The 53058-nt window shown below is 64.1% G+C and carries 63 protein-coding genes and 1 riboswitch (1 of these 64 only partly in view); of the genes, 39 read left to right on the top strand and 24 right to left on the bottom strand.

The genetic code is table 11. The annotated features are described in order from the left end of the window. The coding region (locus tag Q0L57_RS00220; RefSeq protein ID WP_296736130.1) for a GNAT family N-acetyltransferase at positions 1–917 on the top strand (917 nt) is incomplete at its 5' end. Beyond that, positions 914–1900 (top strand): Rieske 2Fe-2S domain-containing protein, encoded by a 987-nt coding sequence (locus tag Q0L57_RS00225; protein ID WP_296736133.1) that lies wholly within the window; start codon positions 914–916, stop codon positions 1898–1900. The genes Q0L57_RS00220 and Q0L57_RS00225, both read left to right, overlap by 4 nt. A gap of 206 nt (positions 1901–2106) precedes the next feature. On the opposite strand, the gene Q0L57_RS00230 is transcribed toward Q0L57_RS00225, so the two are convergent. After that, entirely contained in the window at positions 2107–3273 is a 1167-nt protein-coding gene (locus tag Q0L57_RS00230; protein WP_296736135.1) for an ATP-grasp domain-containing protein, read from the bottom strand. 66 nt (positions 3274–3339) lie between these two features. Further along, positions 3340–4518, bottom strand: coding sequence for an amidohydrolase (locus Q0L57_RS00235; protein ID WP_296736137.1), 1179 nt, complete (start codon positions 4516–4518; stop codon positions 3340–3342). A 99-nt stretch (positions 4519–4617) separates the two neighbouring features. Here Q0L57_RS00235 and Q0L57_RS00240 point away from each other — a divergent pair, with 99 nt between their 5' ends. After that, the gene (locus tag Q0L57_RS00240; RefSeq protein WP_296736142.1) at positions 4618–5448 is read left to right on the top strand and encodes an AraC family transcriptional regulator; all 831 of its coding nucleotides are present in this window, start codon (positions 4618–4620) and stop codon (positions 5446–5448) included. Between the two features lie 90 nt (positions 5449–5538). Here the strand turns inward: Q0L57_RS00240 and Q0L57_RS00245 are convergent, their stop codons facing one another. After that, positions 5539–6057, bottom strand: coding sequence for a DUF995 domain-containing protein (locus tag Q0L57_RS00245; RefSeq protein WP_366940843.1), 519 nt, complete (start codon positions 6055–6057; stop codon positions 5539–5541). 116 nt (positions 6058–6173) lie between these two features. Continuing rightward, a complete protein-coding gene (locus Q0L57_RS00250) occupies positions 6174–7088 on the bottom strand; it encodes a glycoside hydrolase family 26 protein (protein WP_296736148.1) in 915 nt (304 codons plus the stop codon). Between the two features lie 594 nt (positions 7089–7682). On the opposite strand from Q0L57_RS00250, the gene Q0L57_RS00255 reads away from it, so the two are divergent. Further along, on the top strand, positions 7683–9569 hold the full coding sequence (locus tag Q0L57_RS00255) for a cellulose synthase catalytic subunit (protein WP_296736151.1): 1887 nt from the start codon (positions 7683–7685) through the stop codon (positions 9567–9569). A 451-nt stretch (positions 9570–10020) separates the two neighbouring features. Then, positions 10021–10425 carry a hypothetical protein gene (locus Q0L57_RS00260; RefSeq protein ID WP_296736153.1) on the top strand — a complete coding sequence of 135 codons (405 nt, stop codon included), beginning with the start codon at positions 10021–10023 and terminating at the stop codon, positions 10423–10425. A 131-nt stretch (positions 10426–10556) separates the two neighbouring features. On the opposite strand, the gene Q0L57_RS00265 is transcribed toward Q0L57_RS00260, so the two are convergent. Together Q0L57_RS00265 and Q0L57_RS00270 are read right to left on the bottom strand one after the other, a co-directional pair. Next, positions 10557–11669, bottom strand: a complete 1113-nt coding sequence (locus Q0L57_RS00265) for a glycosyltransferase family 2 protein (protein WP_296736155.1) — start codon at positions 11667–11669, stop codon at positions 10557–10559. Between the two features lie 5 nt (positions 11670–11674). Beyond that, positions 11675–12592 (bottom strand): lysylphosphatidylglycerol synthase domain-containing protein, encoded by a 918-nt coding sequence (locus Q0L57_RS00270; protein WP_296736157.1) that lies wholly within the window; start codon positions 12590–12592, stop codon positions 11675–11677. 461 nt (positions 12593–13053) lie between these two features. Between Q0L57_RS00270 and Q0L57_RS00275 the strand changes: the two genes are divergently transcribed. Next, the gene (locus tag Q0L57_RS00275) at positions 13054–13650 is read left to right on the top strand and encodes a DUF995 domain-containing protein (RefSeq protein ID WP_296736158.1); all 597 of its coding nucleotides are present in this window, start codon (positions 13054–13056) and stop codon (positions 13648–13650) included. A 35-nt stretch (positions 13651–13685) separates the two neighbouring features. Here Q0L57_RS00275 and galE read toward each other — a convergent pair whose 3' ends face one another. Together galE and Q0L57_RS00285 are read right to left on the bottom strand one after the other, a co-directional pair. Further along, the gene (gene galE, locus Q0L57_RS00280; protein ID WP_296736160.1) at positions 13686–14717 is read right to left on the bottom strand and encodes a UDP-glucose 4-epimerase GalE; all 1032 of its coding nucleotides are present in this window, start codon (positions 14715–14717) and stop codon (positions 13686–13688) included. Next, a complete protein-coding gene (locus Q0L57_RS00285; RefSeq protein WP_296736162.1) occupies positions 14714–15778 on the bottom strand; it encodes a UDP-glucuronic acid decarboxylase family protein in 1065 nt (354 codons plus the stop codon). The genes galE and Q0L57_RS00285 overlap by 4 nt, the downstream gene beginning before the upstream one ends. Positions 15779–16495: 717 nt before the next feature. Between Q0L57_RS00285 and Q0L57_RS00290 the strand changes: the two genes are divergently transcribed. The 3 genes from Q0L57_RS00290 to Q0L57_RS00300 all read left to right on the top strand — a co-directional run bounded on the left by Q0L57_RS00290 (position 16496) and on the right by Q0L57_RS00300 (position 18506). After that, positions 16496–16774 carry a hypothetical protein gene (locus Q0L57_RS00290; RefSeq protein ID WP_296736165.1) on the top strand — a complete coding sequence of 93 codons (279 nt, stop codon included), beginning with the start codon at positions 16496–16498 and terminating at the stop codon, positions 16772–16774. A gap of 253 nt (positions 16775–17027) precedes the next feature. Then, complete coding sequence (locus Q0L57_RS00295; protein ID WP_296736166.1) at positions 17028–17651, top strand: hypothetical protein; 624 nt, start codon at positions 17028–17030, stop codon at positions 17649–17651. 6 nt (positions 17652–17657) lie between these two features. Then, the gene (locus tag Q0L57_RS00300) at positions 17658–18506 is read left to right on the top strand and encodes a 23S rRNA (adenine(2030)-N(6))-methyltransferase RlmJ (RefSeq protein ID WP_296736168.1); all 849 of its coding nucleotides are present in this window, start codon (positions 17658–17660) and stop codon (positions 18504–18506) included. A gap of 15 nt (positions 18507–18521) precedes the next feature. Here the strand turns inward: Q0L57_RS00300 and Q0L57_RS00305 are convergent, their stop codons facing one another. After that, positions 18522–19280 (bottom strand): helix-turn-helix domain-containing protein, encoded by a 759-nt coding sequence (locus Q0L57_RS00305; RefSeq protein ID WP_296736171.1) that lies wholly within the window; start codon positions 19278–19280, stop codon positions 18522–18524. Positions 19281–19425: 145 nt separating this feature from the next. On the opposite strand from Q0L57_RS00305, the gene Q0L57_RS00310 reads away from it, so the two are divergent. From Q0L57_RS00310 to Q0L57_RS00320, 3 genes are all read left to right on the top strand, one after another. Continuing rightward, positions 19426–19848 carry a VOC family protein gene (locus Q0L57_RS00310; protein WP_296736174.1) on the top strand — a complete coding sequence of 141 codons (423 nt, stop codon included), beginning with the start codon at positions 19426–19428 and terminating at the stop codon, positions 19846–19848. Positions 19849–19867: 19 nt separating this feature from the next. Beyond that, entirely contained in the window at positions 19868–20230 is a 363-nt protein-coding gene (locus Q0L57_RS00315) for a DoxX family protein (RefSeq protein ID WP_296736175.1), read from the top strand. Between the two features lie 110 nt (positions 20231–20340). Beyond that, positions 20341–20793, top strand: coding sequence for a hypothetical protein (locus Q0L57_RS00320; RefSeq protein ID WP_296736178.1), 453 nt, complete (start codon positions 20341–20343; stop codon positions 20791–20793). Positions 20794–20867: 74 nt separating this feature from the next. Here the strand turns inward: Q0L57_RS00320 and Q0L57_RS00325 are convergent, their stop codons facing one another. The 3 genes from Q0L57_RS00325 to Q0L57_RS00335 all read right to left on the bottom strand — a co-directional run bounded on the left by Q0L57_RS00325 (position 20868) and on the right by Q0L57_RS00335 (position 23226). Then, positions 20868–22136: an RNA polymerase sigma factor gene (locus tag Q0L57_RS00325; RefSeq protein ID WP_296736181.1), complete on the bottom strand. Its 1269-nt coding sequence runs from the start codon at positions 22134–22136 to the stop codon at positions 20868–20870. Beyond that, entirely contained in the window at positions 22133–22537 is a 405-nt protein-coding gene (locus tag Q0L57_RS00330; RefSeq protein WP_296736184.1) for a YciI family protein, read from the bottom strand. The genes Q0L57_RS00325 and Q0L57_RS00330 overlap by 4 nt, the downstream gene beginning before the upstream one ends. Positions 22538–22635: 98 nt before the next feature. Beyond that, entirely contained in the window at positions 22636–23226 is a 591-nt protein-coding gene (locus Q0L57_RS00335; protein ID WP_296736348.1) for a TetR/AcrR family transcriptional regulator, read from the bottom strand. A gap of 100 nt (positions 23227–23326) precedes the next feature. Here Q0L57_RS00335 and Q0L57_RS00340 point away from each other — a divergent pair, with 100 nt between their 5' ends. The 4 genes from Q0L57_RS00340 to Q0L57_RS00355 all read left to right on the top strand — a co-directional run bounded on the left by Q0L57_RS00340 (position 23327) and on the right by Q0L57_RS00355 (position 26165). Continuing rightward, on the top strand, positions 23327–23857 hold the full coding sequence (locus Q0L57_RS00340) for a DinB family protein (protein WP_296736187.1): 531 nt from the start codon (positions 23327–23329) through the stop codon (positions 23855–23857). A gap of 423 nt (positions 23858–24280) precedes the next feature. Continuing rightward, positions 24281–24697, top strand: coding sequence for a hypothetical protein (locus Q0L57_RS00345; RefSeq protein WP_296736189.1), 417 nt, complete (start codon positions 24281–24283; stop codon positions 24695–24697). A gap of 269 nt (positions 24698–24966) precedes the next feature. After that, positions 24967–25563 carry a glutathione S-transferase gene (locus Q0L57_RS00350; protein ID WP_296736190.1) on the top strand — a complete coding sequence of 199 codons (597 nt, stop codon included), beginning with the start codon at positions 24967–24969 and terminating at the stop codon, positions 25561–25563. A 227-nt stretch (positions 25564–25790) separates the two neighbouring features. Continuing rightward, positions 25791–26165 carry a TfoX/Sxy family protein gene (locus Q0L57_RS00355; RefSeq protein ID WP_296736193.1) on the top strand — a complete coding sequence of 125 codons (375 nt, stop codon included), beginning with the start codon at positions 25791–25793 and terminating at the stop codon, positions 26163–26165. Between the two features lie 240 nt (positions 26166–26405). On the opposite strand, the gene Q0L57_RS00360 is transcribed toward Q0L57_RS00355, so the two are convergent. Further along, complete coding sequence (locus tag Q0L57_RS00360; protein ID WP_296736196.1) at positions 26406–27062, bottom strand: outer membrane protein; 657 nt, start codon at positions 27060–27062, stop codon at positions 26406–26408. 412 nt (positions 27063–27474) lie between these two features. Here Q0L57_RS00360 and Q0L57_RS00365 point away from each other — a divergent pair, with 412 nt between their 5' ends. From Q0L57_RS00365 to Q0L57_RS00420, 12 genes are all read left to right on the top strand, one after another. After that, complete coding sequence (locus Q0L57_RS00365) at positions 27475–28239, top strand: SDR family oxidoreductase (RefSeq protein WP_296736199.1); 765 nt, start codon at positions 27475–27477, stop codon at positions 28237–28239. Next, entirely contained in the window at positions 28236–30308 is a 2073-nt protein-coding gene (gene uvrC, locus Q0L57_RS00370) for an excinuclease ABC subunit UvrC (protein ID WP_296736202.1), read from the top strand. The genes Q0L57_RS00365 and uvrC overlap by 4 nt, the downstream gene beginning before the upstream one ends. A 152-nt stretch (positions 30309–30460) precedes the next feature. Next, a complete protein-coding gene (gene pgsA, locus Q0L57_RS00375) occupies positions 30461–31057 on the top strand; it encodes a CDP-diacylglycerol--glycerol-3-phosphate 3-phosphatidyltransferase (RefSeq protein WP_296736205.1) in 597 nt (198 codons plus the stop codon). A 5-nt stretch (positions 31058–31062) separates the two neighbouring features. Next, a complete protein-coding gene (moaD, locus tag Q0L57_RS00380; RefSeq protein WP_127861528.1) occupies positions 31063–31320 on the top strand; it encodes a molybdopterin converting factor subunit 1 in 258 nt (85 codons plus the stop codon). 1 nt (position 31321) lies between these two features. Further along, positions 31322–31798 (top strand): molybdenum cofactor biosynthesis protein MoaE, encoded by a 477-nt coding sequence (locus Q0L57_RS00385; protein ID WP_296736223.1) that lies wholly within the window; start codon positions 31322–31324, stop codon positions 31796–31798. Between the two features lie 78 nt (positions 31799–31876). Continuing rightward, positions 31877–32644, top strand: a complete 768-nt coding sequence (locus tag Q0L57_RS00390; RefSeq protein WP_296736224.1) for a YbaY family lipoprotein — start codon at positions 31877–31879, stop codon at positions 32642–32644. A gap of 179 nt (positions 32645–32823) precedes the next feature. Continuing rightward, a complete protein-coding gene (locus Q0L57_RS00395; protein ID WP_296736227.1) occupies positions 32824–33696 on the top strand; it encodes an amino acid ABC transporter permease in 873 nt (290 codons plus the stop codon). A gap of 44 nt (positions 33697–33740) precedes the next feature. Then, positions 33741–34502 carry an amino acid ABC transporter ATP-binding protein gene (locus Q0L57_RS00400; protein ID WP_296736229.1) on the top strand — a complete coding sequence of 254 codons (762 nt, stop codon included), beginning with the start codon at positions 33741–33743 and terminating at the stop codon, positions 34500–34502. A 37-nt stretch (positions 34503–34539) separates the two neighbouring features. Next, positions 34540–35679 carry an N-methyl-L-tryptophan oxidase gene (gene solA / locus Q0L57_RS00405; RefSeq protein WP_296736232.1) on the top strand — a complete coding sequence of 380 codons (1140 nt, stop codon included), beginning with the start codon at positions 34540–34542 and terminating at the stop codon, positions 35677–35679. A gap of 68 nt (positions 35680–35747) precedes the next feature. Next, entirely contained in the window at positions 35748–36668 is a 921-nt protein-coding gene (locus Q0L57_RS00410) for an ABC transporter substrate-binding protein (protein ID WP_296736235.1), read from the top strand. A gap of 33 nt (positions 36669–36701) precedes the next feature. Beyond that, entirely contained in the window at positions 36702–37463 is a 762-nt protein-coding gene (locus Q0L57_RS00415) for a glutamine amidotransferase (RefSeq protein ID WP_296736236.1), read from the top strand. A gap of 169 nt (positions 37464–37632) precedes the next feature. Continuing rightward, entirely contained in the window at positions 37633–38649 is a 1017-nt protein-coding gene (locus Q0L57_RS00420; RefSeq protein ID WP_296736239.1) for a LacI family DNA-binding transcriptional regulator, read from the top strand. Between the two features lie 261 nt (positions 38650–38910). Here the strand turns inward: Q0L57_RS00420 and Q0L57_RS00425 are convergent, their stop codons facing one another. Continuing rightward, positions 38911–39378 carry a cupin domain-containing protein gene (locus Q0L57_RS00425; protein ID WP_296736241.1) on the bottom strand — a complete coding sequence of 156 codons (468 nt, stop codon included), beginning with the start codon at positions 39376–39378 and terminating at the stop codon, positions 38911–38913. 63 nt (positions 39379–39441) lie between these two features. Between Q0L57_RS00425 and Q0L57_RS00430 the strand changes: the two genes are divergently transcribed. The 4 genes from Q0L57_RS00430 (at position 39442) to Q0L57_RS00445 (ending at position 41276) form a co-directional block, all read left to right on the top strand. After that, entirely contained in the window at positions 39442–39897 is a 456-nt protein-coding gene (locus Q0L57_RS00430) for a MarR family winged helix-turn-helix transcriptional regulator (protein WP_296736243.1), read from the top strand. A gap of 39 nt (positions 39898–39936) precedes the next feature. Further along, positions 39937–39999: riboswitch (Fluoride riboswitch) on the top strand. A 98-nt stretch (positions 40000–40097) separates the two neighbouring features. Continuing rightward, entirely contained in the window at positions 40098–40490 is a 393-nt protein-coding gene (crcB, locus tag Q0L57_RS00435) for a fluoride efflux transporter CrcB (protein ID WP_296736246.1), read from the top strand. A 6-nt stretch (positions 40491–40496) separates the two neighbouring features. Then, positions 40497–40922, top strand: coding sequence for a fluoride efflux transporter CrcB (gene crcB / locus Q0L57_RS00440; protein WP_296736248.1), 426 nt, complete (start codon positions 40497–40499; stop codon positions 40920–40922). 15 nt (positions 40923–40937) lie between these two features. Next, on the top strand, positions 40938–41276 hold the full coding sequence (locus Q0L57_RS00445) for a DUF190 domain-containing protein (RefSeq protein WP_296736250.1): 339 nt from the start codon (positions 40938–40940) through the stop codon (positions 41274–41276). A gap of 15 nt (positions 41277–41291) precedes the next feature. Here the strand turns inward: Q0L57_RS00445 and Q0L57_RS00450 are convergent, their stop codons facing one another. Continuing rightward, entirely contained in the window at positions 41292–41498 is a 207-nt protein-coding gene (locus tag Q0L57_RS00450; RefSeq protein ID WP_296736254.1) for a hypothetical protein, read from the bottom strand. A 176-nt stretch (positions 41499–41674) separates the two neighbouring features. After that, on the bottom strand, positions 41675–42097 hold the full coding sequence (gene ndk, locus Q0L57_RS00455) for a nucleoside-diphosphate kinase (protein ID WP_296736256.1): 423 nt from the start codon (positions 42095–42097) through the stop codon (positions 41675–41677). Between the two features lie 169 nt (positions 42098–42266). On the opposite strand from ndk, the gene Q0L57_RS00460 reads away from it, so the two are divergent. Next, positions 42267–42473 (top strand): hypothetical protein, encoded by a 207-nt coding sequence (locus Q0L57_RS00460; protein WP_296736259.1) that lies wholly within the window; start codon positions 42267–42269, stop codon positions 42471–42473. Here the strand turns inward: Q0L57_RS00460 and Q0L57_RS00465 are convergent. Further along, the gene (locus Q0L57_RS00465) at positions 42470–42766 is read right to left on the bottom strand and encodes a DUF1905 domain-containing protein (protein ID WP_296736261.1); all 297 of its coding nucleotides are present in this window, start codon (positions 42764–42766) and stop codon (positions 42470–42472) included. The genes Q0L57_RS00460 and Q0L57_RS00465 overlap by 4 nt on opposite strands. A gap of 9 nt (positions 42767–42775) precedes the next feature. Then, positions 42776–43468: a glutathione S-transferase family protein gene (locus tag Q0L57_RS00470; RefSeq protein ID WP_296736263.1), complete on the bottom strand. Its 693-nt coding sequence runs from the start codon at positions 43466–43468 to the stop codon at positions 42776–42778. 53 nt (positions 43469–43521) lie between these two features. Between Q0L57_RS00470 and Q0L57_RS00475 the strand changes: the two genes are divergently transcribed. The 3 genes from Q0L57_RS00475 (at position 43522) to Q0L57_RS00485 (ending at position 46070) form a co-directional block, all read left to right on the top strand. After that, the gene (locus Q0L57_RS00475) at positions 43522–44034 is read left to right on the top strand and encodes a DinB family protein (protein ID WP_296736266.1); all 513 of its coding nucleotides are present in this window, start codon (positions 43522–43524) and stop codon (positions 44032–44034) included. Between the two features lie 349 nt (positions 44035–44383). Beyond that, entirely contained in the window at positions 44384–44974 is a 591-nt protein-coding gene (locus Q0L57_RS00480; protein ID WP_296736269.1) for a hypothetical protein, read from the top strand. 304 nt (positions 44975–45278) lie between these two features. Then, positions 45279–46070, top strand: a complete 792-nt coding sequence (locus tag Q0L57_RS00485) for a GGDEF domain-containing protein (RefSeq protein WP_296736271.1) — start codon at positions 45279–45281, stop codon at positions 46068–46070. 17 nt (positions 46071–46087) lie between these two features. Here the strand turns inward: Q0L57_RS00485 and Q0L57_RS00490 are convergent, their stop codons facing one another. Beyond that, positions 46088–46507 carry a hypothetical protein gene (locus Q0L57_RS00490; RefSeq protein ID WP_296736273.1) on the bottom strand — a complete coding sequence of 140 codons (420 nt, stop codon included), beginning with the start codon at positions 46505–46507 and terminating at the stop codon, positions 46088–46090. A 191-nt stretch (positions 46508–46698) separates the two neighbouring features. Here Q0L57_RS00490 and Q0L57_RS00495 point away from each other — a divergent pair, with 191 nt between their 5' ends. Then, positions 46699–47508, top strand: a complete 810-nt coding sequence (locus Q0L57_RS00495; protein WP_296736276.1) for a sterol desaturase family protein — start codon at positions 46699–46701, stop codon at positions 47506–47508. A gap of 90 nt (positions 47509–47598) precedes the next feature. Here the strand turns inward: Q0L57_RS00495 and Q0L57_RS00500 are convergent, their stop codons facing one another. From Q0L57_RS00500 to Q0L57_RS00515, 4 genes are all read right to left on the bottom strand, one after another. Continuing rightward, positions 47599–47892: a DUF982 domain-containing protein gene (locus Q0L57_RS00500; RefSeq protein WP_296736279.1), complete on the bottom strand. Its 294-nt coding sequence runs from the start codon at positions 47890–47892 to the stop codon at positions 47599–47601. A gap of 122 nt (positions 47893–48014) precedes the next feature. Continuing rightward, positions 48015–48296 carry a hypothetical protein gene (locus tag Q0L57_RS00505; protein WP_296736280.1) on the bottom strand — a complete coding sequence of 94 codons (282 nt, stop codon included), beginning with the start codon at positions 48294–48296 and terminating at the stop codon, positions 48015–48017. Between the two features lie 76 nt (positions 48297–48372). Next, a complete protein-coding gene (locus tag Q0L57_RS00510) occupies positions 48373–50454 on the bottom strand; it encodes an ATP-dependent helicase (protein WP_296736282.1) in 2082 nt (693 codons plus the stop codon). A 74-nt stretch (positions 50455–50528) separates the two neighbouring features. Beyond that, positions 50529–50693, bottom strand: a complete 165-nt coding sequence (locus Q0L57_RS00515) for a hypothetical protein (protein ID WP_296736285.1) — start codon at positions 50691–50693, stop codon at positions 50529–50531. A gap of 125 nt (positions 50694–50818) precedes the next feature. Between Q0L57_RS00515 and Q0L57_RS00520 the strand changes: the two genes are divergently transcribed. Further along, a complete protein-coding gene (locus tag Q0L57_RS00520) occupies positions 50819–50992 on the top strand; it encodes a hypothetical protein (RefSeq protein WP_296736287.1) in 174 nt (57 codons plus the stop codon). 276 nt (positions 50993–51268) lie between these two features. Here Q0L57_RS00520 and Q0L57_RS00525 read toward each other — a convergent pair whose 3' ends face one another. Next, positions 51269–52237 (bottom strand): LysR substrate-binding domain-containing protein, encoded by a 969-nt coding sequence (locus Q0L57_RS00525; RefSeq protein WP_296736289.1) that lies wholly within the window; start codon positions 52235–52237, stop codon positions 51269–51271. 114 nt (positions 52238–52351) lie between these two features. Between Q0L57_RS00525 and Q0L57_RS00530 the strand changes: the two genes are divergently transcribed. Continuing rightward, on the top strand, positions 52352–53058 hold the 5' portion of the coding sequence (locus Q0L57_RS00530) for a hypothetical protein (protein WP_296736292.1). Its footprint extends 127 nt past the window's final position; the window shows 707 of its 834 coding nt (coding positions 1–707); the start codon lies at positions 52352–52354; the stop codon falls past the right edge of the window.

The raw sequence follows: 53058 nt of genomic DNA on the forward strand, positions 1-53058 counted from the left end.
GCGCCTATATCGACTACGCGATAGACGAGACGCGCAACTTCGCCGCCCACCCGCTGCTACGGCGCGCGCTGAAGGCGCTGATCGGCGCCTGCGCGCCTCTGGTCAGGGCAAGCGGTCTCGACCATCAGGTGCAGGTCAACAACTGGCTCTACTCGACCAATCCCGTGCCGCTGCTCGACCGGCAGACGGTCTCCGCGCTTCGCACGGCGCTGGTCGCGCGCTTCCCGGACCGCGCCATCGTGATCCGATCGCTGAACGAGATCGCCGATCCGGCCACCATTGCCGCTTTAAAGGCGGAAGGCTTTCGCATGCTGGCGGCCCGCCAAATCTACATATTCGCCGACCGCGGCGCGGCTCCGGCCATGACGCGCGACATGAAGCGCGACCGCGCCCGGTTGCGCTCGACACCCTTCGAGCATGTCGGCAATGCGGACTTCACCGAGGCCGACTATGCGCGCGCGGAAACGCTCTACAACATGCTCTACCTGGACAAATACACGCCGCTCAATCCGCACTACACGGCACGCTATATCCGCGAGATGCACGGGCGCGGCATCGTCAGCCTTGCCGGCCTGCGCCGTCCAGGCGGCGAACTGGTTGCGGTCACAGGGCTGTTCGAGAACGGCGGCACGCTCACCCAGCCCGTCGTTGGCTACGACACCGGCCTGCCGATCGGAGAGGGGCTCTACCGCATGGTTATGGCGATGGCGCAGCACCATGCCACAGCGCGGGGCCTGTTCTTCAACATGAGCGCCGGCGCGGCCGGCTTCAAGCGCCGGCGCGGTGCTGTCGCCGCCATCGAGTACACCGCCGTCTATGCCGGCCATCTCCCGCGCCGCCGGCGGCTGGCGATCCGCATCATGGAGAGCCTGCTGGCGCGGATAGGCATTCCACTGCTCAGGAGATTCGAACTGTGAGCGGGAAGGATCACTGGCAGGCCGTGGCGCTGTCGGCCGACATCGGCAAGCGGCCGAAGCGTATCCTGTTCGACGGGCAGCCTGTGGTGCTGTTCCGCTCGGTGCAAGGCATTGCGGCCCTGTTCGACCGCTGCCCGCACCGGCTGGTGGAATTGTCGACCGGCAAGGTCGTCGGCGGCGCGATCGAATGCCCTTATCACGGCTGGCGCTACGACAGCGAAGGCCGCTGCACCGCCATTCCCGGCCATGTCGGCGCCATGCCGCATTACCGGGTGCGCCGCTACGCCGCAATTGAGCGCGACGGCGTTGTCTTCGTCTCGTCCGGCACGCCGCAGGGCGAACCTTACCTTCATTGCATGCAGGGCAAGGACATCATCGTGCGGCGGGTGCGCTCATCGACGCAGTCGACGGTGATCGACGCGGCGGAAAACATCCTCGACGCCACCCACACCCATTTCACGCATAAGGGCCTGCTGCGTGGCCTGACCTCCAGGCGCCATCTGGTGCGGGTCGAGGTGACCGGTGGCGAGGGCTGGGTCGAGGCCTGTTACACCGGCGAGGATCGCCAGCAGGGCCTGATCAGCCGGCTCCTGGAAGGCGAGCGGGCGAAAACCATCGGCCGCTTCCGCCACCCCGGTATCGCCGAGCTTGAATATTGGAGCAGGGACGGGTTGGTGCTCGCCACCACGTTCCATTTGCGCCAGGCCGATGAGCGAACTGTCGAAGGCATCGGCTGGCTGATCGGCCGACGCCAGGGCCTGCTCGGCGAGTTGAAGGCGCTCGCCTTCAAGCCGCTCTTCACCATCGCGCTTCACCAGGACAGGCGGGTGCTGAAATCGGCAAGCGACAACGCCCGCTTCGCGCCTGCGACGGTGCCGGTGATCGGCCCGCTCGATTTCCTGCGCCGCGACATCGCGGCCATCATGGAGGGCAAGATGCCGGCAGCGGCGGGCGAGGCGGGGGTGCACCAGATTGAATTGTAAGGTGCCGACAAGGACGCATGTCGAGTTCCTTCGCGCCCCCCTCTGGCCTGCCGGACATCTCCCCCACGAGGGGGGAGATTGGCAGTTCCGCAGCCTTCGCTAATTGCGGGCGTTACCGGAAGGTCGCCGACGCCGGCGCTGCTGATCTCCCCCCTCGTGGGGGAGATGTCCGGCAGGACAGAGGGGGGCGCCGTAAAGCGCTAGCGTCAATGAAAATCTGCCGGCCCGTTCCATTCGATATCCCGCGTTGACGCCGCCTGCAGGCTGATGCGCTGGCGAAGCGCCGTCCCGACAATCTCCGCAAGCGCCGGCCACTGCGCCTTCACCGGCTCCGGATCGCCGGGCCAGTCGAGCAGCTCCCGGCCTTCGCGCATCGCCTGCCGGAAGCGGCCGAGACCGCCGGATCGCAAGGCAGCAGGCAGGCCATAGATCCACATCGCCAGCCGCACGGTTTGCGGCGCGGTGACATCGGGCAGGACTTCCGGCCCGTCCCCCAGCACCGCGTCGGCAAAGCGCGCCGGATCGTGGAAGAAATGCAGGCCGCTGACGGCGCGCGGATTGCATTCCAGCGGAAGCACGCGGCCGTCGGCCTCCCGCATCAGGTCGAAGGAAATCTGCCCTGTCCATTGGGTCGCGGCGACGATGCGTTCGACGAAGTCACGCGCGGCATCGTTCTCCACCCGCTCGAAGAAAATGCCGGCGCCCTTGCCGGCGCGATATGCCGAGCGATAGAACGCCAGCGCCTTCAGCCTGCCTTCGCGCGCCACCGCATAGGCGCTGATCTCCTCGCCCTCGACGAAGCGCTGCGCCACCCACGGCATGGCGGGCGAGGGGGTGATGGCCGCGAGTTTCTCCGGCGCCGGCCGCAACAGCACACGGCTGGCGAAGCGCGACCAGACCGGCTTGAACACCAGCTCGCGCGAGTGGCCACGCACCGCGCGGAGATCGTCGGGCGACCGCAGCAGCCTGGTTTCTGGCACCGCCAGGCCGAGCTTTTCGGCGAGCCTGATGAAGGCATGCTTGTTGTGGACCTCCGCCAGCAGGCCGATGCCGGGCGCGAACAGCCGGGCCGGCATGGCGCGTCCGCGCCAGGTCGGCGCGAGGTGGAAAACCTCCTCGCAGGTGGGAATGACGAGCCCGACATTTTCCTTGCGGATCAGCGCCTCGATCGCCTCCGCATAGGCCTGCGGCTCGAAGCGCGGCGGCGGCAGCCGGTGGTACCGCGCGCAGGCCTTGCTGGCGGCGGCGATCGGACGCGCCGGCGTGTCGGCCAGGACCACGCGGCGGCCGGCGCCGTCGAGCAGGCGCGCCAGATGCAGCGCCACCGGTGCGCGTGCGCCGGTGATGAGCACCGTCTTGTCAGCCCCCGGCATCAGCTCATTCGCGGTCGTTTCAGCCGCGACGACCGTTGCGCGAAAACCAGGCGCTTGGCAATCGGGCTACTTCCCACCCACAGGCAGCGCGCGCTGCACCACAGTGAGGAAGAAGCGTATGCCGATCGGGATGATGGCGTCGTTGAAGACGTAGCGGTCGCCATGCAGCCCGGCGCCAGGGCCGACATCGCCGGCGCCGATCCAGACATAGGCGCCGTCGCCGACGCCCTGTAGCAGGAAGGCGAAATCCTCGCAGCCCATGCTGGGCTGGAATTCTGTCGAGACGCGCTCGGCGCCGACGGTGTCCGCGCCGGCCTGTGCGGCAAGCGCCGCGCCGGTCGCCGGGTTCACCACCGGCGGGTAGCCGCGCTTGTAGGTGAGCTCCGCACTGGCGCCATGCATCGCGGCGCATGAGGCCGCCACGCGCTCGATCTCGACCGCGCAATGGTCGGAAAGTGCCCGGTCGTAGAAGCGGCAGGTGCCTTCCACCTTCACTTCGCCCGGCACGAAATTGTTGAAGCGGCCGCCATGGATCTGCGTGACCGACAGCACGACGGGCGATAGCGGGTCGACGCTGCGGGAGACCAGCCGCTGGATCGCCGTGACGAAGCTGGCGGCGGCCAGCAGCGGATCGTCGCCAAGATGCGGCATCGCCGCGTGGCAGCCGCTGCCGCGAAAGGCGATCTCGAAATCGTCGACCGCCGCCATCTGCGGCCCGGCGCGCACGCCTATTTGGCCTTCCGGAAAACCCGGCCAGTTGTGGACCGCAAACACCTGATCGGCCGGAAAGCGCTTCAACAACCCATCCTCGATCATCTTCCTGCCGCCACCAAGCACTTCCTCGGCCGGCTGGAAGACAAACACCACGGTGCCGTCGAAGCTCTCGCTTTCGGCAAGCAGCTTGGCCGCGCCGAGCAGCATCGCGGTATGGCCGTCATGGCCGCAGGCATGCATGACGCCGTCGTTGCGCGAGGCATAGGCGACATCGGCGGCCTCCCTGATCGGCAGCGCGTCAAGCTCGGCGCGCAGCGCGATCGCATTGCCGTTCCGGCCTTTCGTCAGCGTCGCCACCACTGCCGTGGCGCTGACATCGGTGTGGACGGCAAGCCCGAATTCCTTCAGCTTCGCCGCAACGAAAGCCGCCGTCTCATGCTCGGCAAAGCCAAGCTCCGGATTGGCGTGGATGTGCCGGCGCCAGCCGATCACCTCGGGCACGATCGCTGCCACTCTGTCGTTTTCCTGCATCGTCCGGTCTCCGCATGGGTCGCGGTGATGTTGCCGATCTCGCTGGTTAGCGTCTTGAACGGGATTGACGGGCAGAGCGGTTTGGAGAAGGCTTGCCGGATGAGCGAAGCTGGCGAGCAACGCGAGCGCGAGGCAGCAAAGCTGACGCGGCACCATGGGCTTGGCGGCCTCGAAATGCTCGCCGCCCGCTACCGCGACCATGCCTATGCGCTGCACACCCATCCGACCTGGGTCTTTGGCGTCGTCGTGGCCGGCGTCGAGAAGCTCCGCATCGGTCGCCGCCAGCATCTGGCGCCGGCGGGCTCGATGATCATCGTCAATCCCGAAGAGCCGCATGATGGCGAGAAGGGAATTCCCGCCGGCTGGGCGTACCGCACCTGCTATCCGGGTGCCGAGCTGATGGGCGAGATCGCCGAGGACCTGGAATTGCCCGGATTGCCGATGTTCGGCGACGGCATCGTGGTGGCGCCGGAATTGGCGCTGGCCTTCGTGAAGGCGCATCGGCTGGCCGGGCAGCCGTTGGAGCAGGAGGGGGCGATGCTCGTGGCGCTTGGCGAACTCGTCAAGCGTTTCGGCGACGGCAAGCGCCGAGACCGCGCCTCGGGCGGCGGCGAAGCGGCGCGGCGTTTCCGCCTTTATGGCGATATTATCGAGGCCGAGCTTTCAGCTGGTTTCGACCTCGCGCATCTGGCATCTGCCGGCGGGGTCACCCGCTTCCAGGTCATCCGCGACTTCAACCGTGCCGCCGGCATGACGCCAGGCCAGTACCTGCGTGACCGCCGCATCCGCGCCGCCTCGGCGCTGATGAAGGCCGGCATGCCGCTAGCCGAGATCGCGGCCGAAACAGGCTTCGCCGACCAGAGCCATCTCACAAGAGTGTTCAAGACGGTCAAGGGCATGTCGCCCGGCGCCTGGCGCGCCGCGGCGTGAAAGAATTCAGAAGAGAGTGCGTGTTTCCCTTCTGCAGTCGCGTCGCCTGAATCCATTGCAGCGCGACGCGTGCTTGGTTCGGTCAGAGGGCTACAGTTTTGCCTTGATGCGCTTCATCTTGCCGCTGGCATAGTCGCCGTAGCGCAGCTGCGATTTGCCATGCCGGTCCCTGAATGCGTACCAGTCACCATCCGGCAGTTTGCGCTGGTAGATTATCTTTCCGGCCTGGCGGTGCTCGAAGCAGGTCATGGATGCCTTGGCGCCCCACGCGCCATGCCACGTCGCGCGGTAGCATAGCTTGCCGCCGCCGGGTATGAACCATATCCCGTCTCCATAGCCGGGCTTGCCCTTGTCCGAAGTCCAGGCATCGAACTGCCGCTGCTTGACCGCGAAGAACGCGGCGCCGTTCTTTCCCCAGAGCCACGAATGGTTTTGATAGAGCTGGTAGACGCCTTCATCCGATACGGCGGCCGCCTTTGCCGCCTGGCCGTCAATCTTGTTCGCGTCCTTGGCCATCGCGGAAGCCTGCAGGCTCAATACAAAAACGGAGCAGGCAAATGCCGCTCCGAGACAATTTCCCAAGACCCATTTCACAATTTCACCCCACACTTGTTACGCCATGCCTTAACCGGCCCCCAAAGCCTCGCCCCGGAAGTGATCACTGTCAAACTGAAAGGGTGGAGCCCATCCCGGTCGCGCCGGGACAGGCACGTTTTGTCACGCCATCAAGGCAGGACGTGCTGGGTGACTCGCCAGTCGGGCTTCCCATAGCCGCCAAGCCAAGGCCACACTTCCTTCTGGTTGAAGTAGACCACGGACGTCAGGGCCGGAAACTCCGCATAGGACTTGCGGGAATCTTCCGCCCATTGCGATACGTAGCCCTGCTTGCCCACATAGCCCAGCTCGGCGACGATAACCGGCTTATTGAATTTCGCAACGCGGTCGTAGCCGGGCTTCAGCGTCTCGGCGAAAGTCCGGTCCCGGCCGGTCTCGTCGTTGTCTTTCTTCTGCAGGCCGAACACCGACAGACCGATTACATCGACATAGTCGTCGCCCGGATAGTACTTCTCCAGGCCTTCCACGCCCTTGGGTGACCACATGTATTTGGCCGCGGGCGCCGCTTTGCGGCAGACATCGACCTCGCGCTTGTAGGCTGCGATCCAGTCCTTGGGTGCCCAGTTGGCCCAGGTGAAACGGCCGTTCGTGTCTTCCATTTCCTGCGCCCAGCGGATGGTCACCGCGCTCTTCATCTGCCCGGCCAGATTGCAGATCGCACGCATGTTGGCGTCATATCTGCCGCTCAAAATGCCGTCGCGCAGTTCGTTCGGCGTGATACGCCAGTCTTTCGACCACGTCCAAGGCTCGATGGTGATCAGCAGCGACCTGCCGCGCTGCTGGGCATAGGCGTCGGCCAGCGGCAGTGTCGACAGATCGACGTCTTCCCACGGCAAGAACAGTTCCTCGATGCTGGCCGTCTTGTCGTTGCTGAAGTCGCCGTAGGGGTCGTACGAGCCGAACGCCGATGCGGCGGTGCCCGTTTGAATAGGGTCCGTTCCCGTTGTCGAGCCCGCCGAAGCCGGCAACGCGAGGCTCCCGACGATGAGTGCCGACACAAGTGCACTTGTTGCGGAGTATTTCATGCCCAATCTCCCATGGCCTCTACCTCCGTCGGAGTTCCGCCGGATGTTGAAGCTCGCCACTGCATGCCATGAAACCGGCACGCACACCCAACCTATCGGTCTGCCGACGTGATCTGCGGGTTGTCTGAGCGACTGGTGCCGGCGCTCATGGCGCAAGCCGGTTCACCAAGATAGCCTCTTGGGTCGCTTCGGTGCCGAACCCGGGAGAGGGTCGCCGCGATACTCACAAATTCGCGTCAACGTTACGATATTATCCCTGCCTAAATAAAGATCGTATCCCTGTCGCGAGTCAAGGGCAATTAACCGTTACTTAACCTTGTTGTCGCCGATATGGTTAACACGCCCGATGGTATGATCATCGCCCGTAGTATTTCGTCGACGGAAATCCATTCGCCGGGGTGCCGCAAGGCGGAAATTCAACTGGCTGGTGAAGACAAAAGGCAGCCGGCTCAATGCGTTAGGTTAACCAGTTCTCATGAAGCTTGGTTAATGCACGCTTAATTTGGTTGACTTCGGCTTGGCGCGATCTGATTCTGCAGCCGGGCAAACGCCATCGGCCGTGACTGGCCGGGGCGTGTGAAGCGGCGGGTAGTTATGAGTGTTTCTGTCGATGCCGCCGTCGGCGGCGGCAAATCGGGAGCTGGCAGCCAGCCTGATCTGGCACGCCCCGGCATTGGGCCCAACGGCCCCTATCTGGTTCCTGTGTTGTCACCTCGCCAGCAGTCGATCCTGCGGCTCGGTCTCGCCTTATGGTTCGTGACGCTGGTCTTCTTCTGGTCCTGGTGGCTTCGGCCGGAGCATATTGAGTTTATCGGGCCATATGCCTTCGCGACTCTCGTGCTGGCCTGGCTGACGCTGATGCCGATGTATTTTCTCCTCAATGTTCATGCATCGAGGAAGTCGTCGAAGCTGCACGCCATCCCGCCTGGCTCTCGTGTCGCCATGGTCGTGACCAAGGCGCCGTCCGAACCGTTCGCGGTGGTCAGGCGCACGCTGGAGGCCATGCTCGCGCAGGACTACCCGCACGACACCTGGCTCGCCGACGAGGATCCGGCCGAGGAAACCATCCGCTGGTGCGACGCGCACCGCGTGCTGATTTCGACGCGGCGCGGCCGGGAGGACTATCACCGCAAGACCTGGCCGCGACGGACCCGGTGCAAGGAGGGAAACCTCGCTTTCTTCTACGATCACTACGGATACGATCGCTACGATTTCGTCGCCCAACTGGACGCTGATCATGTGCCGGCGCCGACGTATCTGAGGGAAATCCTCTATCCTTTCGCGGATCCCGCGGTGGGTTATGTCTCAGCGCCCAGCATCTGCGATAACAATGCCGATGAAAGCTGGGCGGCGCGAGGCCGTCTGTTCCCGGAAGGCATGTTCCACGGTCCCTTGCAGTCTGGCCACACCGGTGGCGGCGCGCCACTCTGTATCGGCTCGCACTACGCCGTCAGGACCAAGGCGCTGCGCCAGGCCGGCGGCCTTGGCCCGGAACTGGCCGAGGATCATTCCACCTCCATGCTGATCAACGCGGCAGGCTGGCGCGGCGTGCATGCCATCGACGCCATCGCCCATGGCGACGGCCCGCAGACCTTCGCCGATCTGGTCACCCAGGAATTCCAGTGGTCGCGGAGCCTGGTGACCATCCTGTTCGAGTATACGCCACAATACTTCAGCAAGTTGTCGCCGAGGCTGAAGTTTCAGTTCCTCTTCTGTCAGCTCTGGTATCCGCTCTTCGCGGTCTTTGCTCTGATGATGTATGTCATGCCGATGTACGCGCTTTTCACCGGGCGCAACTTCGCTAATGTCATGTACGGGGACTTCCTCTTCTACTACCTGCCGAATTCGGTAGCGCTCGCCGCTTTGGTGATGATGCTCAAGGCTTTCGGCCTGTCGCGGCCGATGACGGCGAAGACCTTGAGCTGGGAGGGCACGCTTTTCCTCTTCTTCGCCCGCTGGCCATGGGTGCTTTGGGGCACGATCTCGGCAATCCGCGACTTCGTGACGAAGTCCTTCGTCGATTTCCGGGTCACCCCGAAAGGCAACGGTCCGAAGCATCTTTTGCCGATGCGCGCCTTTGTGCCCTACGTGATCCTGGCGGCCGGCGCGGCGCTGCCGGTCCTAGTGGTCAAGCATCCGTTCGACGCCACCGGTTTTTACTGGTTCGCCGCCTTCAACGCCTTCCTCTACGGCCTGCTCGTCCTCGTGGTCATCGCCAAGCATATTTCCGAAAACAGGATATCGCTACGTGCCAATGCCGCCAGGTTTGCCCTGCACGCTGTGCTCGCAGTCGTCGCGCTCGGTATCCCGGTCGCGGGTTTCTACGACCGCGGGCTCGAAGGCATCTACGGGCTGCAGCAGGGTGCTGGAGGGCTTCGCATCGTCAGGATCGCTTATGTGGTGTCCGGCGCCGGCATGGGCGATATCGGTTCGCGCAATTTCTATTTCGACCCGGGCTGGGACGACAGCAGCCCGCGATAGCTCGCTGGCGAAAGGGCCAATGAAACAGGCCAGGGCTTCTTTCGCTGAAGCGGTCGGGCAAACTGGTTTCGACACCGATCATTGTTTTCGGTCATCACGCCGACGCGTTCGGCGAACTCCGCACTTTCGTTCACGTTAGGGCAAGGGCGTGAGCGGTTTTCCTCCCGGAAATTGCGCGTCAAAGCGGCTCACCGTTTCCTGAAAGGGGAAACGTCTTGGCTGTTTCACTCGCTCATGCCCGGCGCGGCTGCCAGTTAGTTCAAATTTTAATCGTATCCGACACGGTGCTGAAATTCGGCGCTCACCACGTCCTTTGCACGAATTTTAATAAGTATACTCTAATATTGAAATCACGATGCAGGTGGTCGTGGGTCACTTGCTGATTAAAAGGCGGAAGAATAGGTAACAAATCTCCGCAATGATTCAACTTGTGTTGTAGCAGGGGACGGCTATGAAGAAGTTTGTAGAGTATGCGGTCGCGAATGGCAAGAAATACGCCGTCGCATTGGCCGCTGTTGCTGCGGTTTCGATGGTTTCGGGCTGTCAGAGCACCGATACGACCAAGACTGGTGCGATCGCCGCCAAGCCATTGACGCAGACCATCGTCAAGAAGGTGTACTACACCAAGAAGAAGCAACTGCATCGCGGCGTCAGCAAGCCGGTTACGCAGATGACCAACGTCACGCGCGTCAGGGAAGAAGCCTACGCGATCTTCGTTCGGCCGCAGCGCATCCGCACGGGATCGCCAGTCAAGGTATCTTACACTCTGGGCGAAGCTGGGCCGCTGTTCGGTCACTCGCCATGGATCTGCGGGCCAAGCGGCTTCGGCCAGCGCGCTTCCTGCCGTGCGCGCTGAGGCGTTCCACCGTTTCACGGACACGGCGAACCGCTCTAGCTATTTGTTTGAAGCAATTCCGGGCTGAAAGTCGTTTCATACCTTCGTGGAATTGCTCCAAGCCGCCAGGGCCGTGAGGCGGTAGGAGCGCGCTACCTCTTACCCCCGCGCTGGCCTTGCGCGGGTGTGGAGCGCGCGCTCTTCCTGACGGCTTCCGGCGCGCTCGGCCAATGCCAGCCGTCTCCTTCGTTCGCGCTGAGCCCGGGTCTCGGCCGCGCCACATAGGCCAGCGCGCCGTTGGCTTCGAGATAGACGCGCGACAGCATCTCGGCGATTACGCCCGACGTCACCATCTGCAGCGCGGCGATCACCAGGAAGAAGCCGGTGAACAGCATCGGCCGCGTGCCGATGTCCTGTCCAAGGAAAACCTTCAGGCTGAACAGATAGGCCAGGATCAGCGTGCCCAGCGCGCCGAGCACGATGCCGATGCCGCCGAAGAAATGGCCGGGCCTGGTGCGGTAGCGCATGAAGAAGAACATGAAGACCAGGTCGAGCACCACGCGGAACGTGCGCGATATGCCGTATTTGGACTGGCCGTGGATGCGGGCGTGGTGCGTCACCACCTCCTCGGCGATGCGGCGCGGCGTCGTCACCGTCGCGAGCCAGGCTGGGATGAAACGATGCATCTCGCCATAGAGTTTGACGCTGCGGATGACGCTGCCGCGGAAGACCTTCAGGCTGCAGCCATAGTCGTTCAGCCGCACGCCGGTGACGCGGGCGATCAGCCTGTTGGCGATGCGCGAGGGCAGGCGGCGCATCCAGAAGCCTTCCTGGCGGTCCTTGCGCCAGCCGGCGACGAGGTCGAGATCCTCGGTCAAAAGCCGGTAGACCATGCGCGGGATGTCGAACGGGTCGTTCTGCAGGTCGCCGTCGAGCGTTGCGATGACATCGCCGCGCGCGGCGTCCAGACCGGCCTGCATGGCGGCGGTTTGCTTATAGTTGCGCACCAGCTCCACGCCGTGTACATGTGGCCCGTACGCAGCGGCCAGCCTTCGGATCTCGTTCGGCGTGGCGTCGGTGCTGCCGTCGTCCACCAGCACCACTTCCCAGGGCTGGCTGTAGCCCTCCATCGCCTGGTGGATGCGCGCGAGCAGCGGCTCGACATTGTCGGCCTCGTTATACATCGGGATAACGATGGACAGTCTGTGCTCGGGCATGACGGCGCCCTCGGGCAATCCTGTATCAGGAATGGGAAGCACGTTCATGGCGGTCATTTCCTTGCAGGCCCCGTGGCCGGGCTCTCCGGCAGCGTCGATTTGGAGGGAAACAGCCAGGCGATCGCTCCGGTCGCGACCGCCGAGCAGAAGATGAACAGATGCAGCGCCAGCGCAGCCTGCAGGCCGTCCTTCATGGCGATGCCGGAATAGAGCAGCGCCGCCGCGGCGCCCGCCTCGTAAGTGCCGAAGCCGGCGATGCCCTGCACCGGCAGGATGGCGGCGGCTTCCGCGCCGACGGCGCCCGGGAAAGCGGTCTGAAAGGATGTGCCGAGCAGCATGGCGAGCAACCAACCCTGCACGGCGAGCTTCAGCGCCCAGTTGGCCGCAGTCCACCACCAGCCGTAGCGGGAGCGCCCCGTCGCTTCGGTGAAGATGTCGCGCAGCCTGCCGAGCTTCGAGACGATCCTGCCGCCGGCCGTCCAGTTATGCGGCGCGCGCGCCCATCGCGGCAGGTACCAGGCGGCGGCGATGAGCGACGCGATGCCGGCCGCCCGCAACGCCGGATGGAGGCCGGGCCAGACCAGGCAGGCGAGGACCCCGACGACAAAGGCATCCTGCAGCCTGAACCACAGGAGCGAGGCGCTGGCGCGCACGATCGAGACGCCGAACACCTGGCGCAAAAGCAACGGAAAAGCCGTCTCGCCGCCGCGGAACGGCACGATGTTGATCATCGCGTTATGAATCAGGATGACGCGCAGCGTGGCGCCGAAGCGGCCGTTCACCTCGGCGCGGAACTCGTCGCAGACGCGCAGCGCGCGCAGCACATAGGTGACGAACAGCGCAAGCGCTACCGCCGCGAAGGCGCCGGGCGTGATGCTGGCGAAGGCATCGCCGACCATCTTCCAGCGCGAGTCGCTGACGAGCCAGGCCAGCAGCGCCAGGGTCACGACTATCGATATTGCTCGCTTCAACCAAGTCTCCGCCGTCTCGGCGACCCTGTGGTGTCGGCGCCTCAGGACCAAAGCCGGTCCGGATTACCCCTGGCTTCTCGGGCCTTTCTTGGGGTGGGTTACGACGCCGCAGTCTACGCTTCCGGTCCGCTGCATCGCCCTTTTGGACACAGCGAAGTTCGACGGTCTTATAGATCACCGGATTGAGTGAATCCACCAGCTTGATTGTCGGGAGGCTACGCTTGTCGGGCAGGTTGAGATCGTGACGGGATGCACAACAACTCATTGATTCTGCTTCCATCGAGCTCGATACCCGGTCTGATTGGGGATCGGTTCGCAAAAGATTGACATCTTGCATTGCACGGCAGTTAATAACCCAAGGGGCACTGGTTGGCATGTGTCTCTGAACCCATCCTGGCTACTTGCCGGGCCGAGACGGGGCGGGGTTCTTCCCGCACGGACAGCTGGCCGGCGGAGCTCGATTGAAAGCGAACCTCGCCATGAAAAAGGCATCCCTCGCAGCGACAGTACGCCACTGCCTTGCCGGCCATCTCTTGCTTGTGCCGCTGCTGACCATCTGCGCCCTCCCAGGGGTGGCAAGCGGTGCGGTGGCCACAGTCCCGCAGGACGTTCCGGCGCCGAAGCAACCCGCTCAGGCGACAGCCAAACCTTTCGTCCTGCCATCCGCATTCGAGCTGCAGGTGCTATATGCAGATCATACATGGAACTGGAAAGATGGCGCGGCCTATTTCGGCAAGGACAGAAGCCTTCGTGCCTGGGTGCAAGGAGCGGACTCTCCATCCGTCGGCGAGGGAAAATGGCTGGTGACGAATACAGGTCAGATGTGCATGGAATTGGCCTGGAGGGGTAAAACCTATAGCAACAAGTCGCAGCGCACCTGCTTTAGCCACCGCATCGACGGTGGAAAGATCGAGCAGCGCAAGGATCCCAACGGCCCGTGGTACAGTTTTAAACATGCTCCCGAAGCGGCTTCCGACGAGTACAAGAAGTTCGATCAGGGGGATGGCAAGGGCGCCCAGTTCGAAGCGGCCCGCAAGTTGATCGACACCAAGAGCTGAGTATCCCGGGAAAGTTGCGCCAATACCTCGCGGCGCTATGCGTGGGCGAGTGTGGCAGGCGCCTTTGGCATTCCTGACGTTGCGGCGGTCGGAGCCAGTCCGAAGAAGGGCGCGGCCGTCCTGACGATGGTATCGATGTCGGAAAGCTCAGCCGTGAAGCTCAACTTTTCGCGTGCCAGGCTCGGGTCGGCGTAGAGACCGGCGGGATCGCCCGGTCGCCGTGCCTTGTACACCACCGGGACGGGCCGGGCCGTCACCCTTTCGACCGCCTGCAGGATTTCCCTGATCGAGATGCCGCACCCGGTGCCAAGATTGACCGCCAGGCTGTCGCCGCCGGCTTCGAGGTGCATCAGCGCCTTGACGTGTGCACGGGCGAGGTCGCCTACATGGATGTAGTCGCGCACGCAGGTGCCGTCCGCCGTCTCATAGTCGGTGCCGAAGACCTCGATGGCGTCGATCATGCCGGAGACCGCCATCAGCACGCGAGGCACCAGATGAGTTTCCGGCGTGTGCCATTCGCCGAGTTCTCCATCGGGGTCGGCGCCGCAAGCGTTGAAGTAACGAAGGATCGCATGCTTCATGCCGTAGGCGGATGCATAATCCTTGATGATCTGTTCGCCCATCAGCTTGCTGCGGCCGTAAGGGCTGATTGGATTTTGCGATGAGGTCTCGCTGACCGGCAGCGCCTCCGGTACGCCGTAGGTCGCGCAGCTCGACGAGAAGATCAGGTTGTCGATGCCGCCGCGGCGCGCGGCATCCAGCACCGCGATCGTGCCTTCGACATTGGTCGAGTAGTAGGCGGCCGGTTCGCTGACCGACTCTCCGACATAGGCCAGCGCGGCGAAATGGATGATTGCGCGCGGCTGGTGGGTGTCGATCGCCCGGTGCAAGGCGTTTCGATCGCGAATGTCGCCGATGACCAGCGGACCCCAGGCTACTGCCTTCCTGTTGCCCCGGCTCAAATCGTCGTAGACGACCGGCAGGTAGCCCGCCGCCGCAAGCTGCTTGCAGGTGTGGCTGCCTATGAAGCCTGCGCCACCCGTCACCAGAACGGGGTGCCTCGTCATGAGCCTACGGCTACGTGGACGGAGGACCGGGCAGCGCTACGCGACCCGACGGATCGGCGGCCGCCCAGCAATGCGTCAAAATAGGCCGTGGTATGGGCCAGTCCCTCGCTAAGCGCCACCTTCGGCTCCCAGCCGAGGTGTTGCCTGGCGAAGGAGATGTCGGGCTTGCGCTGCCTCGGGTCGTCAACCGGCAGCGGACGGTGCACGATCCGCGAGCGGGAGTTGGTGTAGTCCACCACGAGCTCGGCCAGCTCCATGATGGTGAATTCCACCGGGTTGCCGAGATTGACCGGATGCTGCGGCGCAACCGGGGCGTTCATCAGCCGCATGAAGCCCTCGATAAGGTCTTCGACGAAGCAGAAAGAGCGTGTCTGCGTACCGCTGCCGTAGACGGTGATGTCCTCGCCGCGCAGTGCCTGGACGATGAAGTTCGAGACCACGCGGCCATCGTCCGGCTGCATGCGGGGGCCATAGGTGTTGAAGATACGCGCAACGCGGACATCGATGCCGTATGTCCGGGAATAATCGAAGAACAGCGTCTCTGCCGAGCGCTTGCCCTCGTCGTAGCACGAGCGCGGGCCATGCGTGTTGACGTTGCCGAAGTAGCCCTCGGGCTGCGGATGCACGAGCGGGTCGCCGTAGACTTCGGAAGTCGAGGCCTGAAAGATCTTGGCGCCGTGTCGCCGCGCGAGGTCCAGGAGATTGATCGAACCGAGAACGCTTGTCTTGAACGTATGGATCGGATCGGCCTGGTAATGGGGCGGAGAGGCCGGGCAGGCGAGATTGTAAATCTCATCGACGGCAAAATCGCCAGGCAGCGCATCGACGACATCATGCTTTATGCAGGTGAAAGACGCATCACCCGCGATCCCTGTCAGGTTGTATCGCTTGCCGGTGTGGAAATTGTCGAGCGCGATGACTTCATAGCCATCGCCAAGGAGCCTTTCGCACAGGTGGGAGCCCAGGAATCCAGCTCCTCCAGCAACCAGAGCACGACCGCGGCCGGCTCCCCTTCGCCCCGAGCTCGCACCCAGTTTAAGAACCTTGATGACCCTGTTCATGACATCCCCTTACGCACACACGTTACCGATCCGGGCCAAAGCGCCGGCGGCGCTCGACCAGGTCAAAACTGAAGCGACCCCTCCGCACGCGCGGAGTCGCCATCACTGATGTGCGTCTAAGATTTCTGAGTTCGCGGAGCTCTTGCTGTCGGCTTATTGCTTACCGCTCAGCGTCCCTTTCGCCCTGAATCGCGATCCACGAATCCGGTTGCCACCATCGCGGAACTGCTCGCCCAAATTGCACACCCAACGCATACAAAGATATACCTGTGGACAGACTAGTCAACCAAATTAGCGTTTTGTTAACCTGTCTTGTTTGCGATTGGTTAATCATGGGATGGGCGCCGTTGCCGTCCGAAGGCGGCAGTATTCCTGCTCGGCAGGCCTCGGCTCTTGGCAATTGAACGGCGTTCCAAAAAGTTGGCTTCCAGGCCGGAGCGGCAGTCGAACCGGTAGAAGTCACGTTTCCCGGAAGCAATGCGCACGAATAAAGTTCCGCTTCGACGCCGGACGCGCACCGCTCTGCTTGGATGCCGGGGCGAATATCAGATATTCTGCGCCCCAGCCGAAGCGGGGCCTCTCGTGAAACAATGAGACTGCTGTCCGAAGCCGCTCGGACCGCAGACATGCGCGGCGTTTCCAAAGTAAGGATTGAGGCTCACGCTGGCGGTCGCATGCGGCACGATCTTGGTCCGAACAACTTGATTTGATTTCAAGTTGATCAAGGCAGCGTTGCCGCTATGGGATGCGCTGAAAGCCATTGGTTGGCCGAAATTCAGGTATTGGCAGCCGGAAACTGAAAGAATAGCGGCGATAGAAATTAATTTGCACAGAGATATACTTAAAGCGTCAAATTTATTTCTGGACGACGGCTCGTCCAAATTTGCGCAGGCTGTGGGCATCAAGGATCCTCTCGAGCGCCTGGAGGCACCCTTCGTGCGAATCATCAGTCAGCAACCCACCCCAATCGATTATGTCCAACTTTATTTAATTTAGCGATGGCTGTTTGAGTGCGCGGGCGGCTTTTCGGACGTCCGGAAGTTGGCGGATTTGCAGGGTACGGCAGGCGCGGGCTGCTCCGCCGGTTGGCCTTGACCTCGGGCTATGCGCCGGGCAGATCGGCTTTCGAGCTTCGACAAGACCTTCGATCTCAGGCCACAAATGCTGCTGGACGGGATGGGGCGTTTCGGCGACGCTGTGTCAGGCGAATGGCGGCAACAGCGGCCAATAGAACTAACCAGGGCCTTCCATGCGCTTGCTGTCCATCCTGCTTATTGTCGCCGGCGCAGCCATCGGCGTCTTCTACCCCTGGGCGACGAGCAATTTCTCCGGCAGTACCATCGGCACCTACAGGGTCTATGAAGGCGGCCGTTTCCGGCCAGTCACGGTGCAACTGGCGGCAAACGATGCGCCGGTGAGGGTGCTGGTCGACCTCACCGCGCTGGCCGAGCGCGTCGCCTCGCAGCAGCGCACCGTGCTGGCGCTGACCGCGACGAGCGGCGGCCGCACGGTGCTGGCCTCGAAGCTGTCCTTCAACCACACCGACAATCCGCGCGAGGCCAGCCCGCAACTGCCAGGCAAGATCTTTCGCGACGAGGCGGGCGTCATCGGGACTGTCAGTCCCGGCGCCTATGTCTTCACGGTCGGCCCGGGCGATGCCGGCGGCATCGACATGCGGGCGGTAGACCTGATCTTGCGCGCCGGCGCCGGTTCGATCGATGAGCGGGCACGGCCGGCCGGCTACGGGTTGATGGGCATCGGCCTTGTCGGGCTGGTGCTTTCGCTTGTCTTCGGTCGCGGCGGAGACCGTCCGCGGAACCCGAACTCGCAGCCGCCGGCGCCGCGCTGGGGCCGCAACGCCTCGCAAAGGTGAGACAGCATGAACTACCGCCACGCCTATCACGCCGGCAATTTCGCAGATGTCGTCAAGCATGCCGTGCTCTGCCGCCTGGTCGACTACCTCAAGCAGAAGGACAAGGCGTTCCGCGTCATCGACACCCATGCTGGCATCGGTCGCTATGACCTCGCTTCGGTCGAAGCCGGCAAGACCGGCGAATGGCAGGGCGGCATCGGCCGGCTCTTCGAGGCCGGGCTCGATCCCAAGGCGGCAGCGCTGCTTCAGCCCTATCTGGATGCCGTGCGGCTGGAAAATCCCGACGGCGGCCTCCGCCGCTATCCCGGCTCGCCCTTGATCGTCCGCCATCTGCTGCGCGATCAGGACCGGCTGACGGCGATCGAACTGCATCCCGACGATGCCGCGCGGCTCAAAAGCGTCTTTGCCGGTGATTTTCAGGTGAGGGTCATCGAACTCGACGGCTGGCTGGCGCTCGGCGCGCATTTGCCGCCGAAGGAGAAGCGCGGCCTCGTCCTCATCGATCCGCCCTTCGAGGAGGGGGGAGAATTCGCCCGCCTCGTCGAGGGTCTGCAAAAAGCCCACCGGCGCTGGCCGGGCGGCACCTACGCGCTCTGGTATCCGATCAAGGACCGCAAGGCGGTCGCTGCCTTCCGTACGGCGTTGAAGGAGGCCGGCATTCCGAAGCTGCTCGATATCGGCTTCGATATACGCCCGCCTTCGGGCGAACCCAGCCTCGACGGCAGCGGGCTGGTGGTGGTCAATCCGCCCTTCACCCTGGAACGCGAACTGCGCCTGCTGCTGCCGGCCTTGCACAAGGCGCTCGTGGTGGAGCAGCCGTCGCGCTGGACGCTCGAATGGCTGGCCGGCGAGTAGGGCGCCCGGGTTCTTCTATGGCAATGCCGACGGCGTGACGCCGGTCAGACGCCGGCTTTCGCGGATCAGATGCGCCTGGTCGGCATAGCCGGCCTCGATGGCCAACTGGGCGGTCGAGGCGCCGCCGGCTCTCCGCTGCAAGCGCCGGTAGCGATGGAAGCGCAGGATGCGGTCGAGGGTCTTCGGGCCATAGCCGAAGGCGTCCTCGAAGCGGCGGCGCAGGGTCCGCTCGCTCACGCTGAGCCGGTCGAGCAGGAAGGGAACCAGCGGCCTCTCGGGCGGCAGGCCCGCATCGAGCAGGTCGAAAGCTTTGCCCATCGGTCGGTCGAGCGCATCGCGCCCTTGCGTATATGCCCCGATTGCCGCTTCCAGCTGGCTTACCATGCCGGCCAGATCTGGCATCGCCCGGATGCGATCCGTCAGCTCCCTGGCGCGCGTGCCCCAGAGATCGCCGAGCTCCAGCCGCCCGCCGACGATCTCGCCGGCCGACACGCCGAGCCAGCCGGCGGCCGCGCCCGGACGGAAGCGGAAGCCGATGATCGTGGCGCCGGCCGGCGGCCTCTCGATCTGCGGGTCCTTGTCCGGTCCGGCAACGCGGAAGCGGCCATCGATCCACTGCAGGTCGATGGTCGCGTCGGGCGTGATCACGATCGGCGGAGCCTCATCATCCTCCATGCGGTGGACCCAGACCGCCGAAAACGCGCTGGACAGACCCGCGCCGGCAGGCCTTTCCCCGAAGAAGCCGGTGGTTTGCGGGGGGACTGCTTCCATCATTCCCAGACCGCTCCCGGCACTTTGGCCGAAATCTTCAATTTCGGCCGCTTCGGCCGTGCCATAACGAATGCGGTTGCGCGGCGCCCTCCGTGCCTTTGCCAAACCGCATCCGCGTCGTTCACGACTATAGAAAGGAGTGAGAGAAATGAAAGCTCGCATCACCGTCCTCACGCTCGGTGTCGATGATCTGGAGGCGTCGCTGAGATTCTACCGAGACGGGCTGGGTCTGCCGACCGAGGGCATCATCGGTCGCGAGTTCGAGCATGGCGCGGTCGCCTTCTTCGATCTCTCCGGCGGCATGAAGTTCGCCATCTACGAGCGGGCCAACATCGCCTATGACGCCGGCGTCCCTCAGGCGCGGCGCAGCCCGACCGAGTTCACCATCGGCCACAATGTGGGCAGCGAAGCCGAAGTCGACATGGTGATGGCCGAGGCGATCAAGGCCGGCGCGCGCCTGGTCAAGCCGGCGCAAAAGACCTTCTGGGGCGGCTATGCCGGCTACTTCCAGGATCCCGACGATCATCTGTGGGAGGTCGTCTACAACCCCGCCTTCGTCCCCGCGGACTGAGGCCATCCGGGAGGCGGGCATGCCTGTACAGACCATCCAGGCGATAGGCGCCTTGCTCATCGGCGGCATGTTCGTCGTCGCAGGGGTCGAGCACTTCGTGAAATTCCGGGCGATGCGCGACTACCTGGCCACCCAGCGGTTTCCGGCCCCGGCCGCCATGCTTGCCGCCGGCTCGGCGGTGCAGATCATCGCCGGGCTCATGCTTCTGCTCGGCATCGCGATGCCTTTCGCCGCCAGCGCGCTCATCGCTTTCACGCTGGCGGCGAATTTCATGCTGCTGCGCTTCTGGGCTTCGCAGGAGCCGGAACGACAGGTGCTGCGCAATGCCTTCCTGGTCAACGTCGCGGTCATCGGCGGCCTGCTGCTCGCAGCGACGGCCTGAGGATCGATGGCGGCTGGAACGAAGCAGTCCGGAAACCATTGTTTTGGCGACCGCTTGACCGTTGCCTGGCGAATCCGCACAGTGCGTGGAACCGATCTTGAGAGGCTGACATGACTCGCTTCGCCCATTCCGCTCTCGCCGCACTGCTCTTGCTTTCGACGCCGTTCGGCACGTCGCTCGGCGTCACCCAGGCGGCGCAGGCCGCCGATCTCTCCAGCTACGGCGGAGACGATGGCAGCGTCTGCGGCCAGCCCTGGGTGCTGAGCAGGATCACCGACCGCTTCACCTATCAGGTGCACAATGTTCCGCACCTGCCCAACGTCGCGATCAAGGACTTCCACAACATCCGCCAGCACCGCTACCAGGCGGCGAGCGACGAGTGGCCGATCGGCCGCCACTATTGCCGCGCCACGGTCAGCCTGTCGGACGGCCGCGACCGTTCGATCTTCTACCTGATCGAGGAAGGCCAGGGCTTTGCCTCGATCGGCGACAATGTCGAGTTCTGCGTGTCCGGCTTCGACCGCTGGATGGTCTACAACGGCCGCTGCCGCGTTCTTCGGTAATATTTGCTGGCTGGTTATTCGCCAAGGTTGGCGCTCCCCGCCAGCCTGCCGGCCCTATTTTCCTGAATCGACGGCTAGTTCTGGGTACCACCGCCGACGCCGGGAGATGCGGCGCGGCCTAGCAGCAAAGCGCGTTCTCTGTCATTCCCAGTCAGCTCGGCGGCGCGCAGAAACTCCGCCCTGGCTTCGTCTGTCCGTCCGAGCTTTTCCAGAAGGTCGCCACGCACCGTGGGCAGCAGATGCGAGTCCTTGAGCCGCGGCTCGCCCCTCAGCGCGTCGGCCACCGCCAGCCCCTGCGCCGGCCCGAACGCCATGCCGACCGCGACCGCCCGGTTGACTTCGACGATGGGCGAGGGCGCGGCCAGAGCGAGCGCCTGGTAATAGGCGGCAATCGCGATCCAGTCGGTGTCGGCGGCGGTCGCGGCGCGGGCGTGGCAGGCGGCGATCATCGCCTGCAGCAGGAAGGGGCCGGGCGTCGTCGTCAGCGCCATCGCGCGGTTTAACCTGTCGAGGCCGCGACGGATCAGCGACCAATCCCAGCGGCCGCGGTCCTGATTGAGCAGCAGGATCGGATTGCCGGACTTGTCGGTGCGGGCGGCAAAACGCGAGGCGCTGAGTTCCATCAGCGCCATCAGTCCCAGTGTCTCAGGCTCGTCCGGCATCAGCGCGGCCAGCAAGCGTCCAAGCCGCATCGCCTCGCCGCTGAGGTCCGCGCGCAGCCAGTCGGATCCCGCCGACGCCACATAACCTTCGTTGAAGATCAGGTAGACCACTTCCAGCACCGCGCCGAGGCGTTCGCGGCGCTCCACGCCGCGCGGCGTCTCGAAAGCTATGCCGGCATCGCGCAACGCCCGCTTGGCGCGCACTATGCGCTGCGCGACGGTTGCCTCGGGCACTAGGAAGGCGCGGGCGATCTCGGGCGTCGAGAGCCCGCCCAGCAGCCGCAAGGCGAGGGCCGCGCGCTGCTCGGCCGGCAGCACCGGATGGCAGGCGGTGAAGATCAGCCGTAGCAGGTCGTCGCCGATGTCTTCGTCGAGCGCCGCCTCGATGTCCGGCACCTCGCGTTCTAACGCGGCCATGTCGATCGCCAGCTCGCGATGCTTGCCGTCGATGAGCGTGGTGCGGCGCAACCGGTCTAGCGCACGGTTTGTGGCGACCCGCGTCAGCCATGCGGCCGGATTGTGCGGGATGCCCTCGCGAGGCCAGCGCTCGAGCGCTGTCACGAAAGCATCCTGCACCACCTCCTCGGCCAGCCCGATATCGCGCAGATGGCGGGCGAGCCTGGCGGCGAGCTTCGGCTGCTCGATCCGCCACACCGCTTCGATGGTCGCGGTGGCAGTCAACCCTTCATCTCGTTGAAGCCTTCGGCCGCCTTCTGCACGTCTTCCGGAAAATCGCTCATCTCCTGGACGCGGCGGACCTCGATGACGTCGTTCTCGCCGGCGGGGCAGCGGCGGGCCCATTCGATGGCTTCCTCGCGCGAGCGCACGTCGATCATCCAGTAGCCGCCCAGCACCTCCTTGACCTCGGCGAAAGGGCCGTCTGTGACGGTCGGCTTGCCGCCCTTGAAGCTGACCCTTGCGCCGGCGGAAGGCGGATGCAGCCCGTCGAGCGCGAGCAGAATGCCGGCCCGTTTCAGCTCCTCATTGTACTTCATCATCTGTTCCACAGCCTTGGCGCTGGGCATGACATCGGGCGCCGCGGTGGCGTAGCCGCCGGGGATCATCAGCATCATGAAACGCATGGGTATCTTCCTCTCGTTGAGTTGGTTGCGATCATACGACGAACGGTGTTTGGCGGAATCGACAAAGCGGGCGAACAAAAAAGTTCGAGCCGGAAACCTCAGACTGTCCTGGCGCCCGACAGATAGGCCGAGATCAGCTCGACGAGCTGCTTCTGCAATTCCGGGGCGTCGAGCATGTTGCGGCGCGCCGCATTGTGGATCACGCCCTCGATCGCCGACGAAAGCACGCGCGCCACCGTCTGCGTGTCCTTCAGGCGCTTGCGGTACTGCGCCACCGCCGCCGCGTACTGTTCGAGATAACGCGACTGGAACGAAGCATGCGCGGCGCGCGAGCCGCGGTCGCTAGGCGCCTCGTCGAGCAGCACCTGGTGCAGCGTTGGATGGACGCTGTGCGTGGCGATCATGCCGCGCACCAGTTCGCGCGCGAACTGCCGCAGCGGCTTCTGTTCGGCGGCCGCGTCGCGGATGACCGACAGCACATGGTCGAAGTGGCGGCGGCGGATCGCCTCGACCAGGGCAAGCTTGTCGGGGAAATACTGGTAGAGCGAGCCGATGCTGACGCCGGCAGCCTCCGCCACCTTGTTCGTGCTGAAGCCCGCCCAGCCGGCCTCGCTCAGAACGTGAGCACCGGCTTCAATTATCGCCTCGACGGTCGCGATCGAACGCGCCTGGCGCGGCTGCTTGCGCATGCGCGGAGCTGGCTTTGCAATGCGAGTAGACATGGCGGCCGGCCTTGCTGAGAATATAAACAAGATACTCACATTCGCGATTAAAGCAACGGAGCCGGAAATGAGCGCCTCGACCTTGCTGCGCAGCCTCCTTGTCTACCAGGCCTGGGCCAATGATGAACTGCTGGAGAAACTCGCCAGCCTCGACAGGCATCGGCACGAGAAGGAACGGCATGCCGCGCTCCGCCTGATGAACCACATCCACGTCGTGTCGCGTATCTTCGCGGCTCATCTGGCCGGGACTGCCCATGGCTATGCAAGCGACAACACCGAGGAAACGCCTGAGCCGGCCGAGCTGCGCGCGGCCGTGGCGGCAGGCGACCGCTGGTATCTCGACTATCTCGAAACCCTTGGCGAGCACCGGCTTTTGGAGCCTGTCGCCTTCACCTTCACCGATGGCGACAAAGGCTGCATGACCAGACAGGAGATGCTCACCCATGTAGTCCTGCATGGCGGCTATCATCGCGGCGAGGTCGGCCGCATTCTGGCCGGGATCGCGGTCTCGCCGCCCTGGGACACCTACGCGGTCCATCTGCACCGGGCCGATCCGTCGCGCCGGATGCACGTGGAGCGATCGCCGGTCGAGGCCTGATCTGTCCTTGTTAATGTGAGCTTTAAGCTCAGTTTCCACGGGCCAAGCTTTGTCAAGGCATGCGTCGGCCGCGGCCCCGGTTTGAGCTGTAGATGCACCGGTTGGACAAGATCAAACAGATGAACTCGTCGCCTTAGTCTATTATGAGCGCTGTGCTCACATTCGAGATCAAGTTCGATGCGAGGGCGGCTGGATGATCCGATGATAGAGCGCGTCCTGAATTCTGGATGGTGCGTCTGCACTTGGAAAACGGAAGATTCGATGTCGATTTTTTTGTCGATGCGCTTGCCGCAGGCCTTTATGTAACCAAAATTCAATAACTAAAAATCATTGTGTTGCTTCGCTGGCTAGACAGTCGCGAGTCAGATATGCATGAGCACGCCGGGTCACTCACGGCCATCGGCAGAACGCAAGGGGCATCGCATGGCAAAGCAGTCAACCAAGGCGCCGGCGGCGAAAGCGCCGGCAAAGAAAGCGGCACCGAAGGCTGCCGCGAAACCTGCAGCAGTGAAGAAGGCAGCGGCACCGAAGGCAGCGGCCGCCAAGGCTCCGGCCAAGGCAGCGGCGAAGCCTGCGGCCAAGCCGGCCGCGAAGGCAGCGGCGAAACCTGCAGCAGTGAAGAAGGCAGCGGCACCGAAGGCAGCGGCCGCCAAGGCTCCGGCCAAGGCAGCGGCGAAGCCTGCAGCCAAGCCGGCGGCAAAGCCGGCCGCGAAGGCCGCGGCGAAACCCGCAGCCAAGGCGCCGATGAAGGCAGCCGCCGCCAAGGCACCGGCAGCTGTGAAGAAGGCGGCGCCCGCGGCGAAGCCGAAGGCAGCCGCCAAGGCGCCGGCCAAGAAGTAATTGTGTAGCTTCGCTCGCGAACCCCGACAGGTGAGGGTGGGTGCCGCTGGCGCCCCTCTCGCCGGTTCGGCGTGACAGCCGGCGAAGTCGGAGCACTGGCTCCTCTTTGAAAAGCTCCCGGACTTGCCTTCGGCAAATTTCCGGGAGCTTTTTTGTTTCCTGGCTCTGAAGAGCTGTTGCATTGCATTGGCCGCGCGGTTTCGCCCCGCTGGCTGTTGCCCTGCAGGCCGTGATCGGCCAACACTGCGCAAACAATCAGGGAACCGATCATGCCGAAGCTGCTCTATGCCTCCACTTCTCCCTACAGCTCCAAGGTGCGCATGGCGGCGGCCTATGCCGGCATCGCGATCGAGCTCGAGCCGGTCAAGACAGAGGACAAGCCGGCCGACCTCATCGCTGCCAATCCGCTCGGCAAGATCCCTGTTCTGGTCTTGGATGACGGCCGCACGGTGCACGACAGCCGCGCCATCACCCAGCATCTCAACCGCGTTTCGAAGAACGCGCTGTTCCCGCGCAACGCCGACAAGCGGCTCGAGGCGGAGGTGCTGGAAGCGACGGCCGACGGCATATGCGACTGCGCGCTGTCGATGGTCTATGAGCGGCGCACGCGTCCCGAGGCAATGATCTACCAGCCCTGGCTCGACCGCCAGTGGGCGAAGATCACCGCCGCCCTCGACTTGCTCAACGCCAATCCGCCGAAGCTGCCGAAGAAGATCACCGCCGGCCACATGGCGCTGCGCGCGTGCCTCGGCTATCTCGCGCTACGCTTCGGCGGCCAGTGGGAAAAGGGCCGCAGCCGGCTCGTGCGCTGGGCCGCTCGCTTCGACGAGAAGTTCCCGGAGTTGAAAGGGTGCGTGCCGGGGTAAGGTGCTTTCCTTCTCCCCTTGTGGGAGAAGGTGGATCGGCGCGATAGCGCCGAGACGGATGAGGGGTGTTCCAGCGGAGTGAGACGCCGGTGGCATCTGGAGCACCCCTCATCCATCGCCTTCGGCGACACCTTCTCCTACAAGGGGAGAAGGGGAGGCCGGCGCTCCACCTTGAAAAGTCCCTGGTTTTCATGCTTGGCTGACGTGACGCAATCGCGGAGGCAGGCATGGCAAAACCGGCCGCCAAAACCAACATCGAGCCCGACCCGATGGTCGGGCGCCTGCGCGCCGCTCTCGGCAAGCGCGCCTTCACCGAGCAGAAGATGTTCGGCGGCACTTGCTTCATGATCAACGGCAACATGCTGATAGGCACGTCGAAGCGCGGGCTCCTGGTGCGTGTCGGCAAGGACGGGCATTCGGCGGCCGTCGCCCGTCCCTACGCAAGCCCGATGGAGATGGGCGGGCGTTCGATGGAGGGCTACCTCCATGTCGCGCCGGAGGGCACGGCAAGCGAAGCCGACCTCGCCAGCTGGCTCGATCTCGCGCTGGTCTTCGTCGAGACGCTGCCGCCCAAGGTCAAATCCGCGAAGAAGCGGGTTTGAGGCAACTAATGCATGTCGCCCAAAAGTGCGCAGCGGTTTTGGGACAACGACATGCATCAAAACAAATGCATGTCGCCCAAAAGTGCGCAGCGGTTTTGGGACAACGACATGCATCAAAACAAAGACTTAAAGCGCGTCGCGTGAATTCGTTCAAACGCGACGCGCTTTAGGCCGGCAAACGCCGGGCACAAAAAAAGCCGGGCACGCGGCCCGGCTTTTTCGTGTCGTGGCTTGGACGACTTAGAACTTCATACCGACGCCGAAGGTGACGCGGTTGTCGGTCGACTTGACCTTGCCCACATCGGCGAAGTCCTTGCTGCCGAAGTCGGTGTAGCGGTATTCGACGCGGCCGAAGACATTGTCGGTGATCTTGATGTCGGTGCCGACACCAGCGGTCCAGCCGAACATGCCCTTGCTTTCGCTGGCGCCGGAGACGTCATCCGTGATCTTCTGGTTCTTGGCGGCGAGACCGCCCGTACCATAGAGCAGGATTTCCGGGCTCACGGCATAGCCGAGGCGAGCGCGCAGCGAACCCTCAACGCCGGACTTGGCGCTGATGCCGTTGCTGGAACCCTTGGTGCCGTTGTAGCCGAGATCAGCCTCGGCGCCGTACACGAAGTTCTCCTGCTGCCAGTTGTAGCCGCCGAAGACGCCGCCGATGAAGCCCTTGGTGCCGATATTGGTGCCGGCATCCTTGGCATTGGCGTGGCCGCCGAAGCCGTAGCCGACGCTGAGACCGGCATACGGGCCGGCCCACGAAGCGACGGGCAGTTCAGCAACCGGAGCGGGTGCCGGCGGCTCTTCCTGAACCACGTCCGCGGCATAAGCGGTACCGCCGAGGGCGAAGAGCCCGAGCGCAACCGCGATGGGCCGCGCAAACTTGAGATTGGCTTGCATTATTCTTTACTCCTTAAGCCACAAGACACTTAGGCTTGTTTGTTCATGAACGCCCCGGCCCGTCCGGGGGGATAAACGGGCCTGGCGCTCAACGGTTCCAAATGTCGTGCTGAAATGCGGCGGCAGCGAACCTGAACTTGGGTCATTCCCCGGCACCAATAAGGCGGAACCTTGACGTTGCATCTTCGCAACAGCGAATGTCAGCAGGCTAATCATGTTGCGCTGCACACCGCTTGGTTCAAGGGGTGCAGCATCATATATTGCGGTATGACGTGCCCGAATCCGGGCAAGGTGAAAGCGCGTCGAGACCGCTTCGCCACATTCCCGCCGCAGGTGGAAATGGCATTTAACGTTTGGCCCGTCATATTGTGCCGGCTTCGCAGAATCGTGAAGCCGATTGAGGATTGACAAGATGAGACAAGCCGCTGGCGTGGCGCTGGTAACCGGTGGGGCGAAGCGGATCGGCAAGGCGATCGTCGAGGACCTCGCCGCGCACGGTTTCGCCGTCGCCATCCATGCCAACCGCTCAGGCACGGAGGCCGAAGCCCTGGCCAGCCGCATCAAGGACGAGGGCGGCCGCGCCACAGTTATTGCCGCCGACCTCACCGACATGGACGCTGTCGGCGATCTCGTCGGCCGTTCGGAGGCCGCGCTCGGGCCGGTCACGCTCCTTGTGAACAACGCCTCCCTGTTCGTCGATGACAGTGTCGAGGATTTCGACTGGCAGGCCTGGGATCGTCACTTCGCCATCCATGTGAAGACGCCGGCCTTGCTGGCGCAGAATTTTGCCCGTGCCCTGCCGGAAGGCGAGGAGGGGCTGATCGTCAACATCATCGACCAGCGCGTCTGGCGGCCGACGCCGCGTTACTTGTCCTATGCGCTGTCGAAGGCGGCTTTGTGGACGCAGACCCAGATGCTGGCGCAGGCGCTTGGTCCCCGCATTCGCGTCAACGCCATCGGCCCCGGCCCGACGCTCAAGAACAAGCGCCAGGACGACGACGATTTCGGCAAGCAGGTCGAAGGATTGATCCTCAAGCGCGGCCCGCAATTGCCGGAATTCGGCGCCACCATCCGCTACCTCTGGGAAGCGCGCTCTGTCACCGGCCAGATGATCGCGCTCGACGGCGGCCAGCATCTTGCGTGGCAGACGCCGGATGTGACAGGCATGGTGGAATGAGTCCTGCCCAAAAACACAACCGCAACGGCGCCGCCGACGATCTGCCGCCCGACATCGATATCGAGGACGAGGCGGCCGAGGAGATCGTCGAGCCGGAGGCTGAGCCCGCCGGCCCCGATCTCGCTTTCACCGCGATAGACTGGACGCCGCATGCCGGCGATGCCGACGGCATGGTCGGCGCCGAGGTGATTCAGACCTTCGTCAAGCGGCTGCCCAACCAGCCGGGCGTCTACCGCATGATGAACGCCGCCGGCGACGTGCTCTATGTCGGCAAGGCGCGCAGCCTGAAGAAGCGCGTCACCAACTATGCGCAGGGGCGCTTCCACACCGCCCGCATCGGCCGCATGGTGCGCGAGACGGCGACGATGGAATTCGTCGTCACCCGCACTGAGATCGAGGCGCTGCTGCTCGAGGCGAACCTCATCAAGCGGCTCAGGCCCCGCTTCAACGTGCTGATGCGGGACGACAAGTCGTTCCCCTACATCCTGCTTACCGGCGACCATGTTTCGCCGGGCATCTACAAGCATCGCGGCGCGCGCTCGCGCAAGGGCGACTATTTCGGGCCGTTCGCCTCGGCCGGCGCGGTCGGGCGCACCATCAATTCGCTCCAGCGCGCCTTCCTGCTTCGCAGTTGCACCAACTCCTTCTACGAAAACCGCACGCGACCCTGCCTGCTCTACCAGATCAAGCGCTGTGCCGGCCCATGCACCGGCGAGATTTCGCATCAGGGCTACGCCGAACTCGTCGCGGAGGCGAAGGATTTTCTCTCCGGCCGTAGCCAGAAGGTGAAGACCGAGATTTCGGCCGCCATGCAACAGGCTTCCGAAGAGCTCGATTTCGAGCGCGCGGCGATCTATCGCGACCGCCTTGCGGCGCTCTCGCATGTGCAGGCGCATCAGGGCATCAACCCGCAGACGGTGGAGGAGGCCGACGTCTTCGCCATCCACCAGGAAGGCGGCCAGACCGGCATCCAGGTGTTCTTCTTCCGCACCGGCCAGAACTGGGGCAACCGCGCCTATTTCCCCAAGGCCGATCCGGCACTGGAACCGGCCGAGGTGCTGGGATCGTTCCTGGCGCAGTTCTATGACGACAAGCTGCCCGCCCGCACCATCCTTCTCTCCCAGACGGTGCAGGACCAGGAACTGCTGGCCGAGGCGCTCTCCACCCGCGCCGGCCGCAAGGTGGCGATCTTTGTGCCGCAGCGCGGCGAGAAGAAGGACCTGACCGACCACGCGCTGCAGAATGCGCGCGAGGCCCTCGGCCGCAGGCTCGCGGAAACCTCCACCCAGGCGCGACTGCTGCAGGGATTTGCCGAGACCTTCGGCCTGGAAAAGCCGCCGGCGCGCATCGAGGTCTACGACAACTCGCACATCATGGGCACCAATGCGGTCGGCGCCATGGTCGTCGCCGGTGCCGAAGGCTTCGTGAAGAACCAGTACCGGAAGTTCAACATCCGCTCGACCGAGATCACGCCCGGTGACGATTTCGGCATGATGCGCGAAGTGATGCAGCGCCGATTCTCGCGACTGCTGCGCGAGCATGGCGACGCCCAGCCGGGCGCGGACACGGAAGACGATGGCGGCGACGATCTGGTCGGCGGCAATGGCGGCTTTCCGGCCTGGCCCGACGTGATCCTGATCGACGGCGGCCAGGGCCAGATGACGGCGGTGCGCCAGATTCTCTCGGACCTTGGCGTCGAGGACCGGGTCGTCGCCATCGGCATCGCCAAGGGACCGGACCGCGACGCCGGTCGCGAGCGCTTCTTCGTCAAGGGCAGGGACTCCTTCATGCTGCCGGTGCGCGATCCGGTGCTCTATTTCGTCCAGCGCCTGCGCGACGAGGTGCACCGCTTCGCCATCGGCTCGCATCGTGCCCGCCGCAAGAAGGAGATGGTGAAAAGCCCGCTCGACGAGATCGCCGGCATCGGTCCCGGCCGCAAGCGCGCGCTGCTGCTCGCCTTCGGTACCGCCAAAGCGGTCAGCCGCGCCGCGGTCGAGGACCTGGTCAAGGTCGACGGCATTTCCGAGCATGTGGCGAAGCTGGTCTACAATCATTTTCATGAGAGCTGATCGTGAGGTACCCCCCTCTGGCCTGCCGGGCAGAGGGGGAACCTCGCGCCGAACTCACGCCAATTTTCCCTGGCCAATCGAATCTCGGCTGTTGACCCCCCACATTGGCTTCTGATTTGAGTACCTGAAGTGGAAAGAGTTCCCGATCAGACATGGCCCAGCGCGCGTTCAACCTACCGAACATCCTGACCTATGCCCGCATCATCGCGGTGCCGCTGGTTGTGCTGTGCTTCTTTCTCGAGGGCCATCTGAAGTCTTCCGATTTCGCCCGCTGGTCGGCGCTGGTGATCTTCCTGCTGGCCTCCATCACGGATTACTTCGACGGCTATCTGGCGCGCGCCTGGCAGCAGACCTCCAACATCGGCAAGATGCTCGACCCGATCGCCGACAAGCTTTTGGTCGCGACCTGCCTTCTGCTGCTTGCCGCCGACACCGACCGCCATGCCGGCATCGCCGGCTGGTCGCTCTGGGCGGCGATCATCATCCTGTGCCGCGAGATCCTGGTTTCGGGCCTGCGCGAATATCTGGCCGCCTTGAAAGTGTCGGTGCCGGTCACGCAGCTCGCCAAATGGAAGACCACGATCCAGATGGTCGCCATCGCTTTCCTGCTGGCGGGCCCTGCCGGCGACAAGATCTTCCCGCTCACCACGCAGACCGGGCTGGTGCTATTGTGGGTCGCTGCGCTGGTGACGCTCTATACGGGTTATGATTATTTCCGCGCCGGCCTGAAGCACATCATGGACGAGTAAGCGCGATGTCGACGAAACTCATCTATTTCGCCTGGGTGCGCGAGCGGATCGGCAAGCCCGAAGAGGATGTCGAGCTGCCGGCCGGCATCGAGACGGTCGCCGACCTGTTGCGCTGGCTGAAGTCGCGCGGCGAGGAATACGAGAACGCGCTGCAATATCCCGACGTCATCCGCGTCGCCATCAACCAGGAACATGTCGGCCACCGCGAGAAGATAGCGGGCGCGCGCGAGATCGCGCTGTTTCCGCCGATGACCGGAGGCTGAGATGGCCGGCGCCGCCGTGCCCGCCATCCGCATCCAGCGCGAGGACTTCGAGGTCGCCGCCGAGATCGCCGCGCTGACCAGGGGCCGCGCCGACATAGGCGCCGTCGTCACTTTCTCCGGCCTTTGCCGCGACGAGCAGGGCACGCTTTCGGCTCTTGAACTCGAGCATTATCCGGGTATGGCCGAGGCCGAGATCGGCCGCATCGCCGCCGAGGCCGTGGAACGCTGGCCGCTGCAAGGGCTGACCGTCATCCACCGCCACGGAAAGATCGCGCCCGGTGAAAACATCGTGCTGGTGGTGGCGGCCTCGTCGCACCGCCAGGCGGCCTTCGAGGCGGCGAACTTCCTGATGGATTACCTCAAGTCGCGCGCGCCCTTCTGGAAGAAGGAGCACCTCGCCGATGGCTCCGCAGGCGGCTGGGTCGAGGCCAAGGAGGCCGACGACAAGGCTGCGGACCGCTGGAAATCGGGCGAATAAATCACGTCTCGGCCATTCAATGACCGCAATCCTTCCGGACCTTGCAAATCGGTTTGATTTGCTTGGCGGAGCACGGTCATGCTGGACAGGATTGCTGAATTCTTCATCTTCGGGCTGGTGCCGCTGGTGGTCGGCGTGCTTGCCGTGCCGGAAATCTCCGGCGCCGCCGAAAGGACGATTGTCGGCGAGGTGACCTATCGCGAGCGTATCGCGCTGCCGCCCAACGCCATACTCTCGGTCGAGCTCGCCGATGTCTCGCTGGCGGATGCGCCCGCGACGGTGATCGGTCAACGCAAGGTGGTGCCGGCCGGCCAGGTGCCGATCAAATTCGAGATAGGCTTCGATTCCAAGGCGATCCGCGCCGGCAGGACCTATGCACTGCAGGCCCGCATCACCGTCGACGATCGTCTGTTGTTCATCACCGACACCCGCCATCAGGTCGATCCGCTCGCCGGCAAGCCGCAGAACGTCGTGATGAAGATGGCGGCGCCCTCGATCGAACCGGAAGCCGCCGCGCTCTACGACCAGAGCTGGCTCATCGAGTATATCGACGGCATCGGCGCGATCGCCGAGCCGCAGGCGACGTTCCGCGTCAGCGAGGCCGGAAAGGCCGGCGGTAAAGGCCCGTGCAACACCTATTTCGCCACCGCGAGCGTCGACGGGCACAAGATCGCCATCGGCGATATCGGCTCGACCTACATGGCCTGCGCGCCGAAGGTGATGGCCGAGGAGAGGGCGCTGTTCGATGCGCTCAGCAGGGCGGCATCCTACCAGATCGAAGCCGGCAAGCTCACCATCGCCGACAAGGACGGCCGCGACATCCTGCGCTTCAACGCCGCGAGCTGACAGCAACGGCCGGCCCCGGTCAAGCCGCGCCTCGGATCGACAATTAACCCGCCGACGTTCGGACACGCACACGCCAGACCGTGAGGCCGATGCACGATTCGCATCTGCCGCGGATCGAATCTGAATTGACAAGATATCGATTTCTAATAGTCTGAAATCGATATCTGAGCGAGGTTGGCGTGAAAAACACGGTTTCCCAGGATATTCCCGAGCGGCCATTCCTTTCCGGCAGGCCGAGGGCTCTCGGGCGGGGCAAGCGCGCCGCCGTCACCGCCATGGTGGTCGCGCTGCTGTTCGTTCTGGCGCTGCGGGTCGTCGCCAGCGGGGCGATCAACTGGCAGATTACTTTCGGCTTCTTCTTCCATTCGGCCATCCTCGACGGCCTTGTCATGACGCTAGAACTGACGGCGCTGTCGATGATCGTCGGCGTGCTCCTGGGCATAGCGCTCGCCGTCATGGCGATCTCGCGCTATCCGGCCGTGTCGGCGGCGTCCGCCCTCTATGTCTGGGTGTTCCGCGGCACGCCGCTCCTCGTCCAGCTGATCTTCTGGTTCAACATCGCGCTCGTCTTCCCGGTGGTGGGGATCGGCCCGTGGCAGGTGCCCATCAACAGCCTGGTGACGCCCTTCGCGGCTGCTTTGCTCGGGCTTGGCCTCAACGAAGCCGCCTACATGGCCGAGATCGTGCGCGCCGGTATCAAGTCGGTTGACAGCGGGCAGAGCGAGGCGGCCGTCAGCGTCGGCCTCAACCGTCGCCAGGTGATGAACAGCGTGATCCTGCCGCAGGCACTCAAGGTCATCATCCCGCCGACCGCCAACCAGACGATCGGCATGCTGAAGAACACCTCGCTGGTCTCGGTCATCGGCGCGCAGGAGCTCCTGACCAAGACGGAAGACATCTACGCTCGAAATTTCCAGGTGATCGAGCTGCTGATCGTGGCCTCGCTCTGGTACCTCGTGCTGACCACCGTCGCGTCCGCCGTGCAGTTCTGGCTGGAACGCCGGTTCGGGGATAGCCGCGCGGTCGAAGTCATCGCCGGTGTCCAGCCATGACCGTCGTTCCGTTGTCCGTGCGCCCGGCGGAAAGGGAGACCGCGATGCAACCGACGCTCAGCGCGCGTCACATCGGCAAGGCGTTCGGGGCGCATGTCGTGCTTACCGACGTCTCGCTCGACGTGGACCGTGGCGAGGTCGTCTGCATCATCGGGCCGTCGGGGTCAGGCAAGAGCACTTTCCTGCGCTGCATCAACTTCCTCGAAGTACCCGATGCCGGCGGCGTCTGGGTCGAGGGCGAGCGCGTCGGCTGCCAGGAGCTGGATGGCGTTCTCTGGGAGGTTCCTTCAGCCGTCCTTGCCCGGCAGCGCGCCGCCATGGGCATGGTGTTCCAGCGCTTCAATCTCTTCGGCCACCTGACGGCAGTCGACAATGTCGCCCTGGCGCTGAGGCTGGTGAAGCGCATGCCCCGGCAGCAGGCGCGTGAACGGGCGCTCTCGGTGCTTGCCTCGGTTGGCATGGATCGCTTCGCAGGCCATCGCCCGTCGCAGCTTTCCGGCGGTCAGCAGCAGCGCGTCGCGATTGCCCGGGCGGTGGCCATGGATCCGAAGGTGCTGCTGTTCGACGAGCCGACTTCGGCGCTCGACCCGGAGCTTGTGCACGAGGTGCTGTCGGTGATGGGGAGCCTGGCGGGGCAGGGCATGACGATGGTCGTGGTCACCCATGAGATCGGCTTCGCGCGTGAGGTCAGCAACCGCACCGTCTTCATGGACGGCGGCAGCATCGTGGAGCAGGGCCAGTCGGCGCAGGTTCTCGGCCAGCCGTCCGAGCCGCGCACCAAGGCATTCCTGTCGAAGATCAAATGAGGAGCAGCCTGCACCGCAGGCAAGCAGAGTGAGCGGAATGAAAGCCAGGAAGATTGCCGTCGTTGGTGTCGGCGCGATGGGAAGCATGGCGCTGTGGCAATTGGCCAGGCGAGGGCACAACGTTGTCGGCTTCGACCGCATGGGCGTGCCACATGACACCAGCGCGCACGGGGCGGAGTCCCGCATCTTCCGTCTCGCCTACCGTGAGGGCAAGGAGTACATCCCGCTCCTCAAGCGCTCGCTCGAGCTGTGGCGGGAATTGCAGTCGACTTCGGATCGCAAGTTCCATTTTCCGATCGGCTGCCTCTACATCGGCGAACGCGGCGCCGATTGGCTCGATGGAACCATCGATGGCGCGCGCGAGCATGACGTGCGCCATGAGGTGCTCGACGAGCACGAGCTTCGCCGGCGCTTTCCCCAGCACAGACTCGACGGCGGCGAGTTCGCCCTGCTCGACACCGACGGCGCCCTGCTGCGGCCCGAACTGGGCGTAAGGGCAGCCGTTAGAGCCGCACAGGCCGCGGGGGCTACCTTGCACCAGGGCCGGGCGGTCGAGCGCGTCGTGCCCGAGGCGGACGGCGTGGCGATCACCGTCGCCGGCAACACCGAGCGTTTCGATGCAGCGGTCGTCACATGCGGCGCCTGGGGCACGCGGCCGATCGAAGGTGCTTCGCCGCAATTCATCGCCCGGCGTCTCGTCGGCACCTGGTTCGGGGTCGACGATGTCGCGGCCTATCTGCCGGAGCGCTTTCCGGTGTGTATCCGGCGCACTTCAGAAATCGATTACTCGGGCTTCCCGTCGATGGATGGCTGGACGATCAAGATTATGCCGCCCGTCAATTTCCTGAGCAACATCGATCCTTCCCGCGTCGACCGCACGGTCTCCTACGAAGACACCGCCATCATGCGCCGCGTGGCGCGCACGCTGCTCGAAGGGGTCGATCCGGAGCCAGTGCGCTCCGGCGTCTATCTCGACGGCTTCACCACCGACAACCACCCGATCATCGACCACCATCCCGCCAGCGAGCGGATCGTCATCGCCGCCGGCTTCTCCGGCCATGGCTACAAGATGGCGCCGGCGGTCGGCGTCGCAGTCGCCGATCTCATCGACAGCGGAGGGGACAATTACGTCCGCCACCATTTCTCGGCCCATCGGCCGACCCTGCAGGTGGCTTGAGCAGTTCAAAACCGGCCGTCGGGCTGGGGCAACCGACCGCGTCAAGCGGCAAACAGAGGAGAACGGCAATGAGCATTCTTTCCACCGTCGCACGGGCGGTAGCCCTCGCATCAGCGCTCGCGGGCGGCACCTTGGCGGCGTGCGCCGCTGATCTGAAGATCGGACCGAATGGCACTCCGCTGACGGTCGATACCGCGGCCGACCTGGCCGCCAAGGTCCCGGACGCCTTCAAAGGCGGCACGCTCAAGATCGCGACCGATCCCAGTTCGCCGCCTTACACCTACTACCAGGCCGATGGCCAGACGCTGATCGGCTCCGACATCGATCTCGGCAACGCCGTCGCGGCCAAGCTCGGCCTCAAGGCAGAATGGTCGGCCGTGAAGTTCCCCGGCATCATCGCGGCGATCGAGGCCAAGCGCTTCGACACTGCGCTCACCGGCATGGGCGACACGCCGGCGCGCGAGCAGAAGCTGGACTTCGTCGACTATTCCACGGACGGCAACGCCATCGTCGTGCTGAAGGGCAACCCGCTGGCGATCAAGACCATAGCCGACCTGTGCGGCAGGCATGTCGCGGTGCTGCAGGGCTCGGTCATGCAGGGGCTCGTCGAGAAGCAGGACGGCAAGTGCGCCGACAAGAAGATCGACATCCAGGTCTTTCAGGACATCAACCAGGCGCTGCTTCAGGTCCGCACCAAGCGCGCCGACGCGACCATGTACCAGTATGGCGTCGCGGCCTATGTGATCCAGACGTCGCCTGACGCCGCGGGCCTCGAAGTGCTCGCCTTCGAGCAGTACGGCACCGGCTACAACGCCATGCCTTTCCGCAAGTCCGACAGCGGCCTGCGCGACGCGGTGCAGGCGGCGCTGAGCGCGATGAAGGCCGACGGCAGCTACGAGAAGATCCTCACCGCATGGGGCATGCAGGCCAATGGCCTCGAAAAGATCACCGTCAATGACGGGCTGCGCTTCAACCAGCCGAGCAATTGAAGGCTCGCCGAAATACCGCAAGGAGAAATGAAAATGGCAGTTCGAATTCTGTATTGTGGGGACACCCAGGCCGAAACGCTGATCACGGCGAAAGGCATGGATACGTTCATCCACAATTACTACCGGGATTCGGCGCGCGTGCTGCGGGAGGCGTTGAGCCCGCGGCCCGGCATCGAACTCACCCACATGCCGGCCGACAAGATACGCGCTGAGTTTCCGATGACGCCGGAGCAGTTCGCGCAGTGGGATGTCATCATCCTCAGCGATGTCGGCTACAACAACTTCGCGCTCTTGCCGGGCAACCGCGAACGCCTGGTGCCGATGGGGCCGGACCGCATCGGCAATTTCCGCAAATGGGTCGAGGGCGGCGGCGGCCTCATCATGGCCGGCGGCTACACCACTTTCTCCGGCATCGAGGGCAAGGGCATCTGGGGCGGCACGCCGATCGAGGCGGTGCTGCCCGTCACGATCATGCGCGGTATCGACGATCGTATCGAGGTTCCGGACGGCGCCACCCTGGATGTGGCGGTGGCCGATCATCCGATTCTGAAGGGCGTCGCGTTCGACAAGGATCGCATCATCCTCGGCTACAATCAGGTGACCGCGAAGTCCGACGCCAAGGTGCTGATGAAAGTGCGCGGTGACGTGTTCATGGCGGTGACCGAAGTCGGCAAAGGACGTTCGATTGCCTATACGACCGACCCTGTATATCACTGGTGCGGTAATCTTCATGAGTGGGAAGCTTATGGCCTGATGTGGGAACGCATGGCCAAGTGGGCGGCACGCGAAATCTAGGATTTCGACTTGTCAGGGGAAGCGAGCTGCGACGATTTTCGGTTTTGTTTGAAATCCCGTAGCAACGACTGCTCAGGCTTCGCTGCCGTGAATGTTTTATAGTTACAAGGACCGGCCGACCCTTTTGGAGTCGGCCGGTCCCCAACGATCATCGCTGTCGGGAATCGATTTGACTGCCACCATCTACGATGTCGCCCGTCACGCCCAAGTCTCGGCCGCCACGGTGTCGCGCGTGGTCAATGGCCTCAAGGTTCGCGAGGATCTGGCCGAACGCGTGAAAGCCTCTGTGTCGGAGCTCGGTTACCGGCCGAGCCGCACGGCCCAGCGGATGCGCACCTCGGCCTCGCATCTGTGGGCACTGATCGTGCCCGATTTCGAGAACACCTTCTTCACGCGCCTTGCGCGCGGCCTCGAGCAGGTTTGCCGACCGAACGACACTTGCGTCTTCATAGGCAGTTCGGATGACGATCCAGAGAAGGAGGGCCACTATCTCGATGTCGCCCTGGCGGAGCGAGTTGGCGGCGTGGTGATCGCGCCGTCCTCGGACGCGACCGACCTGACGAAGGTCGCCGAGGCCGGGATTCCCGTGGTCGTCGTGGACAGGGCCCTGCCGGGCAACGCCTATGACACCATCCTGACCAACAACCTCTCGGGCGGCGCGCTCGCTGCCGGGTATCTTGACGGCGCCGGCTTTCGCAAGGCGGTTTGCATCGCCGGCCCGCTGAATCCCACCAGCGACGCGCGCCTGCAAGGCTTCGTCGAGGCGGCGAAAGGCAAGAGCGGCCTCGACATCGTTCGCATCGAGCATGCCAACAATCGGGTGGATGGCGGCTATCTCGCCATGCGGCGCATTCTGGAGGAACGGACGGCCTTCGATTGCCTGTTCGTCACCAACAACCTCATGGCCGTCGGTTCGATCAAGGCGCTGGAGGATGTTGCGCCCGGCCGCAAGGACGACATCGGCATCGTCGGCTTTGATCTCAAGGAAATTCCGCTTCTCACCGGTAAGCACATCGCCTCGATCGACCAGGATCCCCACGAAATAGGCCGTATCGCCGGCGAGCGCATCCTGGAGCAGAGGCAGGGCGGATCAGGCCCAGGTTGCTGGATCGAGCTGTCGCCTGCGCTGGCCACGTTCGACGGCAATCCAGCTTTGGCTTTGTCCCGTCGTCCGTCCAGCCGATGAGCATGCGGTGACGATTGACCGAGCCGCCGCGATGACATTGGCTTGCCCAATGGGAGGGTTTCCACGAAGCCGCCCTTGTGGGCTGATGATTCCTGCCAGGCGTTCGTTCGCGCGGAACCATCGCGGCGCACGCGCTCGAGGCCGCCACCGCCAGGCAGCGAACTCGATCCCGCTATGCGAAAGGGCAGCCTTCCGTCGGCATGAAGGGGACGCGCAGGGACGACTAAATCGTCATTTGCATTCCTGGAATGGCGCCCAGGTTCAGAGCGCGGGCGTGAGGCCGTGCCGCTGCATGATCTCCATCATCTTCGCGCGATCGGGTGGGCCGCCCGCGGCCGCGTTGAGAACGGCAAAGGCGTCCCGGAAATAGTCCGGCCCGATCGCCGCTGGCGTCGCCACGCAGAGCACCTTGGCAGCGTGGATGCCGTTGTTGTCGAAACGATGCACCGCACCGCGCGGAATGCACAGCGCCTGTCCAGGGCCGACGTCGTGCGGGTGGCCGTCGACGGTCCAGGTCAGCGTTCCCTCAACCCCGTAGATGGTTTCCTCGAAGTGGTCGTGGCTGTGTGCCGGGGCGAGCAACCGCTTCGAGCCGGGCACCGTTACCTCGAAAGCCGCGATGCTGCCGCCGGACTGCTCGCCGGTGAGCAGGAAGTGCACGGTGACGCCGTCATGGCTGAAAGTTTCCTCCGCCGGATTGACACGGATCTGGCTGGCTTTCCCTAGCATTTAATCCTCCCTTGTGGTAAATCGAATTTACTGAATGAGTAAACTCAATTTACTGGACTGTCAATGCCTCAGTTCTCGGACGACCCGCCAAGGAAGCCTCCACTGATCGGCGCGCTGCTTCGCGTGCCAGCCATGGCCATTCACCGCAAGCTCATCCGGGAGTTGCGCGCGTCGGGTTTCGAGGACCTGAGCCCGCCGCATATGGCGGTGATCCAGTATCCCGGTCCCGACGGCATGCGGCCAAGCGTGCTTGCAGAGCGCGCCGCCATGAGCAAGCAGGCCATGAACCAGTTGCTCAAGACGCTGGAGGGGATGGGCTACATCAGCCGAGGCGCTTCGCCTGAGGACGGGGGTGGGACGGTCGTTCATTTCACCGACCGCGGCCGCGCCGCTTACGACAAGATGGCTGAAATCCTCTTGGATATCGAGCGGGAATGGACCGAGGAACTGGGCGAAAGGCGCTTCCACGAGCTCAAGGCTCTGCTCGGCGACCTCTGGGATACGCCCTTGATCCGCTGACCCACGGATTGACCGCGCGGCGGCGACCGCCTAGCTTCGCCAAAAAATGGGGATGGGGTTCCCCCAAAACCGCCCTTATGGGCTGATGACTCCTGCCAGGCGTGCTTGCGCGCGGCAGGATTTGTTTTTGCCGCCCGCATCGTGCCTGATCTCGGTGGGCGATTCCCTCGAGGGGATCGCATTGGAAAGGCATTGATGCGATGACCCTTGCGGCTTGCGCCCTGGTCCTGCTCGGCGGTTTCTTCGGCGGCATATCCCGCTTCTTCCTGTCCGGCCTCGTCGGCCGCAATGTCGGCGAGACCTTTCCGTGGGGCACGCTGATCGTCAACGTCTCCGGCGCGCTGGCCATCGGCGCCTTCGCCGGCGCCGCCCGCGCGGTCGGCGGCGTCTTCGCCAGCGATCTGGTGCGCGACCTGATCGTGGTCGGCCTGTTCGGCGGCTACACCACGGTCTCTTCCTTCTGCCTGCAGACGCTCAACCTCGCGCTCGACGGCGAAAGGCGGCTGGCCGCCTTCAACATTGTCGCCTCGGCGGCGCTCTGCGTGCTGGCCGTCGCGGCCGGCTTCTGGGCCGTCATGCGGATGGCGGGGTAGGGCGCAATGTCCGGAAATGAAAGGCAGGCATTGCGGCTCTACATGGCGGTCGGCTGCGGTGCCGCGATCGGCTCGCTGGCGCGTTTCCTGTCCGGCTACGTCATCGTCTCGGGGTTTGGCCTGAACGCGCTCTACGCCACCGCCTTCGTCAATGTCGTCGGCTCGTGGGTGATCATGTTCTTCGCCACGCTGACCCGTCCGGACGGCCGCCTGATGGTCGGGCCTGCCGGCCGCCAGTTCGTCACCGGAGGCTTCTGCGGCGGCCTCACGACCTTCTCGGCCATGAGCCTCGACACCTTCATTCTGCTTTTGGAGGGCGACCTCGGGCTTGCCGCGACCTATCTTGTCAGTGTGGTGGTGCTGTCGCTGGCGGCCGCCTGGCTGGGCTATCTCATGGCCGCCAGGCTGAACCGCCTGCCGGCCAGCACATGATCGCGGAGGAAGACCATGGAACTTCCCAGCCAGTGCGTGTTGCTCAGGATATTCTTCGGCGAGGACGACAGGTCTGCCGACGGCAGGCCGCTGCACGAGGCGATCGTCATGAAGGCGCGTGAGGCCGGCATGGCCGGCGCCACCGTGCTGAGAGGCCCGCTCGGCTTCGGCCGCTCGAGCGTGCTCCACACCGCCAAGATCCTGCGCCTGTCGCAGGACCTGCCCATCGTCGTCGAGATCGTCGACGCGCCGGAGAAGATCGACGCGCTGATCCCGCAGCTGAAGGCGCTGACCAACAGCTGCCTGATCACAAGGGAAAAGGTCGAGGTTATCCGCTACGGCGACGGCGACTGATCGGCTGCTGTCCGGTCAGCGTTTGCGCAGGCGCCGGCTGATCGCGTCCTCGTCAAAAATGCCGGCGGAAAACAGCTTCATGGCTTCGATGGCCAGATCCGACGCTTCCGGGCTGCCGGGGACAAGTCCTCGTTCCTCGCAGACCTCGTCATAGATACGCTTCAGCAGAGCGAGATCGCCTGGATAAGCGACGCCGCTCTTGGAAACATGCGGACTGATCATCGCATCCTCCGCTGGTGGGACGGAAGTCACGCAACAGATGCTCGCATAAACGGTGAGCGCCCATCGCCAACGGCGCAACCATAGGTGTTTCTGCCGGCTGCGCATTCACCCAGGTTAAAAAAGGCGGCCCCGGAAAATCCGGGGCCGCCTTCGTTTTCTATCGGGACTATACCGGCTCAGCCGACGATTTCGGTGTCCGAGAACCAGTACTTGATCTCCTGCGCGGCGGTCTCGGGCGCATCCGAGCCGTGCACCGAGTTCTCGCCGATCGACAGCGCGTGGACCTTGCGGATGGTGCCTTCGGCGGCGCTGGCCGGGTTGGTCGCGCCCATCACTTCGCGGTTCCTGGCGATGGCGTTGTCGCCTTCCAGCACCTGCACGATGGTCGGGCCCGACGACATGGATTCCACCAGCTCGCCGAAGAAGGGGCGTTCCTTGTGGACGGCGTAGAAACCTTCCGCCTCGCGGCGGCTCATCCACACGCGGCGCGATGCGACGACCCGCAGGCCCGCGTCTTCCAGCATCTTGGTGATGGCGCCCGTCAGGTTGCGCTTGGTCGCGTCCGGCTTGATCATGGAGAAGGTGCGTTCGATCGCCATAAGGTCGTCCTTGTTGGAGAGAGGAAATTGGAGTGGCGGGCTCTATACAGGCCGCTTCGCACCTTGCCAAGGGGAGGCGGCGTCTGGTCAACGGCCTACATTTGCGGGATAATTAGACGGCTGCGGGAGCTGAATACGGATACCGAGCCTCGCGGCGGACGCCGATGCGATGCGCAGGCCCTGTCTCAAAGACGGCGATTTTGCCGGCATTCTGCTCACGGCTGTTGTTCTCGCTTTGGCCGTCCTCGCGCTGCTCTTCTATCCTCCGCGCGGCGAGAATTTCGGCTTCGGCCCCGATTGGCAATGCGCGCGCATGGAGCGCGGCGATCCCATCTGCGTCAGGCTGATCAACAAGGACACGCAAAGTAGCCGCTAAAGCTCGACCTCGATGGTCAAAGTCGGCGCGTCACCGGCCTTGAGGTTCTCGCGCTGCCGCACTGCTGACTTGAGCGGCAGCAGCAGGCCGCCCGAGACCTTGTCCGGGAACAGGGAAGTGCTCCACCGGGTCTTGCCGATGACGACCGTGACCCCGAGCGAGCCCCAGGGCCTTGCCAGACCGGCCATCGCCATCTTGATCCGCGCGGCGAAGTCGGCCGGCAGCGTCACGAAATGCCAGCCGCCCTTGCCGGAATAGACCCAGATTTCGCCTTGCATCTCATAGCGCAGCATGGGCACAGATTACGCGGCGGCCGCCACCTCTCTTCCGATCCCGCCATGCAGGTCGAGGCAGCGCTCGAACCACTGCGCCACGCTGTCGGCGTCGTCGAGCAGCCGGTAGGGCGAGGCGACGCGCGCCCATTGCAGCGCTCCGAACACGATATAGTCGGCAAACAGCGGCGATGCGCCACCGATGAAGGGCTGGTAGGTGAGCGTCGAACGCAGCGGCTCCAGCGAGGCGCGGAAGGCGGCCAGGCCGGCGTCGCGGCCGGCCACCACCTCTTCCAGCCGCTTGCCCAGCCGCTGCTCGCGGCTCTCGCGGAAATAGGCGCGGTTCGTCTCGTCCTGCATCCGGTGCAGATCGGTGAGCGCCGCCGTCGTGACATAAGGATGGATGGTGAGTTGCGACCAGCGCTCGATGAAGCGCGCCGTCGCCTTGCCGCCTTCGCCGCCGAACAGCGTCGGCCGGTCGGGATAGGTCTCGTCGAGATAAAGCGCTATGGCGAAGGAATCCGCCACGACACGGTCGCCGTCGCGGATCACCGGCACCGTCTTCGACACGCCGCCTTCGACCTTGGGTACTTCCAGGAAGCGCGTCGGCACCTTGGTGGCGTCGAGCCCCTTGTGGGCCAGCGCCATCTTCGCCTTCCAGCAATGCGGGCTGAAGGGGCGTTGGGCGTCGTGGCCGACGAGATCATAGAACAGAATGGTCATTGCCGTTCCTGCGGTTTACGAAGAGCCGGGATTCGTTGCCAGCCGGGTGGATGATGAAACAGCATTTCATGATGTTTGCGGCCTATAATCAATGGGCCAACGGTCGCATCTACGACGCTGCCGCCAATCTCACCGAGGAAGAGCTCGACCGCGACGTCGGCGCCTTCTTCGGCTCGACGCTGGGCACGCTCAACCATCTGCTGGCCGTCGACCGCGTCTGGATGAAGCGCTTTACCGGCGAGGGCGATGCGCCCGCCAACACCGCGGCGATCCTCCATCGCGCGCTGCCTGGCCTGCGGCTGGCGCGTGAGGCGGAAGACAACAGGATCGTCGAGTGGCTGACGGCGATGAGCGAGAAGGCGCTCACCGGACGTTTCTCCTACCTGACCCTGCCGGACATGCGAACCGTCTCGCAGCGGCTGGCGCCGGCGCTCAGCCATTTCTTCAATCACCAGACGCATCACCGCGGTCAGGCGCATATGTGCCTCACCGTGCTCGGCCGGCCATCGGTGCCGCTAGACCTGACGCTGTTCCAGCGCTCGGAAGAAGGCCGCGCCTACGCCTGAACATCCCAGGAAAATGTGAAACGCCACGCTCGCGGCCAGTCGTATCGCGAGCAAGCGCCCAGCCGGCCAAGTCGTGTCGGCGATCGCGCCGTTCATCTCATGCAATCGCTTTCAACTCGTGGTCGAGTTTTCGTTGAGAAATTCAGTAGAACTTTAAATATTTAAGAAAAATCGCCTATCTTTTTAGAGCGCGAGTAAAAAGACCGAAAACTATGGATTGTACTGATTAAAAAAACAAAGAAACCAACATGAAGGCTGAATCGTAGCTCTCCGTGCACGTGCATGTATTTCAGGGGATATGCTCTGATGATGCAGCGCAGCAAATAATGTGTCCAAAGAGGAGAGTGTCATGTCTAGTATTCGTCAAAAAATCGCTAGAAGCCTAGTCAGTGGCGCAATTATCGCTATTTTCGCTGTACCGGCCAACGCGGCGGGCGGCATTGGCGTCGGTGTCGGTGCTTCTGTCGGCGGCGGCGGCGGTATTAACGCCGGTGTTGGCGCGTCGGTCGGCGGCAGCGGCGGCGTAAATGCCGGTGTTGGCGCCTCGGTCGGCGGATCGGGCGGCGTGAACACCGGTGTCGGGGCGTCCGTCGATGGCTCGAACGGCGTCGATGCGGGCGCCTCGGCTTCCGTCGGCGGCTCCAACGGCGTCAATGCCGGCGTCGGCGCCAATGTCGGCAACGGGATCGGCGCGGATGTCGGCGTCGGTGTGGGCAATGGCGTTGGTGCCGGTGTCGGCGTGGGTGTCGGCGCGACGCCGACCACTCCCGGCACGCCGACCACGCTTGGTACGCCGGTGGCTCAGCCTCCGGCTTCCATCGCCCAGATGTCGGGAGCGCAGCTCACGCGGATGAAAAAGCGCTGCCGGGACGTGCTTTCCAGCGAGGGCACCTATGACAGCGACCTGCGGGCGCTCTGCCTGATGATCTCGCGCCGCTGACGGCGATAGCGGTTCTGCCGGGAGTGTCGGACCAGCCGTGAGGCTCCGCGGCACTCTCCTACCGCGTCGTCGGTTTCCCCCGCGACCGGCGGCGCGCTGACCAGAGCCTCCGGCCAGTCGGAAAGCCTGCCACTGTTTCGTGGCGGGCTTTCTGATGTTCGGGAGCAAATACCGGGGAAGAAGGCCAGAGCCTTGCGGGACATCGATGCCGCAACGGTTAACCAATCTTGCATTGAAGCGAATGAATTAGGACTTCCTTTGCGCTCCCGCCTCAAGATAGGCCAGTTGCAGTGGGAGCAATGACATGCGCATCGATTTGTCCCCCACGAGTTGGGGCAGGGTCGTGGCGGTCACCGTCGCCGGTACTGCGTTCTTCATCGCCGCAGCCTTCTTCGTCGATTCGTTCAATTTTCCGTCGCTGTCGCCGCAGGCGCTGCGGTGGGCGGAACTCACCGACCTTTTCCTGCCTCTGATCCTTGGTGGGTCGTTCCTGTTCTTCCTGATGTGGAAAATGCGCCAGCTCGCCATCGCCCAGAAGGAACTCAGCATCGTCGCCGCGACCGATAGCCTTACGGCGGTCTTCAACCGCGGCGCCTTCTCGATGCTTGTCGAGGCCTATCTCGAACAGGCCCGCGGCCATACCGTCGCCGACACCGGCGCGCTGCTGATCGTCGACGCCGACCATTTCAAGTCGATCAACGACCGGCTCGGCCATGATTGCGGCGACGAGGCGCTCAAGCTGATCGCAAGGACGATCCAGGGCCAGCTGCACGGCGCCGACATCGTCGGGCGCATCGGCGGCGAGGAATTCGCGGTCTTCCTTCCGGGCGCCGATTCCGCGCGCTCGGTCCTGGTGGCCGAGACCATCAGGCGTCGCATCCGCGAAACCGAATTCGCTCCTGGCGGCCAGCCGTGTCCGCTCTCTGTCAGTATCGGCGGCGTCGCCTTCAGCGGCCCGACGACCTATCACTACATGTTCCAGGTCGCCGACAGGCATCTCTACAAGGCGAAGTCGAATGGCCGCGACCAGGTGAGTTTCGAGAGCCCGGGCCCGCGCGTCAAGGTTCCGGGCGACGCCGTTGGAACCGTTCACTGATCGGCTTCAGGCGCTGATCAGCGGTGGCCGCGGTTGAGCAGCGGGCGGTGCTGTCGGATCAACTGGCGCTCGACGTCGAGATAGGGCCTGATCAGGCCGGCCGCCGTCGGCATTGGCTCAGGCTGATGGATCACCGCCGTCAGCACCCCGTGCTCGGTAAGCAGGCCGAGCCATTTCAAGGCTTCCCATTTCGGTGTCGCGCCGCCTCGTCCGGCCAGGCTGCGGTTGATGTAGCCGGGATATGACAACAGGCGCTTGCCCGCCGACGGGCCGCAGGTGCCGATCCGCACGGGCTTGCCGTCGGCGGTGATCCAGGCATAGAGGGCCTCGCCGAGCTCGCACACCTGCGGGTCGGTTATCGTCACCCGGATCGACGATCTGTCGCGGCCGAGCCTCATTTCAGCCGCCGGCTTGAACTGGTCGCGATCGAGAAACATCCGCCCTTCCTGTTGCGCTCCCGCAAGCTGCACGGGCGGGGTGGATGTTCTGTGCTGTGTTTCACGCAGAGCCTGGAGAGTTTCACGGATTCAGGAAGTTTCACCGGCCCTGGGCGACCTGGAATATCAACGGTCCATTCATCCTTTGGCCGTTAACGTATGTGGCTTGGTTCAGCCGGTCCGCGAGAGAAATGTTCGATCTCATCGACTTCAAGGCGATGCTGATCGTCGCCCTCATCTTCATTCCGCTCGAGCAGCTGCTGCCGCTGCACGCGGAACAGCGGCTGACGCGCCGGCACTGGCTGAACGATGTCTTCTATCTCCTGTTCAACGGCATCGTCATCAGGTTCGGCCTGCTGATCGTGGTCGGGATGGCGATGCTGGTTACGGAGCGTCTCGTTCCCACCAGCCTCACCGCTACCGTCCAGTCTCAGCCGATCTGGCTGCAGGCCATCGAGGTTCTGCTGGTTGCCGATGTCGGCTTCTATCTCGCGCACCGCACCTTCCACGCCGTGCCGTTCCTGTGGCGCTTCCACGCCATTCACCATTCCATCGAGGAAATGGACTGGCTCGCCGCCCACCGCGTGCACCCGGTGGATCAGATCCTGACCAAGGCGGCCTCGATCCTGCCGATCTTCGCGCTGGGTTTTTCCGGCGAGGCGGTCCTGATCTACGTGCTGATCTACCACTGGCAGTCGGTGTTCATCCATTCCAACGCGCGCATCAAGTTCGGGCCGCTGAGATGGCTGCTGGCCTCGCCGCAGTTCCATCACTGGCACCACGCCAACGAACGCCAGGCCTATGACAAGAATTTCGCCGGCCAGCTGCCGTTCCTCGACCTCATCGGCGGCACCTTGTACATGCCCGACCGGATGCCCGCGAAATACGGTGTCGACGAACCTGTGCCGCAACTCTACCACCAGCAGCTTGCCTATCCTTTCACCGCCGGCGCGGAGCCGGTCTCCCCGCTGGCCGAGGCCTCGCCGGCCAAGCCGGATTGAGAAGCCGATCCGGGCTTCGATCCGCACCAAAAGCAAAAAGCCGTCGCGGATGCGTTCCGCGGCGGCTTCTTGCTGGGGAGGAATGAAGGCTCAGGCGGCGAAGCCGCGCGCCACCGGCTTGACCGAGACGATCGGCTGGTCCGAGGGCCACAGGACGCCGGCTGTCACCGCGAAGGTGATCAGCGCGTCGCGCGCCGCTTCGGCCGAGATTTCCCCGGTTCGCGCGGCCTCGCATGCCCTGACTGTCGCGCCGTAGCTGAGGCGGCGGCGTGACGGCGGGAATTCGGTCAGGAATTCGTGCATGTCGAACAGGGACGCAATCATGCGCTTGTGGCCGGCGCCGACGCTGATGGCGACCGGGGTGAAGAACATCCTGTCGTACATTTATCGCCTCTCGGGTTGATAGGGCGGGGCTCCGCCGGGGTAGGACGCCAGACAACGTGTCTTGCTACGAGAGGTTCCACGCGCCTCGGCTTTTGTTGGTGGCCCGTCCGCAGGTGCATCGGCTATTGTGCGGCGCTGTCGGTGCGCGTCACGATATAGTCCTTTGCAACGGTATCGGGACCGACCCTTCTGACGACACGCACGACGGCAACTTCGCTGCCGGGAACGATTCCCTTCGCCGGTTCGCACTTTCCTATCAGGCCGGTACCTTCGAGCCGTACGGGCAGGGCGGCATAGCATTCATCCATGCCAGCATAGACTGCCGGGTGCGCGTCCGACGCGTGGCAGGACTGCATGTCCGCGCTGCAGGTAAGCAGGATCATCGCCGCCGCCATCGGGTCCATCGTCATGCTCCTTTGAAGCGGAACAACGATATTTGCCGCCTTTGGTTGCCGCCAGCGTTGGACAGGGCCGCTCGGCCTATTTCCACATGCCGCGCATTCGCGCGCCGAGATCGACTTTGACGCCAGGCTTCTGGCGCGGGTCGTCCTTGATGGCCGCGCTTGCCCAGGAGCTTTGCTCGAAGGCCGGGAGCATCGAGGCCGGGATGAAGCGGGTGCGCGAGGCATAGACATGGCGGTCACCGCGCGCCGGCTGGTTGTGCGGGTAGAAGCGCTGCGGCACGAGAAGGTGCAGGCTGTCCTTCGCCCGCGTCATCGCCACATAGAGCAGCCGGCGCTCTTCCTCGATGTCTTCCTTGGTGCCGACGCCGAGATCGGCCGGGATGCAGCCGTCTACGGTGTTGAGCACGAAGACGTTCTTCCATTCCTGCCCTTTGGCCGAATGGATGGTGGACAGGATGAGGTAATCCTCGTCGCGATGCGGCGGACCGGCCTGGTCGCTGGTGGCGTCGGGCGGGTCGAGCGTCAGCTCGGTCAAGAAACGCTCGCGCGACGGATAGCCGGACGCGATCTGCTCGAGCTGCACCAGATCGGCCCGGCGGGTGATCGCGTCCTCGTGGATCCGCTCCAGATGCGGCTCGTACCAGAGCCTGATCCGTTCGAGGTCGGCCGGCCATTTCGGGCCGGCGCGCAGCCCGCTATAGATGTCGAGGAAGACCGGCCAGTCCTCGGCTGCGCGCTGCGGTGGCCGGAAGCGGGCAAGGCCGAGCGTCTCGTCGAGCGAGGTCGCCATCGCGTCGACGATCTGCGAGGCGGCGGAAGGACCGATGCCCGGCATCAATTGCAGCACGCGAAACCCGGCGACGCGGTCGCGCGGGTTCTCTGCGAAGCGCAGCATCGCCAGCATGTCTTTCACATGCGCGGCGTCGAGGAACTTCAGGCCGCCGAACTTGACGAAGGGGATGTTGCGGCGCGTCAGCTCGACTTCCAGCGGCCCGCTGTGGCTGGAGGTACGGAACAGCACCGCCTGCGCCTTCAACGCCGTGCCGGCCTCGCGCTCGGCGAGGATCGCCTGACAGACATAATTGGCCTGCTCGGCCTCGTCGCGCACGCTGACCAGCTGCGGCTTGTGCGATGACCGGCGTTCGGTCCACAGGTTCTTGGTGAAGCGCTCGCTGGCCTCGCCGATCACCCGGTTGGCGGCGGCCAGGATCGGCTCGGTCGAGCGGTAGTTGCGCTCAAGCATGACGATCTCGGCGCCTTGCGCGAACTGTTTCGGGAAGTCGAGGATGTTGCGCACTTCCGCCGCGCGGAAGGAATAGATCGACTGCGCGTCGTCGCCCACCACGGTCAGCCCGGCGCCGTCCGGCTTGAGCGCCAGCAGGATCGAGGACTGCAGCCGGTTGGTGTCCTGGTATTCGTCGACCAGCACATGGTCGAAGCGCGAGGAAAGATGCGCGGCGATCTCGGGCTCCGCCGCCATCTGCGCCCAGTAGAGCAGAAGGTCGTCGTAATCGAGCACGTTCTGCGCCTGTTTGGCCTCGACATACCGGGCGAACAGCTCCTTCAGCTGGTCCGCCCAGGCCGCGCACCAGGGAAAGGCGGAACCCAGCACTTCGCCCAGCGGCGCCTGCGCGTTGACGGCGCGGGAATAGATCTGCAGGCAGGTGCCTTTCGTCGGGAACCGGCTCTCGGTCTTCGAGAAGCCGAGTTCGTGCCGGGCGAGGTTCATCAGGTCGGCCGAATCCTCGCGGTCGTGGATGGTGAAGGCGGGATCGAGGCCGATCTGCTCGGCATAGTCGCGCAGCAGCCTCGCGCCGATGCCGTGGAAGGTGCCGGCCCAGGCGAGCGCGTCGGCGATGATCGCGGCGTCTCGTCCCAGCACCTCGCCAGCGATGCGCTCGACGCGCTTGGCCATCTCGGACGCCGCGCGGCGCGAAAAAGTCATCAGCAGGATGCGGCGCGGATCGGCGCCCTTGACGATGAGATGAGCGACGCGATGCGCCAGCGTGTTCGTCTTGCCCGAACCGGCGCCGGCGATCACCAGAAGCGGCGCGGCCACCTTGCCGTCGCCATGCACCACCGCCAGCCGCTGCTCGTCGTTCAGCCGGGCAAGGTAAGCGGGCGCCTCGAAGGACGAATCACGGGCGGCGATGTTCATCGCCCATCAAGCATCGTTTCCGCTTTGTTCGCAACGGGGATATCGGGAGATGTCGCCGAAGGTTGGCGCGGCTGTTAGCGCCTCGGCGCCACGCCCATTGCCGTCGACTGGCGCCGCAGCGCTCGCCGTTCGCAAGGCATGTCCAGTGGCGCGACGTCGCCGGGCACTTCGTCGATGATCCTCACGGCGACGCGATAGGCGGTGTATGCGAACAGGCCCGTAAGCAGCAGGCGTATCATGATCGTCTCCTCGCGAGGTTCCTCGGTTCGCATGTCAACCGGGACTTGGGCCATTGGTTCCCGCCGGCGCAACCAAAGCGCTGCGCCATCGTTGCCCAAACGAATGCGAACGAGAGGAGGTCGTCATGATGAAACTTCCCTTGCTACTGGCCCTGGCGGCAGGGCTCGAGCTCGCCGCCTGCGACAACAGCACGCCGCCGACCAAGGCGCCTGCCGACCAGAACCCGCAGGTCGACAAGAATCCCGTGCCGAAATCGACGACCGGCGGCGATCAGCCTGGCACACCGCCTAAGCAATGACGAGATCGGTTCAAACCGCGATCGCCGCAGGCCGAGAACCGCCGCGGCACAGAAGAAGGCCGGCGCTGCTTGGGAGGAAGCTGGAAGCGCCGGCCAAGCGGGAAAATCAGGCCCGCCGCACAAGTCAAGATAGCTGAGTCTTGCCGCCACGTCATGGTGCGATCGCGCTAGCCGGCTATCGACGCAACCGGGCGTACAAGTTTCGAAAGCCTGCGTCTTTCAAGGATCGATCGGATTTTCGCGGTGGAAGAGCGACACCCGGTAGGCGCCGATGTCTCACGCCATCGCAGAGCGGCCCAGCTGTCCGCCGGCGATCTCCAGGTCCAGCTGGCGCTGCGTCAGCGCCGCCTCGGCCATGATCCACTGCTTGAAGAACTCCACCTTGCGGGCGCCCAGCACCTTCATGGGGCTGACGAAGTACCAGCCGGCGGTGTTGGGATGGTGGACAGCGAAGGGCGCCACCAGCCGCTCGGCGCGGATGTCGCTTGCCATATAGGCACGGTTGGCGACGGCAAAGCCCATGCCGGCATTGGCCGCCTCGTAGGACATCATGCAGGAATCGAAATAGATGCTCTTGGTCTCGCCCAGCACGAAGCTCGCGCCTGCAAAGCCCAGCCACGATTGCCAGTTCTGGGTGCAGGTATCGGAGTGGAGCAGGGTGAAATATCTGAGGTCTTCCGGCGTCACCTTCGAAAGCGGCTTGTCGCCCAGCACCTCGTAGTACAGCTTGCGGCTGCACACCGGCGTCAGGTCTTCCTTGAACAGAAGCTCCGAATTGAGGCCCGGAAAATTGCCGTCGCCATAGCGGATCTCAAGGTCGTATTCCGAGGTCGAGAATTCATGCGTGGCGTAGGATGTCGAGACCCGCATCTCGATGTCGGGAAATTGCCGCTGGAAGGCCGAGAGCCGCGGAAACAGCCAGCGCGCAGCGAATGTCGGCAGCACGCAAATCCTCAAGACATGTGCCTGCGACTGGCCCGTGGCCTCCATGCTGGCCGCCACGATGCGCTCCAGCGCCTCGCGCACCCGCGCCACATAGGTCTCGCCTTCCGGCGTCAGCGACACCGCATTGCCGCCGCGCTGGAAGATCTTGAAGCGCAGCTGGTCTTCCAGGCTCTTCACCCGCTGACTGACCGCGGAAGCTGTGATGAACTGCTCTTCGCCGGCACGCGTGAAGTTCTTGTGCCTGGCGGCGCTCTCGACGATTTTGAGCGAGTTGAGGTTGACCTGACTGAGCAGACGCACGGGGGTTTCGACCTTAAGCCTGGCTTACGCTAGCACCAGCATTCCTAAATTTACAGAGGGAGGCGAATTAATCGACTGTTTACCAAGTGTTGCCCCCACCTTGGAGAAAGTAGAATGAACGCCCATACAATTCCCGAACTGCGCTACGCGATGAGTCGTGAAGCCATCATCGGCCATGATACGGCGTGGAAAGTGTCGAGCTTCGGCGTCGCCCAGTATCTTCACGGCTACGACCCGCAGCTTCTTGCGGCGATCGAGGAGGCGGCGCTCAAGCTCAAGGCCAGCCACGCCGTGCACAAGCATCTCGACCTCACCTTCATCACCGGCGCCGACCGCTACATCCCTGAAATCAAGGAGCTTCTCAACGACAAGCTGCGGCTGGAGCGGCTGTCCGACATGATGGGCACCAAGCTTGAACCCTATCCGCTGTCGATCGTCGGCTCGACGGTCACCTTCATGAACCCGAAAGACGGCGCCGTGGAATGGCACTGCGATGGCGTTCCGGTGACCGAGCTCGTTCCGCTGTCGATCAGCGATCCTCTGATCGGTGGCCATCTGGAGATCTATTGCGACGATTCTGAGACAGGCAGGGCGATCCTCGAATCCGGCCGCGATCTGCCGCGCAACAAGGTCATGCGCATCGATCACAAGATGAACTACGCCACGCTCGGACAGTTCCTCGGCGTGCTGCATCGCACGGCGCCGATCCAGCTCGGCGAGCGCGTCACGCTGGTGCTCAACCAGCGCTCGGCGACCAAGCCTTATGTCGACGACAACCGCATGTTCTACCTCGCCGCCGACAACGATCAGGACCGCGCCTG

The organism is Mesorhizobium sp., assembly GCF_024509055.1.
Lineage (GTDB): Bacteria > Pseudomonadota > Alphaproteobacteria > Rhizobiales > Rhizobiaceae > Mesorhizobium.

What these genes read in the sequence shown, in the direction of transcription:
- Q0L57_RS00230 (WP_296736135.1), bottom strand. Translation starts at nt 3,273, where the DNA reads ATGCCGGGGGCTGACAAGACGGTGCTCATCACCGGCGCACGCGCACCG.
- Q0L57_RS00235 (WP_296736137.1), bottom strand. Translation starts at nt 4,518, where the DNA reads ATGCAGGAAAACGACAGAGTGGCAGCGATCGTGCCCGAGGTGATCGGC.
- Q0L57_RS00240 (WP_296736142.1), top strand. Translation starts at nt 4,618, where the DNA reads ATGAGCGAAGCTGGCGAGCAACGCGAGCGCGAGGCAGCAAAGCTGACG.
- Q0L57_RS00250 (WP_296736148.1), bottom strand. Translation starts at nt 7,088, where the DNA reads ATGAAATACTCCGCAACAAGTGCACTTGTGTCGGCACTCATCGTCGGG.
- Q0L57_RS00255 (WP_296736151.1), top strand. Translation starts at nt 7,683, where the DNA reads ATGAGTGTTTCTGTCGATGCCGCCGTCGGCGGCGGCAAATCGGGAGCT.
- Q0L57_RS00260 (WP_296736153.1), top strand. Translation starts at nt 10,021, where the DNA reads ATGAAGAAGTTTGTAGAGTATGCGGTCGCGAATGGCAAGAAATACGCC.
- Q0L57_RS00265 (WP_296736155.1), bottom strand. Translation starts at nt 11,669, where the DNA reads ATGAACGTGCTTCCCATTCCTGATACAGGATTGCCCGAGGGCGCCGTC.
- galE (WP_296736160.1), bottom strand. Translation starts at nt 14,717, where the DNA reads ATGACGAGGCACCCCGTTCTGGTGACGGGTGGCGCAGGCTTCATAGGC.
- Q0L57_RS00285 (WP_296736162.1), bottom strand. Translation starts at nt 15,778, where the DNA reads ATGAACAGGGTCATCAAGGTTCTTAAACTGGGTGCGAGCTCGGGGCGA.
- Q0L57_RS00295 (WP_296736166.1), top strand. Translation starts at nt 17,028, where the DNA reads ATGCGCTTGCTGTCCATCCTGCTTATTGTCGCCGGCGCAGCCATCGGC.
- Q0L57_RS00300 (WP_296736168.1), top strand. Translation starts at nt 17,658, where the DNA reads ATGAACTACCGCCACGCCTATCACGCCGGCAATTTCGCAGATGTCGTC.
- Q0L57_RS00305 (WP_296736171.1), bottom strand. Translation starts at nt 19,280, where the DNA reads ATGATGGAAGCAGTCCCCCCGCAAACCACCGGCTTCTTCGGGGAAAGG.
- Q0L57_RS00310 (WP_296736174.1), top strand. Translation starts at nt 19,426, where the DNA reads ATGAAAGCTCGCATCACCGTCCTCACGCTCGGTGTCGATGATCTGGAG.
- Q0L57_RS00315 (WP_296736175.1), top strand. Translation starts at nt 19,868, where the DNA reads ATGCCTGTACAGACCATCCAGGCGATAGGCGCCTTGCTCATCGGCGGC.
- Q0L57_RS00320 (WP_296736178.1), top strand. Translation starts at nt 20,341, where the DNA reads ATGACTCGCTTCGCCCATTCCGCTCTCGCCGCACTGCTCTTGCTTTCG.
- Q0L57_RS00330 (WP_296736184.1), bottom strand. Translation starts at nt 22,537, where the DNA reads ATGCGTTTCATGATGCTGATGATCCCCGGCGGCTACGCCACCGCGGCG.
- Q0L57_RS00335 (WP_296736348.1), bottom strand. Translation starts at nt 23,226, where the DNA reads ATGCGCAAGCAGCCGCGCCAGGCGCGTTCGATCGCGACCGTCGAGGCG.
- Q0L57_RS00340 (WP_296736187.1), top strand. Translation starts at nt 23,327, where the DNA reads ATGAGCGCCTCGACCTTGCTGCGCAGCCTCCTTGTCTACCAGGCCTGG.
- Q0L57_RS00345 (WP_296736189.1), top strand. Translation starts at nt 24,281, where the DNA reads ATGGCAAAGCAGTCAACCAAGGCGCCGGCGGCGAAAGCGCCGGCAAAG.
- Q0L57_RS00350 (WP_296736190.1), top strand. Translation starts at nt 24,967, where the DNA reads ATGCCGAAGCTGCTCTATGCCTCCACTTCTCCCTACAGCTCCAAGGTG.
- Q0L57_RS00355 (WP_296736193.1), top strand. Translation starts at nt 25,791, where the DNA reads ATGGCAAAACCGGCCGCCAAAACCAACATCGAGCCCGACCCGATGGTC.
- Q0L57_RS00360 (WP_296736196.1), bottom strand. Translation starts at nt 27,062, where the DNA reads ATGCAAGCCAATCTCAAGTTTGCGCGGCCCATCGCGGTTGCGCTCGGG.
- Q0L57_RS00365 (WP_296736199.1), top strand. Translation starts at nt 27,475, where the DNA reads ATGAGACAAGCCGCTGGCGTGGCGCTGGTAACCGGTGGGGCGAAGCGG.
- uvrC (WP_296736202.1), top strand. Translation starts at nt 28,236, where the DNA reads ATGAGTCCTGCCCAAAAACACAACCGCAACGGCGCCGCCGACGATCTG.
- pgsA (WP_296736205.1), top strand. Translation starts at nt 30,461, where the DNA reads ATGGCCCAGCGCGCGTTCAACCTACCGAACATCCTGACCTATGCCCGC.
- moaD (WP_127861528.1), top strand. Translation starts at nt 31,063, where the DNA reads ATGTCGACGAAACTCATCTATTTCGCCTGGGTGCGCGAGCGGATCGGC.
- Q0L57_RS00385 (WP_296736223.1), top strand. Translation starts at nt 31,322, where the DNA reads ATGGCCGGCGCCGCCGTGCCCGCCATCCGCATCCAGCGCGAGGACTTC.
- Q0L57_RS00390 (WP_296736224.1), top strand. Translation starts at nt 31,877, where the DNA reads ATGCTGGACAGGATTGCTGAATTCTTCATCTTCGGGCTGGTGCCGCTG.
- Q0L57_RS00400 (WP_296736229.1), top strand. Translation starts at nt 33,741, where the DNA reads ATGCAACCGACGCTCAGCGCGCGTCACATCGGCAAGGCGTTCGGGGCG.
- solA (WP_296736232.1), top strand. Translation starts at nt 34,540, where the DNA reads ATGAAAGCCAGGAAGATTGCCGTCGTTGGTGTCGGCGCGATGGGAAGC.
- Q0L57_RS00410 (WP_296736235.1), top strand. Translation starts at nt 35,748, where the DNA reads ATGAGCATTCTTTCCACCGTCGCACGGGCGGTAGCCCTCGCATCAGCG.
- Q0L57_RS00415 (WP_296736236.1), top strand. Translation starts at nt 36,702, where the DNA reads ATGGCAGTTCGAATTCTGTATTGTGGGGACACCCAGGCCGAAACGCTG.
- Q0L57_RS00425 (WP_296736241.1), bottom strand. Translation starts at nt 39,378, where the DNA reads ATGCTAGGGAAAGCCAGCCAGATCCGTGTCAATCCGGCGGAGGAAACT.
- Q0L57_RS00430 (WP_296736243.1), top strand. Translation starts at nt 39,442, where the DNA reads ATGCCTCAGTTCTCGGACGACCCGCCAAGGAAGCCTCCACTGATCGGC.
- crcB (WP_296736246.1), top strand. Translation starts at nt 40,098, where the DNA reads ATGACCCTTGCGGCTTGCGCCCTGGTCCTGCTCGGCGGTTTCTTCGGC.
- crcB (WP_296736248.1), top strand. Translation starts at nt 40,497, where the DNA reads ATGTCCGGAAATGAAAGGCAGGCATTGCGGCTCTACATGGCGGTCGGC.
- Q0L57_RS00445 (WP_296736250.1), top strand. Translation starts at nt 40,938, where the DNA reads ATGGAACTTCCCAGCCAGTGCGTGTTGCTCAGGATATTCTTCGGCGAG.
- Q0L57_RS00450 (WP_296736254.1), bottom strand. Translation starts at nt 41,498, where the DNA reads ATGATCAGTCCGCATGTTTCCAAGAGCGGCGTCGCTTATCCAGGCGAT.
- ndk (WP_296736256.1), bottom strand. Translation starts at nt 42,097, where the DNA reads ATGGCGATCGAACGCACCTTCTCCATGATCAAGCCGGACGCGACCAAG.
- Q0L57_RS00460 (WP_296736259.1), top strand. Translation starts at nt 42,267, where the DNA reads ATGCGCAGGCCCTGTCTCAAAGACGGCGATTTTGCCGGCATTCTGCTC.
- Q0L57_RS00465 (WP_296736261.1), bottom strand. Translation starts at nt 42,766, where the DNA reads ATGCTGCGCTATGAGATGCAAGGCGAAATCTGGGTCTATTCCGGCAAG.
- Q0L57_RS00470 (WP_296736263.1), bottom strand. Translation starts at nt 43,468, where the DNA reads ATGACCATTCTGTTCTATGATCTCGTCGGCCACGACGCCCAACGCCCC.
- Q0L57_RS00475 (WP_296736266.1), top strand. Translation starts at nt 43,522, where the DNA reads ATGAAACAGCATTTCATGATGTTTGCGGCCTATAATCAATGGGCCAAC.
- Q0L57_RS00480 (WP_296736269.1), top strand. Translation starts at nt 44,384, where the DNA reads ATGTCTAGTATTCGTCAAAAAATCGCTAGAAGCCTAGTCAGTGGCGCA.
- Q0L57_RS00485 (WP_296736271.1), top strand. Translation starts at nt 45,279, where the DNA reads ATGCGCATCGATTTGTCCCCCACGAGTTGGGGCAGGGTCGTGGCGGTC.
- Q0L57_RS00490 (WP_296736273.1), bottom strand. Translation starts at nt 46,507, where the DNA reads ATGTTTCTCGATCGCGACCAGTTCAAGCCGGCGGCTGAAATGAGGCTC.
- Q0L57_RS00495 (WP_296736276.1), top strand. Translation starts at nt 46,699, where the DNA reads ATGTTCGATCTCATCGACTTCAAGGCGATGCTGATCGTCGCCCTCATC.
- Q0L57_RS00500 (WP_296736279.1), bottom strand. Translation starts at nt 47,892, where the DNA reads ATGTACGACAGGATGTTCTTCACCCCGGTCGCCATCAGCGTCGGCGCC.
- Q0L57_RS00505 (WP_296736280.1), bottom strand. Translation starts at nt 48,296, where the DNA reads ATGGACCCGATGGCGGCGGCGATGATCCTGCTTACCTGCAGCGCGGAC.
- Q0L57_RS00510 (WP_296736282.1), bottom strand. Translation starts at nt 50,454, where the DNA reads ATGAACATCGCCGCCCGTGATTCGTCCTTCGAGGCGCCCGCTTACCTT.
- Q0L57_RS00515 (WP_296736285.1), bottom strand. Translation starts at nt 50,693, where the DNA reads ATGATACGCCTGCTGCTTACGGGCCTGTTCGCATACACCGCCTATCGC.
- Q0L57_RS00520 (WP_296736287.1), top strand. Translation starts at nt 50,819, where the DNA reads ATGATGAAACTTCCCTTGCTACTGGCCCTGGCGGCAGGGCTCGAGCTC.